General features: G+C 35.5%; 63 protein-coding genes, 1 tRNA gene and 1 riboswitch (1 of these 65 running past the window's edge). Of the genes, 4 read left to right on the forward strand and 60 right to left on the reverse strand.

All coding sequences use genetic code 11. From position 1 onward, the window contains the following. Positions 1-141 precede the first annotated feature (141 nt). The 23 genes from codY to ACOEN1_RS04105 form a co-directional block, all read right to left on the reverse strand. Positions 142-915, reverse strand: coding sequence for a GTP-sensing pleiotropic transcriptional regulator CodY (gene codY, locus ACOEN1_RS03995; protein ID WP_422485148.1), 774 nt, complete (start codon positions 913-915; stop codon positions 142-144). Positions 916-1024: 109 nt separating this feature from the next. Then, a complete protein-coding gene (gene topA, locus ACOEN1_RS04000) occupies positions 1025-3103 on the reverse strand; it encodes a type I DNA topoisomerase (protein ID WP_422485150.1) in 2079 nt (692 codons plus the stop codon). A 28-nt stretch (positions 3104-3131) separates the two neighbouring features. Continuing rightward, entirely contained in the window at positions 3132-4223 is a 1092-nt protein-coding gene (gene dprA, locus ACOEN1_RS04005; protein ID WP_422485151.1) for a DNA-processing protein DprA, read from the reverse strand. A gap of 3 nt (positions 4224-4226) precedes the next feature. Beyond that, positions 4227-5753 carry a YifB family Mg chelatase-like AAA ATPase gene (locus ACOEN1_RS04010; RefSeq protein WP_422485152.1) on the reverse strand — a complete coding sequence of 509 codons (1527 nt, stop codon included), beginning with the start codon at positions 5751-5753 and terminating at the stop codon, positions 4227-4229. A gap of 27 nt (positions 5754-5780) precedes the next feature. After that, entirely contained in the window at positions 5781-6137 is a 357-nt protein-coding gene (locus ACOEN1_RS04015; protein WP_422485153.1) for a YraN family protein, read from the reverse strand. A gap of 86 nt (positions 6138-6223) precedes the next feature. Continuing rightward, positions 6224-6844, reverse strand: a complete 621-nt coding sequence (locus ACOEN1_RS04020) for a ribonuclease HII (RefSeq protein WP_422485154.1) — start codon at positions 6842-6844, stop codon at positions 6224-6226. Between the two features lies 1 nt (position 6845). Beyond that, positions 6846-7703, reverse strand: coding sequence for a ribosome biogenesis GTPase YlqF (ylqF, locus tag ACOEN1_RS04025; RefSeq protein ID WP_422485259.1), 858 nt, complete (start codon positions 7701-7703; stop codon positions 6846-6848). 49 nt (positions 7704-7752) lie between these two features. Next, the gene (gene rplS / locus ACOEN1_RS04030) at positions 7753-8100 is read right to left on the reverse strand and encodes a 50S ribosomal protein L19 (RefSeq protein WP_422485155.1); all 348 of its coding nucleotides are present in this window, start codon (positions 8098-8100) and stop codon (positions 7753-7755) included. A 99-nt stretch (positions 8101-8199) separates the two neighbouring features. Next, entirely contained in the window at positions 8200-8934 is a 735-nt protein-coding gene (trmD, locus tag ACOEN1_RS04035) for a tRNA (guanosine(37)-N1)-methyltransferase TrmD (RefSeq protein ID WP_422485157.1), read from the reverse strand. Beyond that, on the reverse strand, positions 8931-9431 hold the full coding sequence (gene rimM / locus ACOEN1_RS04040; RefSeq protein ID WP_422485158.1) for a ribosome maturation factor RimM: 501 nt from the start codon (positions 9429-9431) through the stop codon (positions 8931-8933). Before rimM ends, trmD begins: the two co-directional genes overlap by 4 nt. A gap of 23 nt (positions 9432-9454) precedes the next feature. Beyond that, a complete protein-coding gene (locus ACOEN1_RS04045; protein WP_409227457.1) occupies positions 9455-9685 on the reverse strand; it encodes a KH domain-containing protein in 231 nt (76 codons plus the stop codon). A 17-nt stretch (positions 9686-9702) separates the two neighbouring features. Further along, the gene (gene rpsP, locus ACOEN1_RS04050; protein ID WP_422485159.1) at positions 9703-9972 is read right to left on the reverse strand and encodes a 30S ribosomal protein S16; all 270 of its coding nucleotides are present in this window, start codon (positions 9970-9972) and stop codon (positions 9703-9705) included. 33 nt (positions 9973-10005) lie between these two features. Continuing rightward, positions 10006-11346 carry a signal recognition particle protein gene (gene ffh, locus ACOEN1_RS04055; protein WP_422485160.1) on the reverse strand — a complete coding sequence of 447 codons (1341 nt, stop codon included), beginning with the start codon at positions 11344-11346 and terminating at the stop codon, positions 10006-10008. Positions 11347-11363: 17 nt separating this feature from the next. After that, entirely contained in the window at positions 11364-11723 is a 360-nt protein-coding gene (gene ylxM, locus ACOEN1_RS04060) for a YlxM family DNA-binding protein (protein ID WP_422485161.1), read from the reverse strand. 79 nt (positions 11724-11802) lie between these two features. Next, positions 11803-12897, reverse strand: coding sequence for a signal recognition particle-docking protein FtsY (gene ftsY, locus ACOEN1_RS04065; protein WP_422485162.1), 1095 nt, complete (start codon positions 12895-12897; stop codon positions 11803-11805). An 11-nt stretch (positions 12898-12908) separates the two neighbouring features. Beyond that, complete coding sequence (smc, locus tag ACOEN1_RS04070; RefSeq protein ID WP_422485163.1) at positions 12909-16484, reverse strand: chromosome segregation protein SMC; 3576 nt, start codon at positions 16482-16484, stop codon at positions 12909-12911. A 62-nt stretch (positions 16485-16546) separates the two neighbouring features. Then, positions 16547-17629: an elongator complex protein 3 gene (locus ACOEN1_RS04075; protein WP_422485164.1), complete on the reverse strand. Its 1083-nt coding sequence runs from the start codon at positions 17627-17629 to the stop codon at positions 16547-16549. Next, positions 17622-18341 carry a ribonuclease III gene (gene rnc, locus ACOEN1_RS04080; protein WP_422485165.1) on the reverse strand — a complete coding sequence of 240 codons (720 nt, stop codon included), beginning with the start codon at positions 18339-18341 and terminating at the stop codon, positions 17622-17624. Before rnc ends, ACOEN1_RS04075 begins: the two co-directional genes overlap by 8 nt. A 16-nt stretch (positions 18342-18357) precedes the next feature. Next, positions 18358-18588: an acyl carrier protein gene (gene acpP / locus ACOEN1_RS04085; protein WP_422485166.1), complete on the reverse strand. Its 231-nt coding sequence runs from the start codon at positions 18586-18588 to the stop codon at positions 18358-18360. After that, complete coding sequence (gene plsX, locus ACOEN1_RS04090; RefSeq protein ID WP_422485167.1) at positions 18585-19583, reverse strand: phosphate acyltransferase PlsX; 999 nt, start codon at positions 19581-19583, stop codon at positions 18585-18587. The genes acpP and plsX overlap by 4 nt, the downstream gene beginning before the upstream one ends. A 116-nt stretch (positions 19584-19699) precedes the next feature. After that, positions 19700-19879, reverse strand: a complete 180-nt coding sequence (rpmF, locus tag ACOEN1_RS04095) for a 50S ribosomal protein L32 (RefSeq protein ID WP_422485168.1) — start codon at positions 19877-19879, stop codon at positions 19700-19702. A 13-nt stretch (positions 19880-19892) separates the two neighbouring features. After that, the gene (locus ACOEN1_RS04100; RefSeq protein WP_422485169.1) at positions 19893-20408 is read right to left on the reverse strand and encodes a YceD family protein; all 516 of its coding nucleotides are present in this window, start codon (positions 20406-20408) and stop codon (positions 19893-19895) included. Between the two features lie 60 nt (positions 20409-20468). Then, positions 20469-21671, reverse strand: coding sequence for an acetate/propionate family kinase (locus ACOEN1_RS04105; RefSeq protein ID WP_422485170.1), 1203 nt, complete (start codon positions 21669-21671; stop codon positions 20469-20471). Positions 21672-21947: 276 nt separating this feature from the next. On the opposite strand from ACOEN1_RS04105, the gene ACOEN1_RS04110 reads away from it, so the two are divergent. After that, entirely contained in the window at positions 21948-23201 is a 1254-nt protein-coding gene (locus ACOEN1_RS04110; RefSeq protein WP_422485171.1) for a nucleotidyltransferase, read from the forward strand. A 31-nt stretch (positions 23202-23232) separates the two neighbouring features. On the opposite strand, the gene ACOEN1_RS04115 is transcribed toward ACOEN1_RS04110, so the two are convergent. From ACOEN1_RS04115 to ACOEN1_RS04140, 6 genes are all read right to left on the reverse strand, one after another. After that, complete coding sequence (locus ACOEN1_RS04115) at positions 23233-23679, reverse strand: ATPase (RefSeq protein ID WP_422485172.1); 447 nt, start codon at positions 23677-23679, stop codon at positions 23233-23235. Continuing rightward, positions 23679-24164 (reverse strand): pantetheine-phosphate adenylyltransferase, encoded by a 486-nt coding sequence (gene coaD / locus ACOEN1_RS04120; protein WP_422485173.1) that lies wholly within the window; start codon positions 24162-24164, stop codon positions 23679-23681. Before coaD ends, ACOEN1_RS04115 begins: the two co-directional genes overlap by 1 nt. Then, positions 24161-24727, reverse strand: coding sequence for a 16S rRNA (guanine(966)-N(2))-methyltransferase RsmD (rsmD, locus tag ACOEN1_RS04125; RefSeq protein WP_422485174.1), 567 nt, complete (start codon positions 24725-24727; stop codon positions 24161-24163). The genes coaD and rsmD overlap by 4 nt, the downstream gene beginning before the upstream one ends. 54 nt (positions 24728-24781) lie before the next feature. Continuing rightward, complete coding sequence (gene recG / locus ACOEN1_RS04130) at positions 24782-26839, reverse strand: ATP-dependent DNA helicase RecG (RefSeq protein WP_422485175.1); 2058 nt, start codon at positions 26837-26839, stop codon at positions 24782-24784. 124 nt (positions 26840-26963) lie between these two features. After that, positions 26964-28628 (reverse strand): DAK2 domain-containing protein, encoded by a 1665-nt coding sequence (locus ACOEN1_RS04135; RefSeq protein ID WP_422485176.1) that lies wholly within the window; start codon positions 28626-28628, stop codon positions 26964-26966. Between the two features lie 14 nt (positions 28629-28642). Next, positions 28643-28999 (reverse strand): Asp23/Gls24 family envelope stress response protein, encoded by a 357-nt coding sequence (locus ACOEN1_RS04140; protein WP_422485178.1) that lies wholly within the window; start codon positions 28997-28999, stop codon positions 28643-28645. Positions 29000-29186: 187 nt separating this feature from the next. On the opposite strand from ACOEN1_RS04140, the gene rpmB reads away from it, so the two are divergent. After that, a complete protein-coding gene (gene rpmB, locus ACOEN1_RS04145; protein ID WP_422485179.1) occupies positions 29187-29378 on the forward strand; it encodes a 50S ribosomal protein L28 in 192 nt (63 codons plus the stop codon). A 68-nt stretch (positions 29379-29446) separates the two neighbouring features. Here the strand turns inward: rpmB and ACOEN1_RS04150 are convergent, their stop codons facing one another. From ACOEN1_RS04150 to ACOEN1_RS04230, 17 genes are all read right to left on the reverse strand, one after another. Beyond that, positions 29447-30082: a thiamine diphosphokinase gene (locus ACOEN1_RS04150; protein WP_422485180.1), complete on the reverse strand. Its 636-nt coding sequence runs from the start codon at positions 30080-30082 to the stop codon at positions 29447-29449. A gap of 10 nt (positions 30083-30092) precedes the next feature. Beyond that, positions 30093-30638 (reverse strand): energy-coupled thiamine transporter ThiT, encoded by a 546-nt coding sequence (thiT, locus tag ACOEN1_RS04155; RefSeq protein WP_422485181.1) that lies wholly within the window; start codon positions 30636-30638, stop codon positions 30093-30095. Positions 30639-30721: 83 nt separating this feature from the next. After that, positions 30722-30819: riboswitch (TPP riboswitch) on the reverse strand. A 72-nt stretch (positions 30820-30891) separates the two neighbouring features. Next, positions 30892-31545: a ribulose-phosphate 3-epimerase gene (rpe, locus tag ACOEN1_RS04160; RefSeq protein WP_422485182.1), complete on the reverse strand. Its 654-nt coding sequence runs from the start codon at positions 31543-31545 to the stop codon at positions 30892-30894. A gap of 1 nt (position 31546) precedes the next feature. Beyond that, positions 31547-32425: a ribosome small subunit-dependent GTPase A gene (gene rsgA, locus ACOEN1_RS04165; RefSeq protein WP_422485183.1), complete on the reverse strand. Its 879-nt coding sequence runs from the start codon at positions 32423-32425 to the stop codon at positions 31547-31549. A gap of 3 nt (positions 32426-32428) precedes the next feature. Beyond that, complete coding sequence (gene pknB, locus ACOEN1_RS04170; protein WP_422485184.1) at positions 32429-34390, reverse strand: Stk1 family PASTA domain-containing Ser/Thr kinase; 1962 nt, start codon at positions 34388-34390, stop codon at positions 32429-32431. Positions 34391-34403: 13 nt separating this feature from the next. Continuing rightward, positions 34404-35132: a Stp1/IreP family PP2C-type Ser/Thr phosphatase gene (locus tag ACOEN1_RS04175; RefSeq protein ID WP_422485185.1), complete on the reverse strand. Its 729-nt coding sequence runs from the start codon at positions 35130-35132 to the stop codon at positions 34404-34406. A 12-nt stretch (positions 35133-35144) separates the two neighbouring features. Beyond that, the gene (gene rlmN, locus ACOEN1_RS04180) at positions 35145-36176 is read right to left on the reverse strand and encodes a 23S rRNA (adenine(2503)-C(2))-methyltransferase RlmN (RefSeq protein ID WP_422485186.1); all 1032 of its coding nucleotides are present in this window, start codon (positions 36174-36176) and stop codon (positions 35145-35147) included. Between the two features lie 69 nt (positions 36177-36245). Further along, positions 36246-37580, reverse strand: a complete 1335-nt coding sequence (gene rsmB / locus ACOEN1_RS04185) for a 16S rRNA (cytosine(967)-C(5))-methyltransferase RsmB (protein ID WP_422485188.1) — start codon at positions 37578-37580, stop codon at positions 36246-36248. 36 nt (positions 37581-37616) lie between these two features. After that, positions 37617-38300: a zinc metallopeptidase gene (locus ACOEN1_RS04190; RefSeq protein WP_422485189.1), complete on the reverse strand. Its 684-nt coding sequence runs from the start codon at positions 38298-38300 to the stop codon at positions 37617-37619. Between the two features lie 15 nt (positions 38301-38315). Next, entirely contained in the window at positions 38316-39242 is a 927-nt protein-coding gene (fmt, locus tag ACOEN1_RS04195) for a methionyl-tRNA formyltransferase (RefSeq protein WP_422485190.1), read from the reverse strand. Next, on the reverse strand, positions 39239-39715 hold the full coding sequence (gene def, locus ACOEN1_RS04200) for a peptide deformylase (RefSeq protein WP_422485191.1): 477 nt from the start codon (positions 39713-39715) through the stop codon (positions 39239-39241). Before def ends, fmt begins: the two co-directional genes overlap by 4 nt. A gap of 25 nt (positions 39716-39740) precedes the next feature. Further along, positions 39741-42185, reverse strand: a complete 2445-nt coding sequence (gene priA / locus ACOEN1_RS04205; protein ID WP_422485192.1) for a primosomal protein N' — start codon at positions 42183-42185, stop codon at positions 39741-39743. A 33-nt stretch (positions 42186-42218) separates the two neighbouring features. After that, positions 42219-43427: a bifunctional phosphopantothenoylcysteine decarboxylase/phosphopantothenate--cysteine ligase CoaBC gene (coaBC, locus tag ACOEN1_RS04210; RefSeq protein WP_422485193.1), complete on the reverse strand. Its 1209-nt coding sequence runs from the start codon at positions 43425-43427 to the stop codon at positions 42219-42221. Positions 43428-43435: 8 nt separating this feature from the next. Then, complete coding sequence (gene rpoZ / locus ACOEN1_RS04215; protein ID WP_422485194.1) at positions 43436-43642, reverse strand: DNA-directed RNA polymerase subunit omega; 207 nt, start codon at positions 43640-43642, stop codon at positions 43436-43438. After that, on the reverse strand, positions 43635-44258 hold the full coding sequence (gmk, locus tag ACOEN1_RS04220) for a guanylate kinase (protein ID WP_422485195.1): 624 nt from the start codon (positions 44256-44258) through the stop codon (positions 43635-43637). Before gmk ends, rpoZ begins: the two co-directional genes overlap by 8 nt. A gap of 22 nt (positions 44259-44280) precedes the next feature. Further along, on the reverse strand, positions 44281-44538 hold the full coding sequence (gene remA, locus ACOEN1_RS04225; RefSeq protein WP_409227421.1) for an extracellular matrix/biofilm regulator RemA: 258 nt from the start codon (positions 44536-44538) through the stop codon (positions 44281-44283). A gap of 11 nt (positions 44539-44549) precedes the next feature. Further along, on the reverse strand, positions 44550-45431 hold the full coding sequence (locus tag ACOEN1_RS04230; RefSeq protein WP_422485196.1) for a YicC/YloC family endoribonuclease: 882 nt from the start codon (positions 45429-45431) through the stop codon (positions 44550-44552). A gap of 289 nt (positions 45432-45720) precedes the next feature. On the opposite strand from ACOEN1_RS04230, the gene ACOEN1_RS04235 reads away from it, so the two are divergent. Next, positions 45721-47496, forward strand: a complete 1776-nt coding sequence (locus tag ACOEN1_RS04235) for an Rqc2 family fibronectin-binding protein (protein ID WP_422485197.1) — start codon at positions 45721-45723, stop codon at positions 47494-47496. An 8-nt stretch (positions 47497-47504) separates the two neighbouring features. On the opposite strand, the gene pyrR is transcribed toward ACOEN1_RS04235, so the two are convergent. The 10 genes from pyrR to ACOEN1_RS04285 are packed head-to-tail and all read right to left on the reverse strand — an operon-like array spanning position 47505 to position 53853. Beyond that, on the reverse strand, positions 47505-48038 hold the full coding sequence (gene pyrR, locus ACOEN1_RS04240; RefSeq protein ID WP_422485198.1) for a bifunctional pyr operon transcriptional regulator/uracil phosphoribosyltransferase PyrR: 534 nt from the start codon (positions 48036-48038) through the stop codon (positions 47505-47507). After that, on the reverse strand, positions 48038-48955 hold the full coding sequence (locus ACOEN1_RS04245; RefSeq protein WP_422485200.1) for an RluA family pseudouridine synthase: 918 nt from the start codon (positions 48953-48955) through the stop codon (positions 48038-48040). Before ACOEN1_RS04245 ends, pyrR begins: the two co-directional genes overlap by 1 nt. Before the next feature lies 1 nt (position 48956). Next, positions 48957-49442, reverse strand: a complete 486-nt coding sequence (lspA, locus tag ACOEN1_RS04250; protein ID WP_422485202.1) for a signal peptidase II — start codon at positions 49440-49442, stop codon at positions 48957-48959. Positions 49443-49486: 44 nt separating this feature from the next. Then, complete coding sequence (locus ACOEN1_RS04255; RefSeq protein ID WP_422485204.1) at positions 49487-49990, reverse strand: DivIVA domain-containing protein; 504 nt, start codon at positions 49988-49990, stop codon at positions 49487-49489. A 12-nt stretch (positions 49991-50002) separates the two neighbouring features. Continuing rightward, positions 50003-50785: an RNA-binding protein gene (locus ACOEN1_RS04260; RefSeq protein ID WP_422485206.1), complete on the reverse strand. Its 783-nt coding sequence runs from the start codon at positions 50783-50785 to the stop codon at positions 50003-50005. A gap of 3 nt (positions 50786-50788) precedes the next feature. Beyond that, positions 50789-51055 (reverse strand): YggT family protein, encoded by a 267-nt coding sequence (locus ACOEN1_RS04265; RefSeq protein WP_422485207.1) that lies wholly within the window; start codon positions 51053-51055, stop codon positions 50789-50791. A gap of 10 nt (positions 51056-51065) precedes the next feature. Further along, positions 51066-51497, reverse strand: a complete 432-nt coding sequence (locus ACOEN1_RS04270) for a cell division protein SepF (RefSeq protein WP_422485209.1) — start codon at positions 51495-51497, stop codon at positions 51066-51068. An 11-nt stretch (positions 51498-51508) separates the two neighbouring features. Then, positions 51509-52195, reverse strand: a complete 687-nt coding sequence (locus tag ACOEN1_RS04275; RefSeq protein WP_422485260.1) for a YggS family pyridoxal phosphate-dependent enzyme — start codon at positions 52193-52195, stop codon at positions 51509-51511. Between the two features lie 15 nt (positions 52196-52210). Further along, a complete protein-coding gene (locus ACOEN1_RS04280; RefSeq protein ID WP_422485211.1) occupies positions 52211-53467 on the reverse strand; it encodes an HlyD family efflux transporter periplasmic adaptor subunit in 1257 nt (418 codons plus the stop codon). Between the two features lie 11 nt (positions 53468-53478). Then, positions 53479-53853, reverse strand: coding sequence for a hypothetical protein (locus ACOEN1_RS04285; RefSeq protein WP_422485213.1), 375 nt, complete (start codon positions 53851-53853; stop codon positions 53479-53481). 102 nt (positions 53854-53955) lie between these two features. Here ACOEN1_RS04285 and ACOEN1_RS04290 point away from each other — a divergent pair. Then, positions 53956-54032, forward strand: a tRNA-Pro gene (locus tag ACOEN1_RS04290). A 27-nt stretch (positions 54033-54059) separates the two neighbouring features. Here the strand turns inward: ACOEN1_RS04290 and ACOEN1_RS04295 are convergent. The 4 genes in view from ACOEN1_RS04295 to ACOEN1_RS04310 are tightly spaced (at most 5 nt apart) and all read right to left on the reverse strand, a layout consistent with a single transcriptional unit that may run on beyond the window. Then, positions 54060-55088 carry an NAD(P)H-dependent glycerol-3-phosphate dehydrogenase gene (locus ACOEN1_RS04295; protein WP_422485215.1) on the reverse strand — a complete coding sequence of 343 codons (1029 nt, stop codon included), beginning with the start codon at positions 55086-55088 and terminating at the stop codon, positions 54060-54062. Positions 55089-55093: 5 nt separating this feature from the next. Next, entirely contained in the window at positions 55094-55681 is a 588-nt protein-coding gene (gene plsY / locus ACOEN1_RS04300) for a glycerol-3-phosphate 1-O-acyltransferase PlsY (protein ID WP_422485217.1), read from the reverse strand. Positions 55682-55683: 2 nt separating this feature from the next. Further along, entirely contained in the window at positions 55684-57000 is a 1317-nt protein-coding gene (der, locus tag ACOEN1_RS04305; RefSeq protein WP_422485219.1) for a ribosome biogenesis GTPase Der, read from the reverse strand. After that, positions 56997-57671, reverse strand: partial view of a DUF512 domain-containing protein gene (locus ACOEN1_RS04310; protein WP_422485221.1) — the 3' portion only. It continues 663 nt past the right edge of the window; 675 of the gene's 1338 nt are visible here — the last part of the coding sequence; its start codon lies off the right edge, out of view; its stop codon occupies positions 56997-56999. The genes der and ACOEN1_RS04310 overlap by 4 nt, the downstream gene beginning before the upstream one ends.

Genomic DNA, 57671 nt, shown 5'->3' on the forward strand with positions numbered 1-57671 from the left:
AACCACTTAATTATCTACTGACATTTTCAAAAGATAATTAGACTAGTTTTTACTGACATTTTCAAAAGTTATTGACATATTTTTTTCTTGTTAATCATACTGTACTCATAAATCAGACACTCGAATTGAGTGTCTGAGAATTTACTTAATATTAAGTTCATCTAGTAGTTTTTCGTTTAGAATCTTAATGTGTGTTCCCTTCATTCCAAGCGATCTTGATTCAATAACTCCAGCACTTTCAAATTTTCTCAAAGCATTTACTATAACTGATCTGGTTATTCCAACTCTATCAGCAATCTTGCTTGCAACTAGTAGCCCTTCCATCCCATCCAATTCGTGGAAGATATGCTCCATTGCCTCTTTCTCTGAGTAAGAAAGAGTTCCTATTGCCATTTGAACAATAGATTTTTTTCTAGCGTCTTCTTCGATTTCCTCAGTGGTAGCTCTTAGAATCTCCATCCCAACTACCGTTGCACTGTATTCACAAAGAATAAGGTCTTCAACGGTGAATTCCTTGCCAAATCTTGCAACTAGAAGAGTGCCAAGTCTATTGCCACCTGAATTTATTGGTACAACAGTTGAAATCTTGTCAGGATAATCACATTCTGAAACATTATCAAACACGCAATCTGTAACTTCCTTGATATTCTCGCTGGTTTCCAATACCTTCAGTAGTTCTTCGTTATACTTCTTTGGAAATCTTCTATCTCTTACTACTTCTGAATTAATTATGTCACATTCAAATCCATCAGATAAAGCATAACCCAATACTCGACCTTTCCTGCTGGCAATATATACATTTGCCTCCAGTATATCGGATAAAATCTTACTTAAATCAGAAAATGATACAGGCTGTGATCCATAACTTTGTAAAGTCTTATTCAGTCTTCTGGTTTTTTTTAACAAACTCTCCATATTTTCCCCCTACTAGATTATTTATTCTTGAAATAATTCAGAATATTCGCCATTTATATATAAGATACTACATTTAAGGGAAAATGTACAGTTGTTTTTATTGATTTATTTAAATAGTTTTACTATAGCCACAACTTGAATCAATACATTTTATCGTAGTCTTACTCTTCGATTTTTTAATTACCATTGGACCATTACAGTCTGGACATTTTTCCTTCACAGGCTCATCCCATGATACAAAGTCGCAATCAGGGTAATTATTACATCCATAAAACACGCGACCTTTTTTGGATTTTTTCCTTACAACATCACCACCACATGAAGGACAAGGTACATCTATTTTGTCTACTATTGGTTTTGTGTTCTTGCACTCAGGATAACCAGGGCACGCAAGAAATTTACCAAAACGTCCATGCTTAACAACCATGTTCCTACCACATTTTTCACACAGAATGTCACTTACTTCATCTTCAATCTCAATTTTATCTATTTCTTCCTCTGCTATCTTAAGTTCTTTTTGAAAATCTTTGTAAAACTCTCTGACAACTTCTTTCCATAAAATATTTCCAGAAGCTATATCGTCCAATTCATTTTCAAGATTTGCAGTGAATTTTTCATTAACAACATGTTTAAAGTATTCTGTTAGAAGATCATTTACCAGTAAGCCTAATTCGGTTGGATTAAACGATTTCTTATCCAATACGACATAACCTCTTGATAAGATTGTTGAAATTGTAGGTGAATAGGTACTTGGCCTTCCAATACCCATCTCCTCCATTAGTTTTATAAGAGAAGCCTCTGTAAACCTTGCAGGAGGCTGAGTGAAGTTTTGTTTTGGCTCCAATTTATCAAGTTTAAGAATATCATCTTTAAGCATTGATGGAAGTGACATATCTGAAACTTCCTCATCGGTGGTTGAATAAATCTTCAAAAACCCAAGGAAAATCAACTGTGATCCAGTAGATCGGAATACATACTTTCCATTCAATACTCTAACATTAAGAGTATCATAAAGAGCTTCCTTCATTTGGGAACCCATAAATCTACTCCATATCATTTTGTATAGCTTGTTTTGGTCTTTATTAAGGTATTCCTTAATTGCCTCAGGAGAGTATTCAATGTAGGTTGGTCTTATTCCTTCATGAGCATCCTGGGTCTCTTTCTTTGACTTATTGCTATAGCTTCTGCCACCATTACTGAATTCCTCTCCAAAATATTTCTCAATATGTTTTTTAGCAGAACCCATGGCTTCATTTGAAACTCTGGTTGAATCAGTTCTCATATATGTTATTAAACCTGTTATTCCAACTTTTTTCAAATCTATTCCTTCGTAAAGCTGCTGCGCAACCATCATGGTTTTTTTTGTAGAAAACCCAAGTTTTTTTGATGCATCCTGCTGCATTGTACTGGTTGTGTAGGGTGGATAAGGCTTTCTTTTTCTTTTACCTTTCTTAACTTCATTTACAACAAAATCATTTAATTTTAATTCTTTATGAATTTTGTCTGATTCGTCCTTAGTGTTAATTTCATGTTTTTTATCTTTGCCATTATTATCAAACCCGTAAAAATTTGATTCAAATTGCTGATCATCCTTATTTAGAAGAGCCTTTATGGTCCAGTACTCAACAGGTATGAATTCATCTATTTCCGATTCTCTGTCACAAATTAGCTTAACAGCAACTGATTGTACTCTGCCTGCACTTAAGCCTTTTTTAATCTTTTTCCAAAGCAACGGACTAATCTTATAACCCACCAGTCTGTCCAGAATTCTTCTAGCCTGCTGAGCATCCACAAGATTTTTGTCCAGATTTCGGGGACTCTTAATAGCCTGCTTTATTCTTTCCTTTGTGATTTCATTAAACTCAACCCTGTATTTATCATTTTCATCCAATCCTAAAATGTATGCAAGATGCCAGGATATGGCCTCTCCTTCTCTGTCAGGGTCAGTTGCTAAAAAAACCTTGTCAGCCTTTTTGGCCTCTTTCTTTAAATCCTTTATCAGAGGACCCTTTCCTCTGATATTTATATAATCAGGTTCGAAGTCATTTTCAATTTCAACTCCAAGGCGACTCTTTGGAAGATCCCTTACGTGGCCAACTGAAGCAACTACTTTATAGTTTCTCCCTAGAATTTTACTTATGGTTTTTGCTTTAGCCGGTGACTCGACTATTACTAAATATTTCGACAATGATTACACCTCCGAAGCATTCAAGTTACTAAACAATAGTAAATATCCTGCTGCTCATTTCCTTAATTATTCCTTTCAATTCCAAAATAGTAAGAGTACTGACCACAGTTTGTATATCCAATCCTGAATTCAAGACGATTAAGTCACTGTGAATTGGTCCTTCTTTTAGATACTCCAGTATCTTATTTTCAGTTTCGCTTAAGTCCATATTATCCAGTTTATTAACATTTATAGAATTTTGCAAGGTCTTTAGTTCGCTTACCTCTTCCAGTATATCATCCATGTCAAGTAGCGGTTTAGCTCCATCCTTGATAAGCAGATTTGTTCCTTGACTATAAACACTGTTGATATTCCCTGGAAGAGCAAAAACATCTTTACCTTGTGCAAGCGCGTGATGAGCAGTGATTAGAGAACCTGATCTCTGCTGTGCCTCAATAACTATTATTCCAAGGCTTAAACCTGAGATAATTCTATTTCTCATAGGAAAATGAAAATTATAAGGTTGCGTGCCTGGTGGAAATTCACTGATCAAACAACCATTATCTATTACATTATCATAAAGGTTTTTATTTGATTTTGGATATACCGTATCCAATCCATTCCCTAAGACACCAATTGTTCTTCCAGAATGTTCAAGAGCAGTACGATGGGCTACGGTATCTATTCCAACTGCCATGCCACTTACTATGGTAACTCCCATCTGTACTAATTCTCTGGTGAATTTTTCTGCAGCCCACTTACCGTAATGAGTTGCTTTTCTTGACCCTACTATTCCAATCGCAAGTTGATTATTTGGAAAGATAAGGCCTTTTTTGTACAAAACCACAGGTCTATCAGGTATACACAGAAGCTCCTTTGGAAAATCATCATCTAAGAATGTTATTACATCAACGCTCATTTTTTGTAAATTTTCCAGAAAAATCTCTATACTGGTTTTGTAATCTGACTTTCTTACTATATTTAATGCATTATTGGTTAGTAAGCCTAAATTATGTAATTCCTTAGGTTCAATGTTATGTATTTCTGTAATATCTCCCAGATATGCTATTAGCTGATTAATTACATCACTGTGAATACCAAGACTATTAAGCCATATTAATGTGTTCCTATCCTGGTCCATACACTACCCCCAATATTTTTTATCCAGACTTCTGTATTGGATTGCCTCCAGCAGGTGTTTGTCATCTATACTCTCAGACTCATTTAAGTCAGCTAGTGTTCTGGCAACTTTTAAGATTTTATTATAGGTTCTTCCACTGAATCTTAGTTTATCGAATGCACTTTTCATTATTCTCTCGCTGGAAGCTGTTAATTTGCAAAAACGTTTAATCTCTTTATTACCCATCTGTGAGTTGGTATATAGATTTAATCCCGAAAATCTTTCTTTTTGGATTTCTCGAGCTACAGAAACGGATTTTCTCATCTCATCTGAAGATTTGGATGGAAGATCTGTATTGAGCTCCTCGTACTTAACAGGCAGCACTTCAATATGCAGATCAATTCTATCAAGCAACGGATGACTTATTTTACCCAAATATCTGTCTATCTGATTTTGACTGCATGTACATTGATGTAAAGGATCACCATAGTATCCACATGGACATGGATTCATGCTGGCAACAAACATAAAATCGGATGGATATGACAAGGAAGCGTTCGCTCTGGATATATGCACAAATCCGTCTTCAAGAGGTTGTCTCAGAACTTCAAGCACACTTTTTTGAAATTCAGGCAACTCATCAAAGAACAATACCCCATTGTGAGCAAGAGAAACTTCTCCTGGTTTGGGAATCCTGCCTCCTCCTATGATCGCTACTCCTGAAGATGAGTGGTGAGGTGCTCTAAATGGTCTTTCTTTCATAAGTCTACTTTTGCCAAGAAGCCCTGATATACTATAAATCTTTGTAACTTCTATTGATTCTTCAAACGAAAGATGAGGCAAGATTCCTGGAATTCTCCTGGCTGCCATAGTCTTACCTGACCCAGGCGGACCTACAATTAATAGATTGTGGGCACCAGCTGCAGATACTTCCATAGCTCGCTTTAATCCCTCCTGACCTTTAATGTCCGAAAAATCATATAGTGGTTTATAAACATCAGTAACATCAAGATCATCTGAAACATATGATTTAATAACAAATTCACCAGATAAGTGTTCTACTAACTCTGTAAGGTTTTTTACTGGAATTATCTCAACATCTTCAATTATTCCACATTCATCTTTATTGCCATATGGAATGATGAATTGACTTATTCCCAGTTCTCTCAACGATATCACCATTGGTAGTGCCCCATCTATCGGATTCACAGTTCCATCAAGTGATAACTCTCCTAAAAAGGCAATGTTCTCAGTTGAAAACTCTTGAATCCTACCATCTGCAATAAGAATACCTGCTGCAATCGCCATATCCATTTGTGAACCGTCTTTTTTCAGATTGGCTGGAGCCAAGTTGACAGTGATTCTACTAAGAGGAAACTCAAAACCACTATTTCTAATCGCTGTTCTAACTCTTTCTTTGGATTCTTTTATTGCTGCATCAGGCAAACCAACGATAGTAAACATGGGCATTCCTCTTGACAGGTCTACCTCTACTTCGACAATATGACCGTCCAATCCCTGCAGTACACAAGTTTTGACCTTTGAATACATAATATCTCTCCCTTGCCAGTTGGTCTGTTACAATGAAAATGCATTCTCAAAATGATTAATGGATGTTTTCTCCATGGGGTATACTTCAATTACGTCAAATCTCACTTGCACGTCATATAATTTGTTTTTTTGAATATACATCAAACTGGTATTGGCTATTTTTTTCTGTTTTCTGGAATTTACAGATTCATATGCATATCCGTAATCATTACCCATCCTGGTTTTAACTTCAATAAAAGCTAGTATATCATTATCATAAGCTATTATATCTACTTCACCGATCTTATTCCTGTAATTGGTTTCAAGAACACTGTAACCTTTCTCAGTTAAATAATTAAGTGCAATTTGTTCTCCAAATTTCCCTGTATTGATATGTGTGTTCATTATCTAACCTTCCATTTATCCTTATTTTAGTGCAAAAAAATATTACTACTTTTATATTAACTTATATGCAAAATAATGAAAAGAATCTACTTTCTTGTTTCATTCATTATTTTTCCTAAAAAAGACTTTCTATGCCTTTCTGTGGATCCTAGCTTGATTAATGCTTCCCTGTGTGATTTGGTTCCATAACCTTTGTTCTTTGCAAGATCATATCCTGGATGAACATGATTCCATTCTTGACACATTCTGTCTCTGAAAACCTTTGCAAGTATAGAAGCCGCAGAAATACCGTGTACTAGATTATCACCATCGATAACAGCCTTTTGAGTTATTTCTGAATCAATTACCTCTGCATCTACAAGAATAAATGATGGAGTAAATTTGTTGCCATCATTATCTCTTAAATTATTCAATGCGAGTTTCATGGCTAATCTGGTAGCTTGTTTGATATTGATTCTATCGATTACTTCCGGTCCAACCACTCCAATTCCATATGCTATAGCTTCTTGTTTGATGACATCATAGAGTTCTTCTCGTTTTTTTTCACTCAATTTTTTCGAATCCTTAACACCTTCAATAGTGAAGCCGCACGGAAGTATTACTGCACCTGCGACAACGTCTCCATACAGACATCCTCTGCCTACCTCATCTATACATGCTATAAACTTGTGACCATCCATATAAAGTTTCTGTTCTATTTCAAACATACTACTCTCCTTTTTTAGGGTATTCAAGAGTTATTCTACCCATCATTCCCCTTCTGAATTCATCAAGAATGATTCTGCTAGCCTTTTCATAATCAAATGCTCCAGCTCTCAATAGACAACCTCTCTTTGCAGCTATAGTTTCCATGACTGTCAAAGGACTAGCATCTTCTTCCAGTTGAATACTGTACCTTTCAATAATCGCTTGAGGCTTTACATTCATAAGCTTTTCAATCAACCTTAGAGCCAATGTTTCAGTATCCAGAATTTCATCCTTGATAGCTCCAGTAAAGGCAAGGTTTATTCCTACCTGCTCTTCTTCAAACTTTGGCCATAGAATTCCGGGAGTATCCAATAACTCAATGCCTCCCTTGGTTTTAATCCACTGGTTGGTTTTGGTTATACCTGGCCTGTTTCCAGTTCTGGCTCCTTTTCTTCCTGACAAGCTGTTTATCAAAGTTGATTTACCTACATTGGGAATTCCCAATATCATTGCTCGAATGGGCTGATTTATTATGCCTTTTCTTGCGTTATTAACTCTTTTTTCATCCATGATTCTTCTTGCTTCAGAAACCAGAGCATCTACCCCTTTTCCCGAGATCGAATTCAACAAAATTGATGAGTTCCCTCGATTTGAGTAGTATTCTTGCCAAATTTTATTACCATAACCATCAGCAAGGTCAGATTTATTTAGAATAACAATTCTAGGCTTATTCCCAACAACAGACTCTATAACCGGATTCTGACTGCTATACGGAATTCTGGCATCGAGAAGTTCAAATACAATATCGATCATTTTTAGATTTTTTTGAATGGACTCTCTGGTCTTTTTCATATGACCTGGATACCAGTTTATATTCATGCTCATCTCAACACCCACTTAAATAAAAATTGGGACTGAAACAGTCCCATTAATAAAATCTTTTTTCTTTAACTTTAGCAGACTTACCTTGTCTGTCTCTAAGGTAGTACAGTTTTGCTCTTCTTACCTTACCTTTTCTAGTTACTACAAGTTTGTCAATTCTTGGTGAGTGAATTGGGAAAGTTCTTTCTACTCCAACTCCATATGAAAGTCTTCTTACAGTAAAGGTTTCTCTAGCTCCTCCACCCTGTATTTTCAATACCGTACCTTCGAAAACCTGAATTCTTTCTCTAGTACCTTCAACAACTCTGTAGTGAACTTGTACTGTGTCTCCAACGTTAAACTCAGGGAGATCATTTCTTAATTGTTCATCTTCAAGCATCTTGATAATATCCATTTTGTATCCTCCCTTCTACCTAGACGTTCTTATTCTATAACAGAGGACCGTCCTTACTCATACCTATGGTATTATAGCATACCGTTATATCCAATTCAACTATCTTTTCCCGATTAATTTTAACAAGGAATCCATTAAATCTAGCTGACTCCCTGGTTTTTTCAATTCTTTTAGCATATCCGGCCTCTTCATCAGGGTGGTGCGAAGGGCACTAACCTGCCTCCACATATTTATTTTGGAATGATCTCCGCTTAAAAGCACATCCGGAACCTTCTTTCCATTAAAAACTCTTGGCCTCGTATACTGAGGATATTCAAGTAGACCCTCGTAATGGGATTCTATCTCGTAAGATTCCTCAGAAGACAATACTCCTGGCATCAATCTACTTATTGAATCAATCAATACCATCGCTGGCAATTCACCACCTGTTAAGACATAGTCTCCGATGGATATCTCGTCATCAATGTAGTTTTCAATGATTCTGTTGTCAATCCCTTCATAATGACCTGCTAATAATATAAGATGGTCTTCTTCAGCCAATTCGCCTACAAATGCCTGATCAAGAATTTTACCTTGTGGTGAAAGATATATGACCCTGGAATTGGAGCTTCTACAATCTTCAATGGCAGAATAAATGGGCTCTGGTTTCATAACCATACCTTTGCCTCCGCCAAACGGGTAATCATCGACCCTTTTATGCTTATCTACAGAATAATCCCTGATATTAACTGCTTCAATGTCTATTGCGCCAGAATCAATTGCTCTGCCTACTATGCTGTAACTGCGAAGCATATCAATGACTTCCGGGAAAAGGGTTAATACATGAACTTTCATTCAATCATTCCTTCTATGGGGTCTACAATCATTTTTTTTGATTCTACGTCCACTAGAACTACAAAAGCCTCAACAGCTGGAATAAGATAGTCTTTTCCACTTTTATTTGTTACAACATAAACATCATTTGCGGAGTTCTGAATAACATCTGTTATAGTACCTATCAATGATTCCATTTTGTCATAAACACTGCAACCTAATAAATCAGAAATAAAGTAATGATTTTCAGGTAGTTCTACTTTGTCATCTTCATCAACATAAACATACTCATCCTTGAAATTCAATACCTTGTTAATATCTTCAAACCCTTCGAACTGAAGGAGTACAATGCCTTTATGGAGCTTGACACTATTCAATTGTACCTCGATTTTCTTGTCTCCGATATAAACCTTTACAAGATCAAAGAACCTCTCTGTAGAATCAGTTAGAGGATAAACCTTAAGGTCTCCCTTGATACCATGAGTACCTGTAATTTTCCCAATTATTGTGTATTCCATTGTAACACCCGCCAGTGATTCGTTTATTGAATGATTTCTACAACCACTCTTTTGTTATCCTTAATAGCAGCCGCCTTAACAACAGTTCTGATGGCCTTCGCTATTCTTCCTTGTTTCCCTATGATTTTCCCCATATCATCCGGTGCAACTTTCAATTCTATGATAATTGATTGGGATCCTTCCACTTCATTTACACTGACTTCGTCAGGATTATCTACAAGTGCTTTTGCAATAAATTCTACCAGTTCACCCATTGTATGCACCTCCGTTACTATTCTGCAGTTTTTTCTTCATCATTTTCGTACAAACCACTATTCTTGAAAAGTCTTTCAACAGTTTCAGTTGGTTTTGCACCATTCTTAAGCCATTTTACAGCTTTTTCGTTGTCGATTTTCACTGTTTTTGGTTCGGTAAGAGGATTGTAATATCCTAATTCTTCAATAAATCTACCATCTCTTGGTGATCTTGAATCAGATACAACAATTCTATAAAAAGGAGTCTTCTTAGCACCCATTCTTCTTAGTCTTATTTTTACAGCCATATATTTCACCTCCTAATAAAAAATATTATCTATTTAGAAAAAGGGGAAACCTGCCTTCCCTTTTTTCTTCGATGGTTTACTCATGTCAGTGAACTTCTTCATCATTTTTTTTGTTTCCTTGAATTGTTTAAGAAGTTTATTGACATCTTGTACGTTAGTCCCGCTTCCATTAGCAATACGTTTTCTTCTGCTACTGTCAATCATATCGGGGTTGTCTCTTTCCTTTTTGGTCATGGACTTGATTATTGCTTCTATTCTGGAAAGTTCTTTGTTGTCTACATTTAAACCCTTGAGAGCCTTTGAGTTCATACCTGGTATCATCCCAAGTATCTCATCCAATGGTCCCATGTTTTTCATCTGATCAAGTTGATCAAGAAAATCATCAAATGTGAACTGGGAAGTTCGCATTTTCTTTTCCAGTTCCATTGCTTTATTTCCATCTATATTAGCCTGCGCTTTTTCAATTAAACTAAGAACATCTCCCATTCCCAGGATTCTTGAAGACATCCTGTCAGGATGAAAAGGCTCAAGCTGGTCAAGTTTCTCTCCAACACCGACAAACTTTATCGGTTTATCTGTTACAGCTCTAATCGACAGAGCTGCACCTCCTCTTGCATCACCATCAAGCTTTGTAAGTATTACACCTGTAATGCTTAGCTGGTTGTTGAAGGCTTCTGCAACATTAACAGCATCCTGTCCTGTCATTGAATCAAGTACAAGTAGAATGTCATCTGGCTCGGTTGCTTCTTTTATTTCTGAAATTTCATTCATCAGGTTCTCATCAATATGAAGTCGACCTGCTGTATCTATAATTATTACATCATTGCCATTTTTTTTGCCATGCTCCATTGCTGCTTTTGCGATATCAACAGGACTGTGTTTGTCACCCATTGAAAATACAGGAACGCCTACCTTTTCACCAACAACCTCCAACTGCTTGATGGCGGCTGGTCTATAGATATCACATGCTACCAATAAAGGTCTCTTGCTTTGTTTCTTTAGGTTGTTTGCAAGTTTTCCTGAAGTTGTAGTCTTACCGGCACCTTGAAGTCCACACATTAAAATAACGGTTGGTGGTGTTGAAGCCATATTAAGCTTTACTTCCTTGTCTCCCATTAATGACGTCAACTCATCATTAACAATCTTTATGACCTGTTGTCCTGGCGTTAAACTCTCAAAGACTTCCGCTCCCAGAGCTCTCTCTTTTATTTTTTTTATAAAATCCTTTACTACTTTGAAATTGACATCAGCTTCCAATAAAGCCAGTCTTACCTCACGAAGGGCAGCATCCAAATCTTTCTCGCTTATCTTCCCTTTTCCCTTGAGTTTTCCCAAAGCATTCTGGAGTTTTTCCGATAAACTTTCAAATACCAAAATGGAACCTCCTATACCTATAACAAAATGTCGGAAATCAGATTTTCTATCATCTTTGCCTTTTCTTTTATTTCTTCATTAGATGATTTTTCACCAATTATCGAAATCTCCCGTGCCAAGTTTCTCGATTCACGGATAGCATCTTGACTTTCATAGAACTTGTCTACAAGCCCTAGCTTTTCTTCGTACTTAATAAGTTTTTCCTCTGCTCGCTTAAGGGTATCAAATACACCCTGTCTGCTAATTCCCAGCACTTCTCCAATTTCAGTCAAGCTCAAGTCATTCGAGTAATAATACTCAATAATCTGATATTGTTTAGGGCTCAACAGTTTTCCATAGAAATCAAACAGTATTCCAATTCTGACCAGCTTCTCCATTTTATCACCAACTTATTATAGTGTCAAGCATTATCCTTGACACTATAATATTATTTTATTTACTCTCAATTGTCAATGCTTATTCAAAAATGGCGTCTATAAAACTCTCTGCATCAAATGGTTGAAGATCCTCCACTTTTTCTCCCACACCAATGATTTTAATTGGAAGTTTAAGCTCAGTTTGTAATGCAATTGCTACTCCACCCTTTGCAGTTCCATCCAATTTAGTAAGTGCTACACCAGTTATATTTGCTACTTCCTTGAAGACTTTTGCTTGATTTATAGCATTTTGCCCAGTGGTTGCATCTAGTACCAGTAGAACTTCTTTTGTTGCTTCACCATATTCTCTTTCTACAATTCTAAATATTTTATTCAGTTCGTTCATTAGATTAGATTTATTGTGAAGCCTACCTGCAGTATCACAAATCAAAATATCCGCTTTTCTTGCTTTCGCAGCCTGGATACCATCAAAAATAACTGCTGCAGGGTCAGAACCTTCTGTATGTGATATTATTTCCGCACCTGCTCTATTACTCCACTCTTCAAGCTGTTCTATTGCAGCTGCTCTAAAGGTATCTCCAGCAGCTATCAATACTTTCTTCCCGTTCTGTTTGAAACCGTATGCTAATTTACCGATTGTTGTAGTCTTTCCAACTCCATTAACTCCAACTACCAAGAGTACTGACGGATGGGGCAACAGCTTAAGTTGGTTGTCAGGAACCGACTCCAGCATAAGCTTTTTGATTTCATCTTTGAGTAAACCTGTTACTTCATTTGGATCGCTGACTCTTTCTTCCTTTACTCTTACCCTTAGTCTGTTTATGATCATCATTGTTGGATTTACTCCTACATCAGCTGATACCAATACATCTTCCAGGTCATCAAATAGTTCATCATCAACACCCTTATATCCACTAATTATATCCTCAATTTTATTACTCATATCTTTTCTTGTCTTTGAAAGTCCGCTTTTTAGTCTATCCAATAATCCTGTAGGTTCAGAATCTGTTGTATTCTTATCATCAGTACCATCAATAATTATATTCGTTTCCTCTGATATTTCAGATTCATCGAATCCATCTTCTTCATCCAAAGCATCCGCAGTATTTTGGGACTCAAGAGTTTGATTGTATTCTTCCCTGTCCTTTTTATCCTTTTTGAACCAATTAAACATATTGTTTCCTCCTAACTAGCAATTTCATCATAGTCCTTGAGTTTTAGAGAAATCATTCTACTGACCCCTTCTTCCTCCATAGTAACACCATATAAAACATCTGCAATCTCCATAGTTGTTTTTCTATGAGTGATCAATACAAACTGCGTATCGTCCTCAAGGCTGTTCAGATAAGCTGTATATCTACTAATATTTGCTTCATCAAGTGCTGCATCAATTTCATCAAGTATGCAAAATGGTGAAGGTTTTGTTTTGAGTATTGCAAACAGGAGGGCTACAGCAGTAAGTGATTTTTCTCCTCCTGAAAGAAGTGTTAGGCTTTGAAGCTTCTTACCTGGAGGTTGAGCCATAATTTCAATTCCTGCAGTTAAAATATCATCTTCCTCTTCGATTTCCAAACGGGCTTTCCCACCATTAAACAAAACTGAAAATGTTTCACTGAATCTTTCATTGATTTCTTGAAAAGACTTTTTAAACTGTATTCTCATCTTTTTTTCCATACCTTTTACTACGGATTCAATATCTTCCTTGGCACCATTTAAATCTATAATTTGTTTATTGAGGAAATTGTATCTTTCAACAATGGTTTCATATTCTTCAATTGAACTAATATTAACATTTCCCAAATCCTTTATAGCTTGTTTTGTATCAGAAATTATTTTTTTTGTACCTCGAATGTCTTCTATGTCTGCATAGAGTTTTTCGGCTTCTTCAAGTGTCAATTCATAATCGTTTTCAAGTTTCTCCAATATGTTATCAATCTGTAATTGAGATTTTGCCTGATCTACTTCCAGCTTGTTCAACTCTCTCTCAACAGTGCTCTGTCTTTTAGTTAATTCGCGGAGTCTATCTTGTAACTGATAAAATTCTTTCATCAATGACTCTTTATCTTGCACCTTTTTTTTCAGAAGACTAGATTCTTCTTCCTCGATTGTTGCCTGTTCCTGGATATATTCAATTAGATTCATCTTCTCAACAGTATTATCTTGTATCTCCTTCTTTATCCTTTCAAGATTTTCTTCTTTTAGTGATACTGATTCCCTTGTTTCAACAATAGTATTTTGATTCTCCTGTAGTCTTTCATTGTGATTGCTAAGAGTCCTTTCAATTGCATTTAGTTTTATTCTTGTTTCAGTAACTTCGTTGTCAAGTATGTTTTTTACACTTCTCTTTTTATCATATTCTTTCTGTAATCGATTCAAATTTGCTTCAAGCTCATCATGACTGTTTTTTAATTGACTCTGGCTATTATTCAGTTCATTCTTTCTTATATCAAGTTCATTTAACTCATTTTGCAACTCAGAAATTTCATTCTCTTTTGATATAAATGATTCCTTCTGAACTTTATATTGGTAATCCATATTATCAATATCTTTTTCAATTTCTGTTATATTCAACTTAACTTTAGAAAGACTCTGAACCAAAGCATCTTTATCATTTGAATAAATCTCAATTTCATTTTTCAATTCATCTATACTGGATGTGTATTTATCTACATCAAGCTTAAGAGACTCAATTTTTACACCTAAATCAAGAAGGGTTTGTTTTCTGTTTAGAATGCTAATGGATTGATTACTTGTACTTCCACCTGTTAAGCTTCCTCCTGGATTAATGATTTCTCCATCCAATGTTACAATCCTTGTTTTGAATCCGGTTTTTTTTGAGTATCCTAAAGCATCCTCAACAGATTTTGAAACTATTGTCCTTCCAAGTAGATTCATAAATACATGGTCATAATCAGAATCATTATTTAAGATACTGGCTGCCGTACCAATAATGTTAAATTGCTTCATATCATTATCAGATACACTTACTTCCCTACCTGTAATAGTATTTAGAGGCAAGAATGTAGCTCTTCCTTTTTTTCTTGTTTTTAAATAGTCTATCAATCTTCTTGCACTGGTATCGTCTCTTACAATAATATTTTGAATGGATGAACCCAGTGCAACCTCAATAGCTTTCATATACTTCTTATCAACAGTAAATAAATCGGCAACTGTGCCTATGAATCCTTCCCCCAAGACTTTATCTTCATTAATGGCCTTGATTAATGACTTAACACTATTGTAATAGCCTTCATATTCTCTTTCCATGTTTTTATATAGTTTTTGTGATGATCTTGAGCTTTCAAGCTCTGCTTGATAGCTTTGCAAACTAACTTCATCAATGGATATTTTGTCTCGACACTTTGAGATATGAGACTCTGTTTGATTGATTTTATCCTCGATTTCATCTCTTGAAATAATCTTTTCATCCAACTCTTTGTGTTTGATATCCAGTTCAGATATTAACACTAGTTGTTTTTTGTCAATTGTATTCTTTTCGTTAATAATAGTATCCAGTCTGGTTTCTATGCTTTCCTTAAATGAAAGAATAGTATTGCTTTCACTTCTTTTATCAGATAGAGATGAGTATGTTTCCATTGTCAGTCTCTTTAGTGCATCTATATCATTTTCCAGTTTTGATAGTTCCTGATTTATTTTTTCTCTTTCCTCTTGTTTATCATTTAGGTATTTCTTGAATACATGCGATTCATTTTTTAGTCTCTCGATCTCCTCCACTGAAGAATCCATTCTGGTATCTCCTGATAGCAGAAAGTCTCGATCTTTTTTAATCTCTTCACTTAATCTTTTGATTTCCTTCTGAAGATGAGTCTCTCTTTCATCCAGAATCTTAACCCGATTCTTTGATTTCTCATATTCTTGTATGTTTTCCATCTTTAAAGTGCGTTTCTCTTCAATTATAATTTCCAGCTGTTCTATACTTGTCTTCAAAGTATTGTAGCCTTCTTCTACTTGAAGATTATCTGCATCAATAATTTCTTTTTCATTTTTTAAAGACTCTTTTCTAAGTTCAACATCCTCTAGCTTATTATTTAGTCTTCCTACTTCATAAACCGACAAACTTGAATCCAAACGTCTTAGTTGCCCATACAACTTTTGAAATTCTTTAGCTTTTTCAGCTTCAAGCTGTAAGTTTTCTTTCTGATTTTTTATTTCATATAGTAGATCTCCTAATCTTGTCAAGTTAGCCTGAGTTCTGTCAAGTTTTCTTAAAGCTTCTTGTTTTTTCGTTTTATATTTGACTATACCAGCAGCTTCTTCAAATATATTTCTTCTATCTTCAGGCTTATTGGATAGTATTTCATCTATCTTACCCTGCCCTATAATCGAATAACCTTCTTTTCCGACGCCTGTATCCATAAATAATTCTCGGATATCTTTTAGCCTACATGAATTCTTGTTTATGTAATACTCACTTTCTCCTGATCTGAACATTCTTCTGGTTACTGCAACCTCATTATATTCGATAGGTATCTTTCCGGATGAGTTGTCAAAAATAATTGTTACTTCAGAGTATCCAAGGGCTTTTCTCTTTTCAGTTCCCGAAAATATTATATCCTCCATTCGCGTGCCTCTAAGATTCTTTACGCTTTGCTCACCTAAAACCCATCTTATTGCATCGGCAATATTGCTTTTGCCGCTGCCATTAGGCCCAACAATGGCTGTTACCCTGTCATTAAAGACTACTTCAGTCTTTTCAGCAAAAGACTTGAATCCTTGAATCTCAACTTTTTTTAGGTACAATTTTTTCACTCCATTTCCGGTTCGTAGTGCCATCCCTTATACCGGTTTCCAGACGGAAACCTTTATAAGGGATTATTTTTATTGTATAATTCCGTTTCATATTTTAAATCAATGAAGATTTCATTATCGTCAAAAGCTAGAACAATTCTATCGTCATCTTTTTTACCTGGAACTATTCTCAATTTTACAAAATCAAGTTCACGCTTTAACAATTCTCTGTTTTTACCATGTTGCCCTGCAATTACAGAAGCCATTGAATTTGAGCATTCTATTACAATGCTTTTTCCCTTTACATTAATTCTATTTCGATATATATTTTCAAGGAAAAGAGATTTAAAAACTGTTTCCTCTACCAGTTGTCTGAATGCTGGATGAAATGGTCCTGCCACAACATCTCTTCCCATTTGAATGTTTTCTGTTGGTTGAAGTCCAATTCTTATGACCGGAATATTATGTGCTTTGAATACCATGAGTATCTCAGCTGAAATCTCAATCGCTTCATTCAAACTAATTGGCTTGTAATTTCCTTCTTGCATTAGTCTTTCAAGAGCTGTATTCCTAATTACCAGGGTTGGATATATCCTTATCATATCAGGACTCATTTCTAAAATCCTCTTAGCTGTGGATAAACTTTTTTCTTTAGTATCTCCTGGTAAGCCTAGCATTATTTGGTGACCAAGTTTGAAGCCCCTTTTTTTTATTAATTTACTTGCTTCATAAACGTCTGTATCGGTATGTCCTCTTTCGCTTTGAATCAAAACATCATTGTCCAATGACTGAACTCCCAATTCTATTATATCCACTGCATAACTTTCCAGAAGATTAAGTATTTCATCGTTAATTGCATCTGGTCTTGTTGACAGTCTTATGTTTTGGATTTGACCACTCATTTTATATTCGAAAGGCACAGCAAGAAGTTGTTCCTGAATACCTTTTTCTATGGCTGTAAAACTGCCACCATAGAAAGCAACTTCTATAAAAGAATCTTTTTTGAATGTTTTAAGATGTTCATCAATAATCTTCTTTACGTCAGTTGTTGTAATATCAGTTGAAAGACCTGTTATCTTTCTTTGATTGCAGAATACACAATCATGCGGACAACCAAAGTGTGGCACAAAAATGGGTATAATATAATGTCTAGTCATAATCCCCACCCATTAGAATCAAAGCCTCTTTCGCAGCCATCTGCTCAGCTTCTTTTTTATTTCTTCCTATTCCTGAGCCGATAATATCTCCACCAATTGATACATCTACATAAAATAATTTATCATGATCCGGACCTTCTTCCTTTGCTACGGAATAAGCAAGCTTTTCTCTACTTATTTTTTGAAGTTTTTCCTGCAAAATAGTTTTGTAGTCTACGAAAAGTGAACCTCTTGCTACCGCTTTTACAATAATTGTCTCAAAGTTCTTCAATAAAAACTCTTTAGCGGTTTCGTAATTGCTGTCCATAAAAATTGCACCTGTGATTGATTCACTTGCATCAGCTAAAATCGAATCCCTGTCTCGCCCTCCAGTATTTTCTTCACCTTTGCCAAGAAGTAGAAAGCTTCCTAAATCTATCCTTCTTGCCGCGAGAGCCAACGAAGGTTCAGAAACAACTTTCGCTCGTATTTTTGTAAGTTCACCTTCAGGGTAAAATGGATATTTCATAAATAGATATTCACTTACAACCAATCCCAGGACCGTATCTCCAAGAAATTCTAGTCTCTGATTGCTTTTGCTGGCATGCAATCCATGCTCATTGGCATAGGAACTATGTGTTAATGCTGTCTCAAGAAGTTCTATATCTTCAAATTGATACCTTAGTTTCTTCTGTAATTCATCAAGTTTACTAAATTCAGGATATCCATTCATGAAAACACCTCCAAATTTACTCTATTTTACCTTTAATGTATTGCTTGGCATCTCCAACAGTCTTAATCATTTCCACATCATCATCATCAACCTCTAAGCCAAACTCATCTTCAAGAGCCATTACAAGCTCAACCAAATCAAGAGAATCTGCATTTAGATCATCTCTGAATGATGTTTCCATAGTGATGTCTTTTTCAGGCACATTAAATTGTGTTGTAATAATATCGATTAGTTTTTTTGTAATCATTGTATTCCTCCATCAACTAGTTTATTTTCTATTGCTGCTATTACATCTCTTTCAATGAAAGTTTTAAGTTGACCTATGCCATTCTTAAACGCGTAATAATCAGAGCTTCCATGAGCTTTTACTACAGGTTTTGTGGTCCCAAGCAGTGGTGCTCCTCCGTGTTCCCTGTAATCAAGTCTCTTTTTTAATATTTTAAGCTGTGGTTTTAGGAGTAGTGCCCCAAGCTTTGATCTAAAATCTGCCGTGAATGTTTCCTTTAAGAGTGAAAAAATCGAAGATGCCATTCCTTCAGTAAGCTTGAGTACAACATTACCCACAAATCCATCACAAACCATTACATCTGCAATACCATAGGGCAAGTCCCTGGCTTCAATGTTACCAATGAAATTAATATTAGATTCCTTCAGTGAATGGAAGGTATCTTTTGATAATTGGTTTCCTTTTGACTCCTCAGTACCAACATTAACGAGACCCACCCTAGGGTTTTTAACTCCCATTACCTCTTCCATATAAATTGAGCCCATTGAAGCAAATTGACTTAGATATTCAGGTTTTGTATCCATATTAGCTCCTGCATCAACAAGCAGTGAAACTCCTTTAAGTGTTGGGTATAGTACTGTTAGCGCTGCTCTGTCGATCCCTTCAATCCTCTTGACTATGAACAGGCCACCTGCTAGTAGCGCGCCAGTATTACCTGCAGATACAAAACCCTCACCTTTACCATCAGCTAGTGCCTGCATACCAACCACAAGAGAGCTATTCCTCTTTCTTCTGATTGCCAATGTAGGATTTTCATCATTAGTTATGATTTCGGGAGCATCCATTACCATTATTTTCTCAATCGGATAGGTATATTTTTTTAATTGATTCTGAATCTTCTCTTCAGGGCCAGTAATTATTACGTCTATACCATATTCTTTTACAGCCTCAACAGCTCCTTTTACGGTTGATTCAGGAGCATTGTCTCCTCCCATTCCATCTACAATTATCCTCATTTTATCCCTCATTTTTTCTTATTTGTCGAGCAAACATTCAACAATGACATTTAAGCTTATCATATCTATTTTAGCACATAAAAAAAAGATAGTGAAGCTAATCACTATCTTTCTCATTACTCGACTACAATTACTTCCCTGTTCTTGTAATAGCCACAACTTCTGCAAACTCTATGTGGTTGTTTGGGCTCATGACATTGTGGACATTCAACAACTGTGGTTTTATTAAGTCTATAGGAAGACGCTCTTCTTTTGTCTCTTCTGGCTTTAGAAGTTTTCCTTTTTGGTACTGCCATTTAAAACACCTCCTTAATCATTTAGAGAAAGTTCCCTTAACTTTTCGAATCGTAAATCGCCTGTTTCAACGTTGCAGTCACATGTACCTTCATTAAGGTTCTTACCGCATTTTTGACACAAACCTTTGCAATTCTCGCTGCATAAAAATTTCATCGGTAGGGAACTTGCTATCTGATTCCAAATATAAGTAGCGATGTCTACCTTCATGTCTTTGTAGTAAACGATCTCATCAGATTCCTCATCTTCGATGTTGTTCCCTGCTTTTTCTTCCATCAATTTTCCTGTAGCCTTGAAACTAATCTCATTGCTGCTCTCAGCAAGACACCTGTCACAAGGAGCTTGATAAATATAACTACCTTCTGTTTCAATGAGTATTTCGTCATCTACCATATAGAAAGTGCCTTCTATATGAATTGGATCAACAATTGAGGAAATATCCTCATTTGCAAACTCACCACTAGATATGTCAAATGAAAAACTCATGACTTGTTTGCCGCTATCAAGAAAATTTGATAAATCAATTATCATAGTTGTCACCTCTTAGACTAACAGTACTATTATATATATGAGGGACATCTTTGTCAACAACTATCTTGCGCTGACCAATCCCAAAGTATCTCTCGCAATCATAAGTTCCTCATTTGTTGGTATTACCATAATCGTAGCACTTGTAAGATCTTTGCTTAGAACAGCTTCCTTACCTCGTATACCGTTGTTTAAACTGTCGTCAATTCTAATATTTAGACACTCAAGTCCATCACAAACCATTTTTCTAATTACATCAGAATTTTCACCGATTCCTGCTGTAAATACAAGAACATCAATTCTGCACATTTGTGCAGCATATGCAGCGATATACTTCTTAACTCTGTTGGTAAATACCTTCAAAGCAAGAGCTGCCCTCTCATTGCCTTCTTCTGCAGCTATTTCAAGGTCTCTGAAATCACTGCTTAGTCCAGATATCCCAAGAACACCTGATTCTTTATTAAGCATATTGTTTACCTGATCAAAAGTCATACCTTCCTTGTCCATTAGAAATGGAATTATTGCAGGGTCTATATCACCTGATCTGGTACCCATAGCTAGACCTTCGAGAGGAGTAAATCCCATACTTGTATCAACAGACTTTCCACCTTCTATTGCAGTAACACTTGAACCATTTCCAAGATGACATGATACAATGTTTAAATCCTTTATATCTTTATTCATTAGCTCAGAAGCTCTTAAAGATACGTATTTGTGTGATGTTCCGTGGAATCCATATCTTCTTATTTTGTATTTTTCATAATATTCATATGGAATGGCATAAATATAGTTTTCAGCCGGTATGGTTTGATGGAAAGCTGTATCAAATACTCCAACCATTGGTGTATTAGGCATCAATTCCTTGCATGCTTCTATTCCCATGATATTAGGAGGATTATGCAGCGGAGCAAGTTCAATATTCTTGTTCAGTGCATCCATAACTGCTTTATCTATCATAACTGAACCTGCAAAGTCTTCTCCACCATGTACTACCCTGTGTCCTACTGCTCCAATCTCATCCATTGATGTGATTGCACCATGGTCTTTGTCAATAATTACCTTAAGTACAAGTTCAATCGCCTTTTTATGGTCTTCCATCTTCTCTTCTATTACCACTCTTTCCTTTCCAGTGGTATCATGCTTTATTTTGGAACCTTCTATTCCTATTCTTTCCACTAGCCCTTTTGCCATAACTTCTTCTCCCTGCATATCAATAAGCTGATATTTCAATGAGGAGCTTCCACAGTTCATTACTAAAATTTTCATTTACAGACCTCCTATCAGTATTTCTATATCAATAGTATTATATTTATGTTAAAAAATCAACAGAAGAAACCAAAAGCTTTAATAAAACCAAGATTAGTTTCCTAGAAAACCGTATTGTCATATACATAAAACCTGTACTTAAAAATTTATAGGCATTTTTATTTGTACATGTCATGATCAAATGTTATTATTTTTAGTAACAAAGTATTTAAAAAAAACAATTATCGAATTTATGATCAGTCTATGTTAGATATAGATTGGAAAGGAGTCCATGATTTGAAATTAGCAGGTTTGATTACAGAATACAATCCATTTCACTTTGGCCATAGAGTACACATAGAAAACACAAAAAATCTCACGGGAGCATCTCATATTATCGCTGTTATGAGTGGATCTTTCGTGCAGAGAGGAGAACCAGCACTTGTTGATAAATGGACAAGAGCAGAAATGGCAATAAAAAACGGTGTTGACCTTGTTGTTGAACTTCCTTTTATATATTCAGTTCAAACAGCAGAACTTTTTGCTTCAGGATCAACTAAAATTTTAGAGTCCATTAACTCAACAGATTATCTTGTTTTTGGTAGTGAATCCGGAAATATTGATGAACTTGATTCAATTGCATCAATTTTAGCATTTGAGCCTCCTCTATTTAAGAAATTACTGAAAGAACATCTCAACTATGGAAATTCATTTTCTGTTTCAAGATCACTTGCATTGAAAGACTATGCTGAAGCTAATGGTATAGAATTAGGAGACACACTATCAATCATAAAAGAATCAAACAATATTCTTGGAATTGAATATCTTAAATCTTTGAAAAGATTAGAATCCTCAATCATTCCAATAACTTTCCAAAGACTGGGTGATAAGTATTCTGAATTGGAAGTAAAAAGCGAAATTGCTTCTGCCACAGCTATAAGACATAGAATTAAAGAGAATGGTATTGAATCAGCTATTGAATTACTACCTCAGTCATCTTATGATTCCATCTTCAGTTTTATCAAGAAGTACGGTAAAGTCAACGGACTTGGAAACTATTCACAAATAATCAATTATCTTCTATGCGTTAAGTCAGCAACCGATATATCCGATTATTTTGATGTTGAGATTGGACTGGAAAACAGAATAAAAGACCTTTCAAGGATTAGTTCGGATCCACTTGAACTTATAAAAGCAATTTCAACGAAACGATATACTGAAACTCGAATTCAGAGAATGTTAATTCATATGCTGGTAGATCTAAAAAAAGAAGCCATTCTTGATGCATTTTCCAATGAACCTGGATATATTAGAGTGCTTGCCAGCAATAAGAAGGGGTTTGAAATCATAAACAAAATCAAAGAAAACTCGGAGATTGAAATAATCAATAAACTGTCTGATTCAATGAATAAGCTTAATAAGACAAATAAATCAATCCTTTTGTTGGATATACTGGCTACAGACTTATACTATCTTGGTCTTGATCTTATCAAGCCTGAAATTGGAATGGATTTCAAAAAAAGTCCCTATATCAATATACACAATGGATAAAGGACCCACTTCATAGAGAGGGTCCTTTGAGCTATTCTTTATTTCTCAATTCTTTTCTATTGTCATTTAATAACTGAATCAATTCCTTGAAATTTTCTTGCGCTTCATAAAGGAGTCCATCTGCATATTCCAATGCGCCGTTTCTTATCTCTTCAGAGCTATATTCAGCCCTTTTAAGGATTTCATCTGCTCTCTGATTTGCTTGCTTGATAACCTCTTCTCTATCAATTAATTCTTCAAGTCTCACTTCTGCTTCGCTGATCATTGCTGTAGATGTCTTTTGAGCTTCATCAATTATCCTCTGTCGTTCCTCTTTTATCCATGCTGCCTGCTTAATCTCATCAGGTAATTTTATTCTAATTTCCTTGACAATGTCAAGGATTTCATCTCTATCAATCATAACCTTACCAATTAGTGGTACACTGGTTCCTGCCTCCACAATGTCCTCAACTTCATCGATTAAATTCAATAAATCCATTAACGAGCCCCCCCTTTAAACTTTTCTTTTAGTGCATCTTCCACAACTTCTGGTACAAAACATGATATTTCACCGTTAAACGATGCTATTTCTCTTACGAGCGAAGAGCTTAAAAACGAGACTCCTGTCGAAGAAACCATAAAAAGAGTTTCCAGATCAGGATATGTTTTTCGATTTATCAAAGCGAGCTGCATTTCGTACTCAAAGTCAGAAACAGCTCTCAACCCTCTGATTATGGTACTGCATCCTTTCTTTTTAGCATAGTCTGTCAACAATCCTGTAAATGAATCAATCTCTATATTATGAAGCTCTTTTGTTGATTCCTCAAGCAACTTAATTCTTTCATCCACTGTAAATACACTACTTTTTCTTTTATTGTCAAGTACAGAAATAATAACCTGGTCAAATCTGTCAGAGCATCTTTGTATTATATCAAGATGCCCGTTTGTAACTGGATCAAAGCTTCCTGGATAAATTACTCTCATACTGCCACTCCTTCATTTCTGAAATATGTCATTTCCTTACTCCCATAGTTTCTGGTATCGAATAATTCAATTCCAGAATATCTTGATTTAAAAATCATGGATTTATCATGTTCTACAATTATAATTCCATCGTGTGAAAGCATTTTATAATCTGCGATAAGCTGAAGTGTCTTATGAAATAATTCTTCAGCTGCATAGGGTGGATCAATATATATATAATCAAAGACTATATCAATAGAACTAAATTTTTTAATAGTTGTTCTGGCGTCTCCCCGTAAAACTTCTGCAAACTCTCTGAGTTTTGTATGTTCAAGATTTTTTCTAATTGCCTCTATACTGTCATAACTATTATCTACAAAATAGACCTTACTAGCCCCTCTGCTCAAAAACTCGATTCCAATTCCTCCACTGCCTGCAAACAAGTCCAAGACAATCGCTTCACTTTTTAGTGGAGATAGAATATTAAATAGTGATTCCTTGACCCTGTCCTCAGTCGGCCTTACAGAACCTCCTTTTGGTGCTATCAATTTGTGTCCTTTTCTAATTCCAGATATTACTCGCACATCTAATCACCTACTTTTGCTAACATTTTATCACAGATTTTACCATATTAAAACCTAATTAAGCATTATTTCATCAGTCTTGGCTGAAAACAATTTGTTGATACTTTCCCTTACAGAACTATATTCATCATCTGATAACCATGATTGATTATCTGCTATTGATATTGCTTCTTTCTGTGCAGACTTCAGAATATCGATATCCCTTATGAGATTGGCTATTCTTAATTCAGGAATTCCATGTTGTCTGGTTCCAAAAAACTCTCCAGGTCCTCTTAATTCCAAGTCTTTTTCAGATATCTTAAACCCGTCATTAGTCGATTGCATAATTCTCATTCGTTCTCTACTAAGTTTTGTAGAACTATTGTTTACGAGAATACAATGTGATTGGTACTCTCCTCTCCCAACTCTACCTCTTAATTGGTGAAGTTGTGCAAGCCCAAATCTTTCTGCATTCATAATTAACATAATGCTTGCATTGGGAACATTGACTCCTACCTCTATCACAGTTGTTGAAATAAGAATATCGATACGCTTATTTTTAAAATCAGTCATTATTGAGTCTTTTTCCTTCTGATTCATTCTTCCGTGAAGAAGAGCAACATTATGATTGTTAAAAACAGAATTCTTTAATCGTACATATAATTCTTCGGCTGACATCACATGGAGTTTTTCAGACTCCTCTATTAATGGACAAACAATATAAGCTTGTCTACCTTCATCAATTTGCTTTGAAACAAACTTATAAATCCTTTCTTCCATCGAATCATCTACTGCATAAGTCTTTATTTCCTGTCTCCCAGGCGGTAGCTCGTCGATAATTGATATATCTAGATCACCGTATAGTATCAGAGCCAAAGTTCTTGGTATTGGAGTTGCCGTCATAACAATTACATCTGGGGAAATTCCTTTATCTGAAAGAGTCAATCGTTGTCGAACTCCAAATCGATGTTGTTCGTCTGTTATTGCCAACCCTAATCTTTTAAAAGCTACTTCTGTCTGGATTAATGCATGAGTACCTACAATTATATCAATTCGACCTTTTACAAGTTCTGAAAGAACAAATTCTTTATCCTTTTTTGTTTGATTACCCGACAAAAAAGCAACTTTTATATTGATATTATTGAAAGCTTTCAATAGAGATTCATAGTGTTGCAGAGCAAGAATTTCGGTAGGTGCCATCATTGCGGCTTGATATCCATTTAATACAGCATTGTACATAGCAACAATTCCAATTATAGTCTTTCCTGAACCTACATCGCCTTGTACCAGCCTATTCATCTGTGAATTACTGCCCATATTAGCCATAATTTCACCCAATACCCTCTTTTGGGCATCGGTTAACTCAAATTCAAGATTTTCTATAAATCCATCTATATACTCATGTTTTGGCATACTTACTCCATTATTATCAGTATTTGTCTTCTTTAGCTTTAAAAGACCTAACTGGAGTACTAGCAATTCTTCAAAGGCAAGCTGATTCCTGGATTCAATCATAGATTCAGGGCTATTTGGATAGTGAATTTGTTTAATGGCCTCCTTCTTGTCAATGAAGTTGTACTTAAGTAAAATCTCTCTAGGCAAAACATTTTTAACAGCTTGTAAATATTCATCCATAGCAGTCTTTATAATTTTTGTCATCTCTTTATTAGTGATACCTTCGGTTAAACCATAAACCGGAGTTATACCCTGACTAGTATTTTTACCTTCCCAGGGTTTGTATTCAGGATTATGTATTTGAATTCCAAAGGAATCCTTTTTTAATTTACCATACACAAGATATTCCTTACCTGGAATTAATCTATCTCTTAGATAATCCTGATTGAACCATACCAGTTGAGCCGTAGTTGATTTATCTTCCACCTGGACTTTGAGAATAGATAACCCTCTTCTAGGTTTTATTAAGGAAGGTGGTAATTTTATAGCAACTTTATAAAGATTTTTATTCTCGCAGCTTCCTTCTGCCAAGACAGATATTTTCCTTTTATCTTCGTAATCCTTGGGCAGATAATAAAGTATATCTTCCACCTTCTCTAATCCAAGTCTTTTCAGCCTATATGCTTTTTTTGGTCCCACACCTTTTATATATTGTACACCAGTATCTAAACCAGGCATAAATCCACCTCCTCATTATTGTCAATTATAATATTTAAGTATCGAATAATAGCTTAGATGCTTTTCTTGATTCTCATGGAAGAAAAACCCTAATCAAAAAAGAAGCCCTGCTCAAGGGCAGGGTTTATTCAATGGCAAATAGGTAATAGTAAAGTGGTTGACCGCCAAATACAACCTCAATATCAAGATTGCTATATTTCGCTTCAAGTAATTCAGCTAACTTACTTGCTTGCTCTTCTGTTACATCACTTCCATATATAATCGTTATTATGGAGGACTCCTGATCCACTAACTTCTCAATAAGTTGTTGCGAAACAGTATTTACGTCATTTCCAGCAGCCAGAATATCTTTATCAGAAAGACCGATTATATCGTTTTTCCTAATATCAGTACCATTAAATTCTGTGTCTCTAACTGCAAAAGTAACCTGTCCAGTTTTTACTTCGTCTATAGCATTAATCATACTCTCCAAATTTATCTCAAGCTCAACATCTTCATCCAGTACCAGCAATGCAGATATACCTTGCGGAATCGATTTTGTTGGAATAACACTAATACTCCGTTCACTCAGGTGCTTTGTTTGTTCTGCAGCTAAAATAATATTACTATTATTAGGTAATATTATAACATGTTCTCCTTTTGTCTTGTCAATTGCCGAAAGTATATCTTCAGTACTTGGATTCATAGTCTGACCACCTGAAACTATAACATCAACATTCATATCTTTAAAAAGCTCATCAATTCCTTCTCCTAATGAGATAGCAATGATTGAGTACCTTTTCTGTTCATCATTGATAGTTTCATTAACGTAATTATTATTGTTTAATCTCGAAAGCTCATCCTTTAGTAATACCTCTTCGTGCTGATAACGCATATTGTCAATTTTAATGTCGCTTAATTCACCGAGCTTTAAAGCTTTTTCAAGTACATCTCCAGGATTATTTGTGTGTATATGAACCTTTATAATTCCTTCTCCACCCACAACCAGCAAAGAATCTGCGTTTGCTGATATCTGTTCCCTAAATTCCTCAACATCACCATAATTGGTGTTAATCATAAATTCTGTACAATACCCAAACTCAATATCGTCTGTATCTATGTGGTCCCTTTTCTTTGGTTTTTCAATAATCGGCTCTACTTGAATTTGTGAAGGTACAACCAATGATCTCTTTTCATCAGAAATTGCCTCAAGAGCACCTTCAATTAAATACAGTAGTCCCTTCCCACCTGCATCAACAACACCTGCCTGTTTCAGCACAGGAAGCATATCAGGAGTCTTGCTAAGAATATCATTACCATGAAGTAAAACTTCTTCTAGAAATTGAACCATATCTTCGTTTTGGTTACAGATTGACATGGCTTTTTCGCCACACTCTCTTGCAACTGTAAGAATAGTCCCTTCAGTTGGCTTCATTACGGCCTTATAAGCTGTATCTGCAGCCTTCTTAAGCCCTAGCGCAAAAGTTGCAATATCAATTTCTTTTTTTCCTTCCAAGCCACTTGCAAAGCCGCGGAATAACTGTGAAAGTATTACCCCTGAGTTGCCTCTTGCTCCCATAAGAGAGCCCTGGCTGGCCGCCTGAGCGACTTTGTGAGCATCATTTTCTTGAACATCTAATCCTTGTTTCAATGCGGATTTCATGGTTAGGAGCATATTTGTACCTGTATCACCATCAGGTACAGGAAATACATTCAACGAATTTACTTCATCCTTGTTTGCTTCAAGCTTAAATGCAGCACTTTCCAATATAACCTTAAGTTTATATCCATCTATTGTTTTAGTATTCATCTTTGACCTCCTAATTACTTGTCGACTCGGATTCCTTGGACAAAGACATTAACTTTGTCTACCTTCAATCCGGTGAAGTTCTCAATATTAAATTTAACTCTGTCTATTATATTCTTGCATACCACCGAGATTTTAACTCCAAATTCCAATATTACGTACATATCTATTGTAATAAGGTTGTCTTTGATATATACTTTGATTCCTCTTGTTAATGAGTCGGATTTCAACAATTCAAAAAAACCATCTTTTGCATCTTTTGCAGCCATACCTACAATACCATAGCTTTCCATTGCTGATATTCCTGCCAGTGATGCAAACACGTTGTCATTTATATTTAGATCTCCAAATTCCGTTTTCATTTTGACCGGCATAACTATACCTCCCTGTGTTTTACTCTTATCCATACTATTTTACATTATTAGTTGTAATTGTTCAACTAAAACAACAATATTAGTAATATTAGGTTGCAATTCTATAATCTCCTGTGTTAAAATATAATATGTTGCAGAGAATAATATTAAAAACATTATGCCTGTCAGGAATTAAGGAGGTGTTTTCATGTCTAAGAAATGTGAAATTTGTGGAAAAAGTAAGGTATTTGGAAATAAGGTGACCTTCTCCAATAAAAAGAGTTCAAGAACATGGGCTCCAAATATAAGAAGAGTAAAGGCAGTTGTAAAAGGATCAGTCAAGAGAATCAACGTTTGTACAAGATGCTTGAGATCTGGTTATGTTCAAAGAGCCATTTAGTCCACACTTACAAGAATAAAAAGCTTATTATGATAATCTCATAATAAGCTTTTTTTCATTTGTGAAATTTAGTCTCTGGACTTCACAAGGAAACCCTCACCTGAATGTCTGATGATTTTTCCTAATTCATCATCAATGTAGTTGCTTATTCCAAGACTTGACCCGTATCTTATGTGAGTCTCTTGTAAGGGATAATGAAAACCTTCCAGCGTTACAGTGACACCCTCTGGTCCTACAGGTAGTATAGAATAATAGTAATCAGGATCCTTCCTTAACAAAATTTCAATAGGTAGATAGGATATTTCATTGTTATCGTTTATAATTTTTATGCTTATTCCATCTAAATGATAAGATCGTATCATAAATATATTTGATAACGAATGATCTATCCTACTACCAGTGCCACCAATGATAGTTATTTCTGTACACCCTTTTTCTACCAGTAAGTCTATGGCCAACTCAGTATCTGTCTTGTCTTTTTCTATAGGGTATCTGCAAATTGTTGTACTGGAATCTAAATCTTCGATTAAGTTAATGTCGTCAATGGAATCAAAATCTCCAATTAAATAATCTATTCTGCAGCTAGCTTCTGATATATTATAGAATCCACTATCAGCTGCGACTATAATATCTGCTTCTTTACATAGATCAATCAATATACCATTTCTTACTCCTGTGCCTCCAGCAGAAATTAATCCTTTCATAAAACCATCCTTACCGTATGAATTTTTGTATCGGTTTCCATACAAGTACCATAACTATCATGGATATAATCAATTCAGGTATAAGATAAGTAGCGTTATAAATAATCGAATAAATCCATGGATTCTGGTCCCCTGCATATTCTGCGAAAAATACGACTCCTGAAAGGACATGGAATATAAGACGGCCTGTAATTGCCAATGATACTCCAAGCAAAACTGAACCATATCCTTTTTTGCCTTTCTTTGTAGTAAGAACGTATGCTATGCCAGCTAATCCTAAAGATCCAAATGCAAATGGATAATCTAACAGCAATTGCAGTGGATGTACAAAAAATGGTTTTAAAATAAAATCCAACATACCATAAGTCACACCAACCGCTACCCCAGGGGCAAGCCCCCATCTTATTGCAAAAATCATAATTGGAATCATACTGCCAGCGGTTACACTACCCCCATTGGGTGCTTGATAGATTCTCACATAACTTAGAAGGGCAGATAATGCTATCATCATTCCTCCCTCTGTCAACATCAATACTTTACTTCTTTTTTGTTCCATATTATATTAAACCTCCTTATTTTGGTTTGAATATAACAGCGTGAGTTAGTACAAAAAACCCATTGCTATGAAGGCAATGGGTATAATTTCTATACACACTTCCCTCCGCTAGAATTACCTAGTTCAGGTCTTAAGGGTCGAGAACTACTCTCTCTCAGCTTACGCTCCCCCAGTGCTGTAAATATTCTTTTGTTAATTTGATAATATCACAAGTTAAAAAATTCCTCAACTACTAAAACTATATACATATATATTATGCTATCAGTTCTTTAAACTTCTTAACTCTACTTTCCACATCATCTGTTGCAAAAATCCCAGATCCAACAACAATTAGGTCAGCTCCAGCATCGATAATTTCTCTTGCATTTTCTAGCTTTATCCCACCATCGACCTCAAGAATAATATCATTTCCAGACTTGACAATCATATCCTTAAGTTTCATTATTTTTTCAGTCATTGCCGGGATATAACTCTGTCCTCCAAACCCAGGATTTACTGACATTATTAGGATCAGATCAATATCGTCCATTAAGTATTCCAACACATCCAAAGGTGTTGAAGGATTTAGTGAAACACCCGCTTTAGCACCCTTATTCCTTATTTCTTGTAGTGTTCGGTGGAGGTGGATGGAAGCATCTGGATGAACTGTTATAATGTCTGAGCCGGCATCAATAAAATCATCAATAAATCTCTCTGGTCTATCTACCATAAGATGTACATCAAAAGGTAGTTTTGTCGTACCCCTTATTTTCTTGATAACAGGTGCTCCAAAAGTGATGTTTGGTACATAGATTCCATCCATAACATCAAGATGAACATAATCTGCTCCACCCTTTTCTAGAATATCTATTTCTTTTCCAAGTTTTGAGAAGTCTGCAGAAAGTAATGAAGGTGCTAATTTTGCCATATTAATATCTCCTCTTTCTGTTCTTGATTTCATTAATCATCATTATATAATTTTTATACCTTTCCTCACTTAGCTTATTAGATTCAACAGCTTTCTTTACTGCACATCCAGGTTCGTTTAAATGAATACAACTGGAAAATTTACACTGCCCGTTGTATTCTTCAATATCCTTGAAATAATGTTTCAAATCAATCTCATCTTCTATGAAATCAAGACTAAGTGAACTAAAACCCGGGCTATCCAATACGAATGAGTTCTTATTAAGCTCGAGTAGCTCTACGTGTCTGGTGGTGTGTTTACCTCTTGATGTTTTTAAACTGATTTTCCCAATTTCAAGATCATAGTTTGTATTAATCGAATTCAACAAAGAAGATTTTCCAACACCTGATGGTCCTGCAAATACACTTATATGGTTTTCCAGGAAATCTTTTAGTTCCTCCAAGCCTTCGTTCTCTTTTACGCTGGTTAGTATTGTTTTATAACCCGCATTTTTATAAATACTTCCAACAAACTCTGCATATTCCCGATCGATTTCACACTTATTGATGCAAATTAAAACATCGAGACCCTGTTCATCAGCCATAACAAGCATTCTGTCTAGAAGCCAAGTATTCAAATCAGGGTTTCTAATGCTTGAAACTATAACAGCCTGAGTGACATTTGCAACTGGAGGTCTTAATAATTCAGTTTTCCTATCAAATATTTCCTCAATGTAGCCATTATTATCTTCTGCACTGATTCTTATACTAACTTTATCTCCAACAAGGGGAGTTATATTTGTTTCTCTAAAATTTCCTCTAGCTCTACTCTGGATAATGCCTTTCTCCGTGCGTACATAATAAAACCCGCCGATTCCTTTAACTATTGTACCCTCAATCATTAATCAACCCTCTTTTACTCTGGTAAATTGATATATTCCATCGTAATATACTTCAAACTGTGCACCAGGGACTCCATTAACAGTCACCTGGAAGGATCCATCATCTGCTTGATGAGTTTCAGAATAAACCATGGTTGCATCCCCACCCTGCTTTCTGAAAATGGTTATCTCTGTTTCTTCCCTGTCTGTAAATGGTGTCAATGTGAATGTAAAACTACTCTCTTCATCAGATGAAGGCGGTTCAGGTTCCTCAACTGGATCTGGTTCAGGTTCTGGTTCAGGACCTGATGAGACATACATATCAACAGCTGTCTTGGTTTCAAGTGTTGTTCCAGCATCATATGATTGCCATGTAACAACATTTGCAGGAACATCATTATTCGGTTCATATGTTACTTCTCCGACTACCAAGTCAAGCCCTACAATATCATTCATAGCCTGGCTTATTTGTGTTCCAATCAATTGGATCATTATGACATCACTGATCTCTTCACCTTTGCTAACAATAAGGTCTATTCTAGTATTAGGTTCAACCTCCGTGAAGGATTCTATGCTTTGCTCCATTACAACATCTATGGGAACCGTGTCAGAAAAATCGTATTCTACATTCATCCTCATTCCAGCTTCCTTAATTATTGTTTCAGCCTCAGTAAGAGTCCTGTTGACGAGTAGCGGTACCGTTACTCTGTCAGAACCCAGACTAATTGTCACTGAAACTGGATATCCGGGTTTTACTCTTACGCCTTCATCAACATTTTGTGAGATAATACGCCCCGCTTCATACTCAGTACTGGATACACTATTAACAACATTCAACTGGAAACCTTCATCTTTAGCTATTACTTCTGCATCTTCCTGAGTCATTCCAATCAATGAAGGCATCAATATATCATCACTCGTTGAAATATTGTCTCTTAGTCTCATATATCCTGCAAATATTAATGTAGCCAATATAAAAGCTGCTAAAATTGCTGAAATTATTACAACCGATTTATTTTTATTATTTCTATTTCGTTTGTTTTTCTTGCTTCTGTCCATTGTCTGGCTCCTTGATGATTCTCTTTCAGCACTAACGACTGGTATAACCCTTGTCATATCGCTAGTTTCTTCAGTTGTCTGATTTTCAGGAATGGTTCTTGTATCAATATAGGCCTTTAAATCTCTTAAGAGCTCATCAGCGCTCTGATATCTGTCACCTTGTCTTTTCATGACACATTTCATAATTATGTCATTTACTTCTCTTGGTATGTCAGATGAGGCATCCACAGGGGGTACAATATCCTCCTGAACATGCTTAAGTGCTACGCCTATAGGTGTGTCACCATTAAAAGGCACCTTCCCTGTAATCATCTCATACATTACTATTCCAAGTGAATAAATATCAGATTTTTCATCTGTATATCCGCCTCTGGCTTGTTCTGGAGAAAAATAGTGAACTGAGCCTAAAACACTGGAAGTCGTAGTAATGGTCGATGAAGTAACAGCTCTGGCAATTCCAAAGTCTGTCACCTTAACCCGATTATCTTCGGTTACCATTATGTTATGCGGCTTAATATCCCTATGAACTATATGATTCTTATGTGCATTCGAAAGAGCTTCAGCTATTTGTGTAGCGTAGTAAAGAGATTGATCAATCTGTAGCTTTTCATTCCCCACAATCAGTTCTTTTAGTGTCTTGCCTTTGATGTATTCCATAACAATGTAATGGATTTTTTTGTTATCCTGTTCTTCTGATCCAACATCATAGATATTAAGTATGTTAGGATGAGAAAGGCTTGCAGCTGCCTGAGATTCTCTTCTAAATTTCCTGATAAAATCCTCGTCATCCGTGAATTCCTCTTTCAAAATCTTTATTGCAACAAACCTGTCCAACAAATGACATTTAGCTTTATAAACATACGCCATGCCTCCGCTACCAATTTGCTCAACTATTTCATATCTATTTCCTAGCATTTTCCCTATCATTTTTTCACCTCTGTTAAAATCTAATCCCCAAAACAGTAATATTGTCATTGCCGCCTTCAACTTTAGCTTTCTCTACGGCAATTTCACAAGCTCTCTGTATATCTGTCTCATTGGAAAACGTTTCAATTAATTTTTCTTCAGGTACCATGTTGGTAAGTCCATCACTACAAAATACCACTATATCACCTTTTGTAATGTCAATGGTTAAAGTATCCACTTCTATTTCACTGCTAGTACCTACAGCTCGGGTTATTACATTCCTTTGGGGATGTGTCCTGGCTTCATTCTCTGAAATTTTGCCTTCTTGAAGCAACTGTTGTACAAGTGAGTGATCTTGAGTAATCTGTGACATTTTACCAGAGCTGATTAAGTAAGCTCTGCTATCTCCGACATGGCCTACAACAATCTTGTCACAGCACAAATATCCCATGGTCAAAGTAGTTCCCATGCCTCTGCAACCTTCAATTTCCTTTGAGTAGTTGTAAATATGTCTATTGGCATACTCAACACTTTTAATAACGCATTCTCTAATGTTTTTTTCAGTTGTGAGATCTGCAATATTTTCTTCCATCCATTCCTTGATAATGTTAATTGCCATAACACTGGCTATCTCACCTGCATTGTGGCCTCCCATCCCATCAGCTACCATAAATAATGGCATATGCTGATTTTCAGGTATATAGAGGCTATCTTGGTTAATTTCACGTACCAGTCCTATGTCACTAGCTGCTCCAAACTTCACGATATCACCTCGTTATTTTTCTTCATCAAGAACACTTCTTCTAAGTTGACCACATGATGCACTAATGTCTCCACCCATTTCACGTCTGACGGTAGTTGCAACCCCAAACTTCTTTAGCATCGATTGAAAGCTTAGTACATGGTCTCTATCTGGTCTTCCTTCTTTATACTCACTTATTGGATTGAGTGGTATCAGATTTACATGAGCTAACATTCCATCAAGTAATCTGGATATCTCCCTTGCTTCTTTTTCACTATCATTTGTTCCCTTTATCAAGGTATACTCAAATGTTATTCTTCTGTTTGTCTTGTCAATGTAGTATCTCAATGCTTCCATAAGTTCTTTTAGTTTATGCTTTCTAGCAATAGGCATAATTTCTTCTCTCTTCTCATCAAATGGAGAATGAAGTGATATGGAAAGCGTAATTGGTAAATTTTCTTCTGCCAGCTTATAGATTTCTGGCACTATTCCACAAGTTGACAAGGTTATATTTCTGAGGCTGATATTTCTTCCCAATTTGCTATTAATTATAGCAAAAAAATCAACTACATTATCATAATTGTCCAATGGTTCTCCACTACCCATAAGAACTATATTAGATATCCTAATTCCTAAATCCTTTTCAGCCTCATATACCTGATTAGCCATTTCAGCAGCTGTAAGATTTCTCACAAGACCACCTTTGGTGGATGCACAGAAACTACATCCCATTTTACAGCCTACCTGGGTGGATATGCATTGTGAATATCCATGTGAATAACTCATCACTACACTTTCAATGATGTTGCCATCAGGTAGCAAGAATAAATACTTAACGGTTCCATCAACCTTTGACTCAAATTTGTGAAGGACTTTAATTTTATTAACTGTGTACTCTAAACTGATTCTTTTCCTTAGATCCAGTGGAATCTGACCAATTTCTAAAATATCTTCTCCGTCATGTTGGTGAAAATATCTAAATATTTGTTCAGCTCTAAAACTTTTTTCACCATAATCATTTATGATTTCTTTGAGTTTTTTTTGTGTCATACTGTTTAATTCCATAATCCTCATCTCTCTTCGCTCATATTATAACATGATTTCAATAGAGTTATTCCAATTTATTTAAAAAACCTATTTTCTAGTCATTTTTGCAATAAAAAAGCCATCTGTTCCATGTATATGTGGATATAGCTCTATATAACCATATTTCTGTGTTTCACTAAGAACAATATCTCTTGGTAGTTCTATAGGTGTAAGCATGAATTCTGGATTTCTAATCAGAAAATTTTGTACCTGATCCAGGTTTTCATTTTTGTTCAAAGTGCAAGTGCTATAAATCAGTTTTCCTCCAGACTTTACATAGCCAGCGGAGTTACTTAGTATTTGTGACTGTATTTCAACAAGCGTCTCTAAATCTTCACTCTTTCTATTAAATTTAATGTCCGGTTTTCTTCTCAACAATCCGAAACCTGAACAAGGTGCATCTACAAGACACACGTCAACTTTGTCTCTTAAACTTTCATCAAAAATACCTGCATCGTACACCTGCCCCTCGATGATGTTTATTCCCAGTCTCTTGCAGTTTTCCATAATTAGTTTTATCTTCTGGGTGTACAGGTCTCTTGCAATTATTTTTCCCTTGTCATTCATTCTTTGTGCCATGTGGGTAGCTTTGCCTCCAGGTGCACTACATACATCTAATATAAGATCTTTTTCTTTTGGTTCTGAAATCTCAGTAACCAACATGCTGCTTTCATCTTGAATTGTAAAGAATCCTTCTTTAAATTCTTTAGAATCTGTAATATTTTCAGGATTAAGAACTTTTATGCAGTCTCTTGATAATTCTCCTCTAATAAGTTGCAAGTCATACTTACCAAGCTTATCTAACAAGTTCTCTCTATCGATCTTCAATGTATTAACACGTATGTTAAGCAAAGGTCTTGTATTGTTGGCTTTTAGGAGTTCCTTTGTAAACTCAAATCCAAACTGTTTTATCCACAAATCAACTAAAAAACCAGGATGAGAATAACGAACTGACAATTCTTCCATGTTTTTTGGAATTTCAGTCAAGAAAAACTTTTCTCTTTCTCTATCAATCTTTCTCAAAACACCATTTACATATCCTATTGTACCTTTGTGGCCATATTTTTTTGCCAGCTTTACTGACTCATCAATTGCGGCATGTGCTGGTATTCTATCCATAAATCCTATCTGGTATATCCCAACTCTTAATATTTGTAATATCATTGGATGGATTTTCTTCATTCTTACATTTGAAGCAGATTTAATTATATTATCAATATACATACGGTTTTCAAGAACTCCGTAAACCAATTCTCTCAGTAATCTCTTGTCCTCAAGTGACATATCTATCTGTGAATATTCCTGCAGTGCTTTGTTAGAGAATTTACCTTTATCTTGCACTTCAGATAATACCCTTATGGCTACTTCTCTAGTATTGAACATTTAATCCCTCCAAAAAAAAGGGAGATTCCTCCCCCTTTATCTCCTTTGTCCTCGTAAGGCCAATAATCTTAACAATTCAGCCAAAGCGACTATTGTAGCAGCTACATATGTCAGAGCAGCTGCATCTAAAACTTTTTTTGCTGGTTTTAAGCTTTGTGAAGGTATCAATCCATTCTCCAGATGAACCATAGCCCTTCTACTGGCATTGAATTCAACAGGAAGTGTAACTATTTGAAATAATACAGCTGCAAGGAATAATGCTATCCCAACATCTATTAAGAATGGACTAATTATAAAACCAAGAATTACAAATATCCATACCAATTTTGAACCAAAATTCGCTATCGGTGCAATGTTGTTTCTTAGAATTAAGGGAAAATATCCCTCTGCATGTTGTATTGCGTGTCCTACTTCATGAGCAGCTACACTTACAGATGCTATGCTGCTACTTCCGTAAACATTTTGAGATAGTCTTATAACTCGTTTTCCCGGGTCGTAATGGTCAGTCAGATTTCCTCTGACAGCCTCAATTGGAATATCACTTAAACCACTACTATCAAGAATGCGTCTGGCAACCTGTGCCCCAGTCATTCCAGATTCGCTGGGTACTTTTAGATACTGTGAAAAAGTTGTCTTTACCTTCATTTGTGCATAGCCCGCAAACAAGATTGCTGGAAGCACAAATATCAACCATGATCCTCCATAAAAGCCTGTATACATAAATATCCCTCTTCTCTATAAAATGTATCCCTTTTCAATATCTTTCCCCAACAATAGTTCCTTGACATTCATGGCTCTTTTGCCAGGAAATTGTAGCTGTTTAATAATTATAAAACCATCTGAGACTGCGACTTTGATACCATCTGGTTCAGCATCCACTATAGTACCGGGTGTAATATCATGATCTCTTTCTTCTACCTCAACTCTGTGTATCTTTATCTTCTGTCCTTTGTATTCCGTAAATGCAGATGGCCAAGGTTTAAGTCCCATAACCTTTTTGTAAATATCCCTAGCAGCTTTGGTCCAGTCAATGCTACCAACACCCTTATATAATATAGGCGCATAACTCGATTCCTCGTGTTTCTGTGGGGTTAAAACAGAATCACCCGACACAATTAATTCCATGGCTTCTATTACCAAGTATGATCCAACTTCAGCCAATTTATCATGAATTGTCTGTGAATCATCTTCCCATGCAATCGGTATCTCTTGTTTTAGAAATATACCACCTGTGTCAAGGCCTTCTTCCATATTCATTATTGTTATACCTGTATTGATTTCTCCATTCATAATTGCCCAATTTATTGGTGCTGCTCCTCTATACTTAGGCAATAAAGACGCATGTATATTTAGACAATTGTATTTCGGAATCTCCAATATTCTTTTTTTTAAAATTTGACCATAGGCTGCTACCACTATAAAATCTGGTTCAATAATCTTTAGTTTATGATACGATTCGTCAGAATTTATATCTACTGGCTGAAATACTTCAATTCCCAATTCAATAGCCTTTTCCTTAACAGGGGTTGGTTGAAGCTTTTTTCCTCTTCCTTTTTTTTTATCCATTTGAGTAACTACAAGAGGAATATCGTAGCCTTCGTTGAAAATGTGTTCCAAAGACTTTACTGCAAAATCAGGAGTGCCCATATATATTATCTTCATGACAACTCCTCATCCTCAGCTACATTCTCATGGACTTCTTTAGCTTTGTCAGTGTATAAAACTCCTTCAAGATGATCTATTTCATGACAAAATACCCTTGCAAGATATCCTGATGGCTTCATCTCAACCTTTTGACCGTTTTCGTCCATAAATGAAATGGTTATAGTCTGCGGTCTTTCAACTGTACCAGCCAAATCCGGTACTGAAAGACAACCTTCAATACCGTCAACTTCACCTTCTTGTGCTTCAATCACCGGATTTATTGCGATTATTGGTTTTTCTCCAATATCAATTGTTATTACCCTTTTCAAAACTCCTATTTGTGGTGCTGCAAGTCCAATACCGTTTTCATGCCTCATGGTTTCTACCATATCATCTAGTAACTGTAGTATTCTATCATCTAATTCAGCTACTTCTCTAGATTTTTTTCTTAGTATTGGATCGCCATCTAACCTGATCTTTCTTAATGCCATCTCAATCCTCCTAAATTTACTTCTTCTATAATATGCTACTTGGATTAATATCTATGCTAATTTTTATGTCATCATGTTTTATTTTGCCCTTATCTTTATTATATACCCTGTTAATAATATTCTTTATAAGTTTACTATCATTGTAACCGAATTTTAATAATATTTGCCAGCGATAGTTATTGTTAATTCTCTCTAAAGGTGCTGGATTAGGACCTAGCACATCAATACTAACTAGTTTTTCATTTTTTATATGCTTCTGTAGCTCCAAGGCAGACTCTTCCATCGATTCTTTTACATGTAATTGATTTTTACCGAATAATGTCACGGTAGCTATTCCTTTGTATGGAGGGTATCCAAATTCCTTGCGCAACTGTGATTCATTACTGTAAAATAATTTGTAGTCATTTGTCATTGCAGTGGTAATACTATAGTGATCAGGATTATAGGTCTGCAATATTACATTTCCTGCTATATCTCCACGACCGGCTCTTCCAGCAACTTGAGTAACAAGTTGAAAAGTTCTCTCAGGTGACCTAAAGTCCGGCAAGTTCAATGTCGTATCCGCTGCTATTATGCCTACAAGTGTCACCCTTGGAAAATCAAGGCCTTTAGATATCATTTGAGTTCCTACAAGAATATCTACCTCATTATTCTTCATTGAATCCAATGCTTTTTCATAATCTTCTCTTGATTTAATCATATCGCTGTCCATTCTCAATGTTTTTGCATCTGGGAACAACTTTCGGACTTCTTCCTCAACCCTTTCAGTTCCTATCCCAAAACTTTTAAAATAATTGCTTCCACATGCAGGACAAGAAGATGGTAATGTATGGGTATCTCCACAATAATGACATCTAAGTCTATTTGTTGATTTGTGATAGGTTAGACTTATATCACAATTATCGCACTTTGAGACATATCCACAACTTCTACACGTTATAAATCCAGTATAACCTCTCTTATTCAAAAAAAGGATAATTTGGTTTCCATTATCAAGAGCATTAACCATCTCCTGGTATAGAATTTTGCTGAAAATTGAACGATTTCCCTCCTGAAGCTCATCCCTCATATCAACTACATTAATTGATGGAAGGGAATTTCTTGTCGCTCTGTTTTGCAGTTCATAGAGCGAATATTCTCCAATTTCAGTTCTATAATATGTTTCAATAGAAGGCGTAGCAGTTCCGAGAACAAGTTTTGAATTCTCTAGTTCAGATATTCTGATTGCTACATCTATAGTGTCATATTTAGGATTATTAGATGATTTATAAGTATTTTCATGCTCCTCATCGATCACTATTAACCCTAAATTATTGAAAGGTGCGAATAAAGCTGATCTCGCACCAACCACAATTTTATACTCACCGGTTTTTATCCTTCTCCATTGATCAAATCTCTCAAGCTGTGTAAGTTTGCTGTGAAGAATTGCTACTTGGTTGCCAAATCTACCAACAAATCTATCAATTGTTTGAGGAGTTAATGATATTTCAGGTACCAGTATTATAGAATCCTTGCCATTACGAAGCATATCTTCCACCAGTTGAAGATATATTTCAGTCTTGCCACTACCTGTTATTCCATGAATAAGAGAAATATTATTATTGGAATGACATATTCCTTCATAAACTCTTTTTTGATCCGTGTTCAGCTCAATCTTTAGATACTCTGGTATATCTTTGGATACTGGTGTTTCATTGACAATTCTATTTTCAATTAATACAAGATTTTTAGTTTCCATAGCTTTTAAAACTGAAAGACTTGTATTTAGCTGCTTCAAGATCTCATTTGCTGCAATTTCATTAGTTCCTTTAAATAATGTCCAAATTTTTAGCTGTTTTTTTGCAGAATTACCAATAATTTCAACACCCTTATCAAATGAGACAGTTTGATTTCTTATTACAATTTTTTCAACTCTGGAAGTGCTTGTTTTTCTTATATCAAGTACCAGTTTAATTGAGCCTTCTTCTTCAAGACTGGAAATCAATTTGTTGAAGTCCTTGTTCTGGCAGATATTCTGCAACTCTGTATACTCAATCTTGCTGGCATTTGATACTTCTGACAGTATTATTTTTTCTTCCTCTGAATGGTTGTTGAAATTATTCAAGCTCTCACCAGGTACTACCATCGTAGTTATATCCCTGAAATCGCCCGGTGGTAACATAGGCTGCATAGATTCATATCCTGTACAAAGATACTCTTCTTTTATCCAATTAGCTAAAATGATTTTTTTTTCAGAAATCAGAGGCTTATCATCCAGAACCTGAATAATATCCTTGGTCTTGTAAGATATGCTGGAATCATCTTTCATTTCTACAATAATTCCCATTATAGGCTTATTATATCTACCAAAAGGTACAACAACTCTTACACCAAGTTTTGCTTGATTCTCAAGATCACTTGGTATGTTATAGGTAAATCTTTTGTCCACGCTTGAGGATTTATGATCAATTATAATCTCTGCAAAACCCATTCCATAACTCCTTTCAATCTAGGACAATTTCTACTAACTTCTGTTTTCCAGTATCAACTTCACCTTATCCAGTATAAAAGATGACAAATCATCCTTTGACATCAATGGAAGGCTTTCAATCTGGCCTGAAGCATCATAAATGGTGGCTATATTAGTATCGCCCTTAAACCCCGCTCCGTCCTGGGTTATATCATTCGCAACAATAAAATCCAAGTTCTTTTCTTTCATTTTTAAACCAGCATATTCTTCTATATTATTGGTCTCAGCTGCAAAGCCTACCATTATGCGATGTTCCTTGATTTTTCCAAAATAGGCAGCAATATCAGGATTCTTAGTTAGTTCGATAGACATTGACTTCGATTCATTTTCTCTTTTCTTGATTTTTTTGTCACTGTAGTTCAAAGGCTTAAAATCAGAAGGAGCAGCAGCTTTTATCAAGACATCACAGTTTTCGAAATGCTCTCTTACTGCTTCCATCATTTCTTCTGTTGACTTAATATTCACGATTTTTACATTGGAAGGTGGGTCTAAATCAACTGGACCCGAAATCAGGACAACCTCAGCTCCCCTCTTTGCAGCAATACTAGCAATTGAGTACCCCATTTTTCCACTTGAGTGATTTGTAATAAATCTCACTGGATCTATTTCCTCAATTGTTGGGCCCGCGGTAACAACTATTTTTTTGCCTTTAAGATCCTTTTCAGTGAAATAATCCTCCAGATAAGTAATAATCTCTGCCGGTTCAGCCATTTTCCCAGCACCCACGTCACCACAGGCAAGTCTTCCTTCTCCTGTGTTCATGAATTGGTGCCCAAGTTCTTTCAAAGCTTTAATGTTTTTTTGTGTTATTGGATTCAAATACATATTCGTATTCATTGCTGGAGCAAATAGTATACTGACATTGGAAGCCATAACGACTGTTGTCAGCATATTGTCTGCAATCCCATTGGCTATCTTGCCAATTGTGTTTGCAGTTGCAGGGGCTATAAGAATAATATCTGGTCTTTGAGCAAGAGCAATATGTTCAACTTCCATATAGCTCTCCAGACCAAACAAATCAAAGTGAACTTTGCTCTGTGACATTGTCTGAAATGTCAAAGGGCTAACAAATTCAGTTGCTGCCTTAGTCATTACAACATCAACCTTAGCGCCGGATTTTTTCAACTTGCTTACCAGATCTGCTGATTTATATGCAGCTATACCTCCTGTAATTCCCAATAGTATGTGCTTGTCCTTTAACATGATTTCACCTACTTAAAACTTCCAGCGGAAGGATTTACAAACTCAACCTTTCCTTCAGCAATTTCATCCAAAGCAATGGTTACTGGCTTGTTAGCCTTTGTATCTACTCTTGGAGTTGAACCTTCTACAAGTTGTCTTGCTCTTCTGGCAGCCACCATAACCAAAGTATATCTACTTTCTTTAGGAAGACAGTTCTCTTTTATCTTATCATTCATTTTTGCTACCCCCTTTTCTAGTTACCAGTTCTTTAATACCATTATGTCTCTTAACTCTAAGCTTTTCAGAATGTATGATGGCTTCAATATCTGCTACAGCTGCATCAACCTTATCATTTACTACAAAGAAGTCATATTCGCCAACGAAATCCAATTCCTTGAATGCATTTGAAAATCTAGTATCGATATCTTCTTCAGTTTCTGTGCCTCTCTTAACTATTCTGTTCCTCAACTCATCCATTGTAGGTGGTAAAAGGAAAATGAATACTGCTTCTTTATAATTTTTTTTAATCTGTAGTGCACCCTGTACATCAATTTCGAGTAATACTATTTCACCCTTTTCTATCTGGTCGAAAACAAATTTCTTTGGAGTTCCATAGTAATTCGTATGCACAAATGCATGCTCGATAAACTCACCCTTTTCAACCATATCCATGAAAACATCTTTATCATAGAAAAAATAGTTTTCACCATCAACTTCAGTAGCTCTAGGATTTCTTGTTGTAGCAGAAATTGAAAATACAATGTCGTCTCTACTTTGCATAAGCGCCTGACTTACTGTTCCCTTTCCGCTACCCGAAGGACCTGAAAGAACTAATAAAAATCCTTTTGCCATAATTTCTCACCATCTTTCATCATTATTCATGCCCATCCTCTTTGGTATGGAGTCTATGTGCAATAGTCTCCGGTTGCAAAGGGGATAATACAATATGACCACTGTCCATAACAATTACTGCCCTGGTTCTTCTACCGTAGGTTGCATCTATTAGCGTTCCCTGTTCCTTGGATTCTTGAACCAGTCTTTTTATTGGAGCAGATTCTGGACTGACTACAGAAACAACCTTGTTTGATGCAACTACATTTCCAAAGCCTACATTTATAAAATAAACTAACATAGTTCTTCCTCCTACTCGATGTTCTGTACCTGCTCCCTTATCTTTTCAATTTCAGACTTTAATTCAACGACAGCCTTTACAATATCCGTATCGCTAGACTTGCTACCTATTGTGTTAACTTCCCTGTTGAACTCCTGAATTAGAAAATCAAGCTTCCTACCTATTGAGTCTTTTTCTGATAAAATCTCTTTTAACTGAGATACATGACTCTTTAATCTAGTCAATTCTTCATCTATACTACTTTTATCTGCATAAATTGCTATCTCCATGGCAAGTCGGTCCATATCAACAGCAGCAACATCCTCTAAAATTGCTTGAATTCTTTCATTCAGCTTAGATTTATACTCCTCTACTACAAGAGGGGCTCTCTCTTCAATTCTAGTTGCTATAGATTCGATGTTTCCCAACTTTCCATGAATGTCTTTCCTAAGTTGCTCACCTTCATACTCCCTCATTGCAATCATTTTGTCCAGAGCTTTGATTGTTGACTCTTTTATAGCTTCCCATACAAGATCTTCATCCAGCTCTTTCTTCTCGGTTTTAATTACATCAGAGATTGAAAGGATATTATTGAGTCTGATACTATCATCGATATCCAATTCACTTTTTAACTCTTCAAGAGCTGATTTAAAGCTTCTGGCTAATGAAATATCAACTTTAACATCTACAGCTGTTGTTTCAGCGAATTCAAAATTGACAAATACATCTACCTTCCCTCTATGCATTCTCTCCTTTATCAGCTTTTTAATACTTTCTTCAAGATAAATGAGATACCTTGGCAGCTTAACATTTATATCCAAATACCTGTGATTCACTGATTTCAGTTCAATCTTAAGTTTATACAGCTGGTTCTCAGACTCTCCTTTTCCATAGCCTGTCATACTTCTAATCAATGGAATCCCTCCTTTTTATCCATAAAAGATATCAATCAATCTTATTATTTAAAATTCGATCATCAACCGATAAAAACCACAATCCATCATCAAGTGATTATAATGCATAGATATCTTTATACGAGTTATAGAATATTATACATCTATGAATATAAATATCTACTATTTATTACGAAATATTAATATTTAGATGTAATCCTCTAAAATAATTATGTGTACAAGATTGTCAATTCTTCATCGATCCAATTTGTGGTATACTAGATAGACAACATAAATACGGAGGTTTAAAATGTCATTTGATGGTATAGTAACCAGATCAGTAGTATCCGAATTAAATAGTATATTGCTTGGCGGTAGGATAGATAAGATTTATCAACATGAAAAAGACGAAATGTTAATACAGATATACAGTAAGGGAAAGAATCATCGATTGCTAATATCCGCAAGTAGCAACAACCCAAGAATATATTTAACAAGCTCCCCAAAAACTAATCCACTTTCACCACCAATGTTTTGCATGCTACTTAGGAAACACCTGACTGGCAGTATAATACTGGACATTAGGCAGAGAGGTTTGGATAGAGTTGTCATATTTACTCTTTCAGGTAAAGATGAACTTGGCAACCCCACTGAAAGAGAGCTCATCGTTGAAATAATGGGAAAACATAGTAATATTATACTTATTGATAAGGATTCCAGGAAAATTATTGACTCTATAAAAAGAATCCCTGCTGAAATCTCTAGGGTCAGACAACTGCTTCCGGGATTTGACTATTCCTTTATAGAATCAGAAGGCAAGGTAGATCCACTCCAGTCAGATCAGAATGATTTCTATGATCACCTAGATAAAGCTAATGGAAGTCAAAAAATATTTAAGTTTCTTTATCAAAGTTTTACTGGCCTCAGTCCACTAGCAGGCAGAGAGATCTGTAGCATAGCAGGCCTTGACTCAGACAGAGTCATCTTAAGTCTTGATGATAATGACAAAAACAATCTTTTAAATGGTCTTAATCAATTTATTCAAAAAGTTAAGAATGAAGAATTTAAACCAGTGTATATATTAAAGGAAGAGGATAGTAATGTTGAGGCCTTCTATGCATTCCCATTATCACAATACCGAGGGATGAATCAAATAGAGACTAACAGTGTTTCAAAAATGCTCGATTTTGTATATAACTCTAGGGATACAAGTGATAGAGTTAAACAGAAATCAGCTTCACTTAAGAAAATCCTGCACACCAAGCTTGAAAGAGCACAGAATAAACTTTCAAAGCAAAGAGAGGAGCTTCTAAATAGTAAAGATAGAGAAAAATATAAAGTATATGCTGATTTAATACAATCAAATCTATACAGGATAAATAAAGGACTTGATCAAGTCATACTTGAAAATTTTTATGATGAAAATCTAGAGAAGTTAAAGGTTCCCCTAGATCCAAAAACAAGTCCTGCGGAAAATGCCCAAAGATATTACAAGAAATATGGCAAGCTAAAAACTGCCAATCAGCTATTACTTGCTCAGATTCCAGAAACAGAGTCTGAAATATCCTATATTGAACATGTCCTTGTAAGCCTTGAAAACGCAACCGATGTCAAAGAACTTGATGAAATTAAGGATGAACTTATTCTAGAGGGTTATATACAAAGACGAAGCATGAAAGATAGGAAGAAAAAAGTAAAATTGTCAGGTCCACTAAGATTTGTATCATCAGAAGGCTTTGAAATTTTTGTAGGAAGAAATAACAGGCAAAATGAAATGCTCACTATGAAAATCGCAAAAAAAGAAGATATCTGGCTTCATACAAAAGGAATTCCTGGAAGTCACGTTATCATCAAGACAGAGGGAAACTCAGTCCCAGAACAAACTCTTACTGAAGCAGGTTTACTAGCTGCTTATTACAGCAAAGGTAGAAACTCAGGAAGTGTCGAAGTGGACTATACAGAAAAAAAATACGTAAGAAAACCAAAGAATGGAAAGACCGGACTGGTAGTGTATGAAAACCAAAAAACCATAGTGGTAAATCCATCTCCAGCAGAATTAGACAAGATAAAAAAGATAGAGGATTAATAGGTCCTCTATCTTTTCATAATAACCACTTCATCTTTTCCATCTATTTCCTTCAATTTGACACCTACAACTTCAGTTCTTGCAGTAGGTACATTTTTACCTACATAATCCGGCCTTATTGGGAATTCTCTGTGCCCTCGGTCCACTAACACAGCCAATTGTACTTTCCTGGGTCTGCCGTTGTCGATTAATGCATCCAGAGCAGCTCTGACAGTTCTTCCAGTATAGATTACATCATCAACTAAAACAATCTTCTTACCATTTATTTCACCCTTGAAGCTTTCATTTACAACAGGTTGATTTCCAATTTCCTCAAGATCATCCCTATATAGACTAATGTCCAGAGTATATACTGGTACGTCTTCGCCTTCAATATTAAATATCATTTCTGCAATTCTCCTGGCAAAAGGGACGCCCCTTGTTTTAACCCCAACCAAAACCAAGTCTTTTATGCCTTTGTTTCTTTCAATTATTTCATTTGAAATCCTAGTTGTTGCTCTGGCAATTGCCTTATTGTCCATAATAACGGCTTTTACTATCATTATTGAACCTCCCTTTGCAGCTTTGCCAATATTTTTTTGAAATCCTCTGGTAATTCACACTCAAATTCAACTTTAGTCTTGGTTGAAGGGTGAGTGAATCCCAACTTTCTAGCATGTAACAGTTGCCTCTTTACATTAAATTCATTCTTACCGCTTGAATACACAGGATCTCCCACCACTGGATTACCAAAGTACGCAAAATGTACCCTTATTTGATGTGTTCTTCCGGTTTCAAGTCTAACTGAAACTAATGTGTACTTACCATACCTCTCTTTAACAGTGAAATGGCTTATAGCTTCTTTGCTGTTTTTGTCAGTTACAGCCATTTTCTTTCTATCTCTCTGATTCCTGCCTATTGGTGCATTTATCGTTCCGCCGTCCTGTTTGACATTACCATGAACCAAAGTTATGTACTCTCTATAAACACCGTGGTATTTTAACTGCTCAGATAGCTCTCTGTGAGCTTTATCATTCTTAGCTATCACTATCAGGCCTGAGGTGTCCTTATCCAACCTGTGGACGATTCCTGGCCTTATAATGCCATTAATAGATGACAGGTTATCCATACGATACATAAGTGCATTGACAAGTGTTCCTGAATAGTTTCCAGGTGCCGGATGTACAACCATTCCATAATCCTTATCTATTACCGCCAAATCATCGTCTTCATAAACAATTTCGATTGGGATATTCTCAGGTGTAATTTCAAGAATTTTGGGCTCAGGAAGCTGTACAAGAATTGTATCACCTTCTTTGACCAAATAACTTGGCTTTTTGAAAGATTTATTTACAGTAATTAACTTATCTTTTATTAGTTTATGAATTCTGGTTCGTGAAAACTCATCCAGCTCCAATGAAAGAAAAAAGTCCAGTCTTTCATTATCTTCTTCACCTACATAGATTTCGATTTCTTTCAATTTAAATCACCTGTGCCTTATCATATTTGTCAAATAATATTACAAAAATAAGTAGCCCTGTTCCTATGACAATAAAGATATCTGCAATATTAAAAACTGGAAAATCATATAATCTTCCAAGGTCAACCTTAATAAAATCTACTACATACCCAAGTCTAACTCTATCAATTAGATTGCCTAAAGCGCCCCCCAATAGAAATCCCATGGCTATATTTGCAACCAAAGTTAGTTTTTTCTGATTCTTTATCATATATATTGACATTACCACTAATACTAGAGTAGTAACTGAAATAAAGAATAATCTTTGGTTTTGAAGTATACCAAAAGCAGCGCCATAGTTCTTTACAAAATGGAGTTCAATTAAATCATTAATGAGCACTATCGGCTTTTTATTCATTAAATATAAAACTGACAAATGCTTTGTTGCCTGATCAGCTACTATAATCAGAATTCCCAATATAAATCCCAATGCTTTTCCTCCTACCATTCTTTCATTTTACAGAACAAAAAGAAGCCAACGCTCCTCCTGGTCTATTCTTTCAAATCTTTCTCTTCTGTTGTACTGCTTTCAACTCTGTTTTTATTATCTACATTGTTATAATACTCCTCCAATGAAAGTAGCTGAGATTTAAGGAAAGACTCGTATCTGGTTTTGAATATAAACAACTCTTTTTGAAGATAATCATATTCATTCTTTATTCCTCTTACGTCCTCTCTCGATTGCTCAATGATTCTTCTTCCTGTATCCTCGGCATTCTCAATTATAATTTCAGCTTTGTTTCTTGCATTGACGGTGACTTCATCTGCTGCTTGCTGAGCAACTAAAAGCGTGCTTTTCAAGGTTTCTTCCATGGTCTGGAACTGTCTTATCTGGTCAGTAAGCATATTAATTTTATCCTTGTATTCAATATTTTCCTTATACATTCTTTCATAATCGTCAATAATCTCTGTAAGGAAAGAATTGACTTCCTTAGGATAGAAACCTCTAAAAGTTTTTTTGAAATTCTTATTCTGGATATCTAAAGGTGTTATCATTTAATCACTCCATTACACTAGTTTTCTGATTGTCAGATTTAGTCTTCCTTTTTTTGAAGTACCGCCTAGCCCATAAAAAATGGTTCTGCCTTTTCCTCTTACAGAAACAACATCCCCTATCTCAAGTACAGTATCTGATTTTTTAATTTTTTCCCAGTTTACTTTTGTATCACCTGATTTAATTAATCCCATGCTCTCACTTCTTGAAATATTGTATGCAGCACTCAGATAAACATCCAATCTCAGAGATGCTACAAATTTCTTAAGTTCAATAAAATCTGGTTTAGGGTAAACCAAGTTCTCTCCTTGAATCTCTGATATACTAATATTTTTATTGCCTGCCTTTTCAAAATTCAACAGTATATAATCCTTGATTTCTTTTTTTACTATTACTACAGTATAATTTTCATACAAAAGAATATCTCCAATTTTCTCTCTTGTCAATCCAATCCCCATTATTGCTCCAAGATAATCCTTGTGATTAAGACCATCCAGATGACCTTCAATTTTTAAGTATGAAACAGGTGATTCAAGATCTTCGCTGTATATGTACTCTGGATGTATTATTATACACTTCCTCTCAGTCTCTTCTAGCCCACCGTGAAAAATGTAGGACAATTCCTGAAAGCGATTTAGAATTGATTCACTTAACTTTTGTTCATATGGATCCATAAAGTCTGATTCGATTACCATATGACTCTTTAAAGATGACTCAATCAAATCAAGCAGCCTTCTCATCTTAAAAACTATTTCATTGTCATTAATATGATTAAGGTACATACCTTTATCTAACATATGTTACCCTACTATATTCAGTATCACAGAATAAACAACTCTCAAAAAAATTATGGCTACCCAAGGTGAAAAATCTATGAAGCCTCTTCCAAATCCAATTTTATCCAACAATGCTCTAGCAGGTGCCATAATAGGCTCTGTAAGTTCGAATAGTATTTTACCGAACAAATTATTCACAGGAATTCTGAAGATATTTACAAATATTCGTATTATAATTAAAATCTCTAAAAAATCAAATAATATCCTTACTGATCTTAGCAATGTATACATTAAAGTCTCCTTACCAAGGGAATATTCCCCTGTTCTTCAATTCGTCTTTTAATCCGTCTATTTCTATATTGTTAGGTGCAAGTATAAATATATCTTTGGTAACTTTCTGAATTTTCCCCTCAACTGCATAAAGCCCACCATTAATAAAATCAAAGATTTGCCTTTTTACATTCGTGTCTAGTTGTTCGAAATTAACTACGATTGCTTTCCTTAATTTAAGGTCATCAATAATCGCCGGTGCTTCCTCGTAGCTAAGAGGTTCATGTACTGAAATTTTCATATTATTGTTTGTGTGAATATTTACAACTTTGTTACTGAATTTTTTTGTTGACTGAGAAGACCCTGCTTCAATTTCTTCAGTTGTCTCATCAACTAAATATTCATCTTCTTCGTAATCATCAATACCTATAAAATACTTGAATTTATCAAATATATTACCCATTCTATTCCCTCCTAATAGTTTCTCTCCCCAAAAATCCCAGTTCCTACCCTAATCATATTTGATCCTTCTTCAATTGCTATTTCGAAATCATTCGTCATGCCCATGGAAAGTATATCCATGCTGATTTCTTTGTAATTCTCCACTTTGATTTTTTCGCTGAGATTGTACAACCCTCTGAAAGTGTTCCTAAGAACAACCTCATCATCCGTAAAAGGAGCTATTGTCATCAATCCTTTAATTCTTAAGTTTTCAAACATCAACACCTTTTCAATAAAAGGAATAACATCTTCTTCCTTCATACCGAACTTTGAATCCTCTTGTGATACGTTAACTTGAATTAATGTATCAATAACACGATTACTTGCCTTTGCTCTTTTATCAATCTCTTTAGCAAGTGAAATCCTGTCCAGTGAATGAATTAGATGAACCTTTTCCACTAAAAATTTCACTTTGTTTGTTTGAAGATGACCTATCATGTGGTATTTAGGTCTGTCACCAAGAATCTCCATTTTTTCAGCAAGCTCCTGGACCTTGTTTTCTCCAATATCTACAACTCCAAGGTCTAGTGCTTCAATTATCTTATCTACTTGCAGGGTTTTTGTTACTGCAACCAATTTAACTTCGTCTTCTCTCCCTGACCTATCAAGGGCAAGTCTAATTCTGTCATTTATTCCTAATAGATTATCATGGATGCTAATTTTAAAGACCTCCCATCAATTTAATATTTCATCTACATCAACAGAATCAGGATCTGTTATGACATCACTGAACATATTAATTGTCCTTACTGACCCATCTCCCGATTTTATGTATCCGTTGTTGTCACCCTTTGAAACAAATGCGTATTCTTCATCACTTGCAACTACTTCGACAGGTCTGAAGGTTACTACTCCGTAAAACTCCTTGACTTTTACCCCGACAGTATCTCCCATCTCAGTTAGAGATTCAATTGGTATTCTATAAGTTTCTTCATTAAAAGTTATTACATTTATATCTACAAATCTTTTGTCATACAATTTTTCAATGAATTTAGTGCCTTCTAGTACATAAAACACTTCGCGATTTTCTTCCAGAATCATTACAACCGGTAATTCCAATGTTACAAAACTCTCTTCTTCCAGAAGAATATTAACACTTAAAACTTCTTTCAATTCAAATTCGGTTTCAAATCCGTTTTCAATCTCCATTATCAAGTACCACTGGTAATCGTCAATTATCTTAAAAACCGGTTTTTTTTCTGTAGTTTCATCCAGTATTCCCAGTTTCTGAACTTCTTTTAGTGTTTCAATACTCATATCAGATAGCAAATTTGCATTTAAAACACTTTCCCATCCGTCTATTTTATATGATACAAGTCCTGAATGATTTGAATGAATCTCTCTATCGTATTTTGCTATTTGAGAAAGTAAGCCCTGCCGTTTATCCATAAGATCTTCAATAGAAAGGTTTTGATCAACAATATCTTCAGATGCATTGACTATGGTACTACTCTGAAGTTCAATGGATTCTCTAGTATCATTGATACCCTGATAATCCTCATCCGATAGTTGTTGATGAAGGTTGGAAACTAAGAAGTCCAAACCATCAGATGCATCTTGACTATTACTGATGTCGTTTTCCAACTCACTATAAAAATCAATCATATTTTCGATTTGGCTAAGTTCATCCTTAAGATTTGTAGTATCCTCAAGTAAAAGTACATCCGCTACAGCCTGACCAACACGAACTCTTTCTCCCTCCTTGACGACCTTGTATATATCACCATCAGTCTCTGAATAATACAACTTCTCGTCTCTTGCTAAAATTCCTTTGGCAGGAACTTCTACAACATACTCATATTCTTCTGGCAGTATAAATTTGCTTACTGTACCAGATAATCGCGGAAGTACATTCAATGCAATTATTATCAGAGCTATAAATCCTATGAAAAGAATAATCTTTCTTTTTATGTCACCCTGATATCCCATCATTCAATTCACACCTAACTAAAAAATTTGCCATATTTGCTCATTATTCTGAACTGGTTGATACTCTCAATTTTTAGCTTTATAACTTCATTTGCATATGTTACCATTTTAATTGACTGGTCATTGTTCACAGCACCTATAAGAATTCCCTTGAATTTTTCTTTTGATTTTGTCATTATGCTTATCCCATCACCAGCTTTAAGCTTGGTCCCGTCAAGAAAGAATTCCTGCATATCAGTGTCTTCTATTTCATCCTGTGATATATATCTGTTATCAATAAAGATTATATTGTTTTTCAAGTAATACTTTTCCTTGAGTACAACAAGTGTGTATCCCAGTATACCTGCAAAAAGCACAATTCCTAAAATTGCAATTAAAAACTCAAACATGCACAATCCTCCAATCTATAATTAAACTCAGTATAACATAATTTTAGCTCTTTTTAAACAACTTTACAAAATCAAATTTATCAGTTATAATACTGCTTGTGGCGGGGTGTAGCGCAGTTTGGTAGCGCACTAGTCTGGGGGACTAGGGGCCGTAGGTTCAAATCCTATCACTCCGACCAAAAATTTGAGCTGATAATCCATTGGGATTACCAGCTCGTTTTTTTATTTGTAGCAACAATTTCCATTTCGTGTTTTCTTGATCTGCCCATAAGTTTTCCTACAGATTCTCTTACATCAGCTTCTTTGTAAAGAACGTTGTAAATCTCTTTTGTAATTGGCATTTCAACTCCTATGTCTCCAGCCAATTCAAATGTTGACCTGGTTGTCTTGATTCCTTCAACTACCATTCCTATTTCTTCAATAGCTTCATTCAAGGAGTATCCTTTTCCTATAAGGATACCGGCTCTCCTGTTCCTGCTATGCATACTGGTACATGTTACTATCAGGTCCCCAATTCCCGAGAGTCCCGAAAATGTATCAGGATCAGCACCCAATGCCACTCCAAGCTTTGACATCTCATAAATCCCACGAGTCATCAAAGCTGCCTTTGTATTGTCCCCATAACCAAGGCCATCAGAAATACCAGCTCCAAGGGCGATTATATTCTTAAGTGCGCCACCGAGCTCCACGCCAATAACATCTGGATTAGTGTATACTCTGAAAGTGGAACATGAGAATACATCCTGAATATGTTCAGCTACCTCTTTGTTTGTAGAAGCTGAAACAACTGTAGTTGGTATATCAAGTGCTACCTCTTCTGCGTGCGAAGGACCTGATAAAGCAACAAATCTATTGTCAGGAAAGTATTCATAAACAATCTCTGAAATTCTCTTCTTTGAGCTGTTTTCAATTCCCTTTGCCACATTAACTATGATTTGTTCACTTGTTATTTTACCCTGTAAATCTTGCAGTAGTTCCCTTACACTATGTGTTGGGACTGCAAGCACGATTATGCTGCTATCATCTATTATTCTACTCAAATCTGAGTTAATTCTTAGGGTATCTGGAAGTATTATGTCAGAAAGGTACTTGCTATTTAATCTCTTTTTAATCATAGTTTCTGACTGTTGCTCAGATCTGACCCATATTCCAGTATCTATCCCATTTTTTGAGAGCAGAACCGACAAGGCGGTTCCCCAACTGCCACCACCTAGAACTGCTACTTTGGTTTTCAATAGAATCACCTGCCTATTTTATTCTCATTTCCTTTAATTAAACGTTTAATGTTTTCCTTATGTCTGTAATAACCAAGTATCATTAATGAAAATGTTAAAACAGATGTATTAATTCCTCCACCAGATAATCCAGTAAATGTCAGTAGAAAAAGAACAGTAAGAAACACAAGGGAACCTAGCGAAACGTATTTACTGATTACCGCTGTTGCAATTCCAACAATTACACTTATAAGGGTAATTGGAAATTGTATTATGGCCATAGCGCCAATGGTAGTAGCTATTCCCTTTCCACCCTTGAATTTGAAAAATATTGGCCAATTGTGACCAACAACAGTAAAAAACGCGGCAATGATACCACCGTTATAGCCACCCAGTCCAAGACCGATTAAAACAGCTATTACTCCTTTGGCAAAATCCATGAGAAAAGTAAGTACCCCTAGCTTCTTACCCATTATGCGCAATGCATTTGTTGCTCCTGCATTTCCACTACCATGATTTCTGATATCAATTTTTTTGAATGCTTTTCCAACAATATAAGCTGATGAAAAGCTTCCTATCAGGTATGAAAGAGCAGGTACCAATAGCATTTCCATATCTATTCTCCCTTTTCTCTCAGTTCAAACTTGATTGGTGTGCCCATAAATCCAAAGTGATTCCTTATCTGATTCTCAAGGTATCTAACATAAGAAAAATGCATCAGGTCCTTGGAATTTACAAATATAACAAATCTCGGTGGCCTTACGGATACCTGCGTACCATAGTAAATTTTAGCTCTTTTACCTTTATCAGATGGCGGTTGGTTAATTAATACCGCCTGATTTAGTATGTCGTTAAAAACGCCAGTACTTATTCTCATATTATAATTATTATTAACCATATTAATAGTTTCTAGTAGTTTATCCACTCTTTGGCCAGTTTTTGCTGAAATGAACAATATAGGTGCATAATTTAGAAAACCAAAAGTTTCTCTCAAATCTTTTTCAAATTTTAGATAAGTCTTATCGTTCTTATCTACTATGTCCCACTTGTTTACTGCTAAGATAATAGCTTTACCGTTATCATGGGCATAGCCTGCTATTTTAGTATCCTGCTCAGTTGGACCCATTGTTCCATCTATTATCACAACACATATATCTGATCTGTCTATTGCAGTCAAAGTTCTCACAACAGAATATCTTTCAACTTTTTCAGAAATGTACCTTTTCCTTCTTAATCCTGCAGTATCTACGAATACATAATCATTCTCACCCACTGTAAAGTGACTATCGATTGAGTCACGTGTAGTGCCCGGAATGTCCGTTACAATAACCCTCTCTTCTCCCAATATATGATTTATCAAAGATGATTTTCCTGCATTTGGTCTTCCAATAAATGCCACTCTTATTGTATCTTCATTAGCTTCAGTGTCTTTTTCTTCTGGGAAATATTTTACCAACTCATCCAGGAGATCACCAAGTCCAAGTGACTGTTCCGAAGAAATAATCATAGGCTCGCCTAGCCCCAATTCATAAAATTCATAAATCTCATCAGGTGTCTTTCTAGTGTCAATCTTATTAGCTGCCAAAACAACATTTTTCCCTGATCTTCGTAGTAAATCTCCAATTTCTCTATCTGTCGTTGTCAGTCCATCTATACCATCCACTACAAAAAGTATTACATCAGCTGTATCAATGGCTATATCTGCTTGTTTTCTTATGTTTGACATTACAATATCTTCATTCTCAGGCTCAAGTCCTCCAGTATCTATTATTGTGAAATACTGACCCAGCCATTCTGCTTCTGCATAAATTCTGTCCCTGGTTACTCCAGGTGTATCTTCTGTAATTGCAATCCTCCTGCCTGCAAATTTGTTAAATAATGTTGATTTACCAACATTTGGACGACCTACTATACATACAATCGGTCTACTCACGACCTCACCCCTGTCTCAATTAAATTAATTAATTCTAATCCATCCACTCTGGATGGCACGATTTCTATTCCTAATTTTTCTATTGCTTCCTCCAATGTAATATTATCCAGAAAAATTTCCTCGTCTTTTTTCAGCATTGATCTGGGTATAATTACTTTGTCAAATCCTTTAAACTTATTTGTCTGTTCCACAAGGTCCTTTCCTGTAACAAGTCCAGATACAGTTATAGTTTCACCAAAAAAATAATTTTTGATTGGAACCACTTCAATAATGAGATTACTATACTTTTCCATTATCATCCTTGCTATCTCCTTCATAAAACCAAATGCCAATGTTCCAGTAGCGAATATTAGCTTTTGTTTAGATTCAGAATATGATGATTTTTCAAGAGCTTCTTCAATCTCTGTTTTGAATGACCTCAACAATCCTACCCCGTTTTCATATTGTGGAAATCCTTCATACTCATCGTACTCAGGAAGTTTATTACCGGAAACAACATAGAATTCATCTGATGCAAATATATATCTGGTATTCAATTTTTCAATGTAGTGTTTTTGCATCAGTTCAACATCTTTCACTACGCTGTGTGACGTCTTATTGCTGTAAATATCTAGATTATCCAAACCTTGCCTGTACTTTGTAATACCAACCGGAACAACTGCCACAGAGTT

This window comes from Gudongella sp. DL1XJH-153 (assembly GCF_049310905.1).
Lineage (GTDB): Bacteria > Bacillota > Clostridia > Tissierellales > Tissierellaceae > Gudongella.

Bases quoted from the DNA above. Each gene is read 5' to 3' on its own strand.
- codY (WP_422485148.1), bottom strand. From the start codon at position 915: ATGGAGAGTTTGTTAAAAAAAACCAGAAGACTGAATAAGACTTTACAA.
- dprA (WP_422485151.1), bottom strand. From the start codon at position 4,223: ATGGACCAGGATAGGAACACATTAATATGGCTTAATAGTCTTGGTATT.
- ACOEN1_RS04010 (WP_422485152.1), bottom strand. From the start codon at position 5,753: ATGTATTCAAAGGTCAAAACTTGTGTACTGCAGGGATTGGACGGTCAT.
- ACOEN1_RS04015 (WP_422485153.1), bottom strand. From the start codon at position 6,137: ATGAACACACATATCAATACAGGGAAATTTGGAGAACAAATTGCACTT.
- ACOEN1_RS04020 (WP_422485154.1), bottom strand. From the start codon at position 6,844: ATGTTTGAAATAGAACAGAAACTTTATATGGATGGTCACAAGTTTATA.
- ylqF (WP_422485259.1), bottom strand. From the start codon at position 7,703: ATGAATATAAACTGGTATCCAGGTCATATGAAAAAGACCAGAGAGTCC.
- rplS (WP_422485155.1), bottom strand. From the start codon at position 8,100: ATGGATATTATCAAGATGCTTGAAGATGAACAATTAAGAAATGATCTC.
- trmD (WP_422485157.1), bottom strand. From the start codon at position 8,934: ATGAAAGTTCATGTATTAACCCTTTTCCCGGAAGTCATTGATATGCTT.
- rimM (WP_422485158.1), bottom strand. From the start codon at position 9,431: ATGGAATACACAATAATTGGGAAAATTACAGGTACTCATGGTATCAAG.
- ACOEN1_RS04045 (WP_409227457.1), bottom strand. From the start codon at position 9,685: ATGGGTGAACTGGTAGAATTTATTGCAAAAGCACTTGTAGATAATCCT.
- rpsP (WP_422485159.1), bottom strand. From the start codon at position 9,972: ATGGCTGTAAAAATAAGACTAAGAAGAATGGGTGCTAAGAAGACTCCT.
- ylxM (WP_422485161.1), bottom strand. From the start codon at position 11,723: ATGGAGAAGCTGGTCAGAATTGGAATACTGTTTGATTTCTATGGAAAA.
- ftsY (WP_422485162.1), bottom strand. From the start codon at position 12,897: ATGTTTAATTGGTTCAAAAAGGATAAAAAGGACAGGGAAGAATACAAT.
- ACOEN1_RS04075 (WP_422485164.1), bottom strand. From the start codon at position 17,629: ATGACTAGACATTATATTATACCCATTTTTGTGCCACACTTTGGTTGT.
- rnc (WP_422485165.1), bottom strand. From the start codon at position 18,341: ATGAATGGATATCCTGAATTTAGTAAACTTGATGAATTACAGAAGAAA.
- acpP (WP_422485166.1), bottom strand. From the start codon at position 18,588: ATGATTACAAAAAAACTAATCGATATTATTACAACACAATTTAATGTG.
- plsX (WP_422485167.1), bottom strand. From the start codon at position 19,583: ATGAGGATAATTGTAGATGGAATGGGAGGAGACAATGCTCCTGAATCA.
- rpmF (WP_422485168.1), bottom strand. From the start codon at position 19,879: ATGGCAGTACCAAAAAGGAAAACTTCTAAAGCCAGAAGAGACAAAAGA.
- ACOEN1_RS04100 (WP_422485169.1), bottom strand. From the start codon at position 20,408: ATGATAATTGATTTATCAAATTTTCTTGATAGCGGCAAACAAGTCATG.
- ACOEN1_RS04105 (WP_422485170.1), bottom strand. From the start codon at position 21,671: ATGAAAATTTTAGTAATGAACTGTGGAAGCTCCTCATTGAAATATCAG.
- ACOEN1_RS04115 (WP_422485172.1), bottom strand. From the start codon at position 23,679: ATGGATTTATTGAATTTAATCGATGAAGTTGAGGACATTGTGGAGGCA.
- coaD (WP_422485173.1), bottom strand. From the start codon at position 24,164: ATGAGAGTAATTTATCCAGGAAGCTTTGATCCAGTTACAAACGGGCAT.
- recG (WP_422485175.1), bottom strand. From the start codon at position 26,839: ATGCCTGGTTTAGATACTGGTGTACAATATATAAAAGGTGTGGGACCA.
- ACOEN1_RS04135 (WP_422485176.1), bottom strand. From the start codon at position 28,628: ATGAATACTAAAACAATAGATGGATATAAACTTAAGGTTATATTGGAA.
- ACOEN1_RS04140 (WP_422485178.1), bottom strand. From the start codon at position 28,999: ATGCCGGTCAAAATGAAAACGGAATTTGGAGATCTAAATATAAATGAC.
- rpmB (WP_422485179.1), top strand. From the start codon at position 29,187: ATGTCTAAGAAATGTGAAATTTGTGGAAAAAGTAAGGTATTTGGAAAT.
- ACOEN1_RS04150 (WP_422485180.1), bottom strand. From the start codon at position 30,082: ATGAAAGGATTAATTTCTGCTGGAGGCACAGGAGTAAGAAATGGTATA.
- thiT (WP_422485181.1), bottom strand. From the start codon at position 30,638: ATGGAACAAAAAAGAAGTAAAGTATTGATGTTGACAGAGGGAGGAATG.
- rpe (WP_422485182.1), bottom strand. From the start codon at position 31,545: ATGGCAAAATTAGCACCTTCATTACTTTCTGCAGACTTCTCAAAACTT.
- rsgA (WP_422485183.1), bottom strand. From the start codon at position 32,425: ATGATTGAGGGTACAATAGTTAAAGGAATCGGCGGGTTTTATTATGTA.
- pknB (WP_422485184.1), bottom strand. From the start codon at position 34,390: ATGATAGGGAAAATGCTAGGAAATAGATATGAAATAGTTGAGCAAATT.
- rlmN (WP_422485186.1), bottom strand. From the start codon at position 36,176: ATGGAATTAAACAGTATGACACAAAAAAAACTCAAAGAAATCATAAAT.
- rsmB (WP_422485188.1), bottom strand. From the start codon at position 37,580: ATGTTCAATACTAGAGAAGTAGCCATAAGGGTATTATCTGAAGTGCAA.
- ACOEN1_RS04190 (WP_422485189.1), bottom strand. From the start codon at position 38,300: ATGTATACAGGCTTTTATGGAGGATCATGGTTGATATTTGTGCTTCCA.
- fmt (WP_422485190.1), bottom strand. From the start codon at position 39,242: ATGAAGATAATATATATGGGCACTCCTGATTTTGCAGTAAAGTCTTTG.
- def (WP_422485191.1), bottom strand. From the start codon at position 39,715: ATGGCATTAAGAAAGATCAGGTTAGATGGCGATCCAATACTAAGAAAA.
- priA (WP_422485192.1), bottom strand. From the start codon at position 42,185: ATGGGTTTTGCAGAGATTATAATTGATCATAAATCCTCAAGCGTGGAC.
- coaBC (WP_422485193.1), bottom strand. From the start codon at position 43,427: ATGTTAAAGGACAAGCACATACTATTGGGAATTACAGGAGGTATAGCT.
- rpoZ (WP_422485194.1), bottom strand. From the start codon at position 43,642: ATGAATGATAAGATAAAAGAGAACTGTCTTCCTAAAGAAAGTAGATAT.
- gmk (WP_422485195.1), bottom strand. From the start codon at position 44,258: ATGGCAAAAGGATTTTTATTAGTTCTTTCAGGTCCTTCGGGTAGCGGA.
- remA (WP_409227421.1), bottom strand. From the start codon at position 44,538: ATGTTAGTTTATTTTATAAATGTAGGCTTTGGAAATGTAGTTGCATCA.
- ACOEN1_RS04235 (WP_422485197.1), top strand. From the start codon at position 45,721: ATGTCATTTGATGGTATAGTAACCAGATCAGTAGTATCCGAATTAAAT.
- pyrR (WP_422485198.1), bottom strand. From the start codon at position 48,038: ATGATAGTAAAAGCCGTTATTATGGACAATAAGGCAATTGCCAGAGCA.
- lspA (WP_422485202.1), bottom strand. From the start codon at position 49,442: ATGGTAGGAGGAAAAGCATTGGGATTTATATTGGGAATTCTGATTATA.
- ACOEN1_RS04255 (WP_422485204.1), bottom strand. From the start codon at position 49,990: ATGATAACACCTTTAGATATCCAGAATAAGAATTTCAAAAAAACTTTT.
- ACOEN1_RS04260 (WP_422485206.1), bottom strand. From the start codon at position 50,785: ATGTTAGATAAAGGTATGTACCTTAATCATATTAATGACAATGAAATA.
- ACOEN1_RS04265 (WP_422485207.1), bottom strand. From the start codon at position 51,055: ATGTATACATTGCTAAGATCAGTAAGGATATTATTTGATTTTTTAGAG.
- ACOEN1_RS04270 (WP_422485209.1), bottom strand. From the start codon at position 51,497: ATGGGTAATATATTTGATAAATTCAAGTATTTTATAGGTATTGATGAT.
- ACOEN1_RS04280 (WP_422485211.1), bottom strand. From the start codon at position 53,467: ATGATGGGATATCAGGGTGACATAAAAAGAAAGATTATTCTTTTCATA.
- ACOEN1_RS04285 (WP_422485213.1), bottom strand. From the start codon at position 53,853: ATGTTTGAGTTTTTAATTGCAATTTTAGGAATTGTGCTTTTTGCAGGT.
- plsY (WP_422485217.1), bottom strand. From the start codon at position 55,681: ATGGAAATGCTATTGGTACCTGCTCTTTCATACCTGATAGGAAGCTTT.